Consider the following 44,834-nt stretch of genomic DNA (forward strand, 5'->3'; position numbering starts at 1 on the left):
CATTATCAGGCACTCCGTGAAGAAATGACTGATTTGAAAAAAGCCTTACAAGGCGTGGCAAATCTCGGTGATGATTTTACTGGAAAAGGTGCCGATAACATTAAAAGAAAACCATTTTTCAAGACATCGATGACCTCATTTCTTTGGAGGTATTTGATAGCCAAACCTTTGATGAAAAAATTGCAGATGCGGAAGACGAACGGAAGAAAACGGTTAAAGATCTAATAGAACTTGATCAAAATTTAAAAGATGAATATGCTTTGTCAGAGACGGAGCAGCAAGCTACAATGGCATTGTACGCAGAAATGATGAATGCCACAAATGACGGAAAATCCATTTCGCCGATGAATTTTGACAAGAAAGCGTATCAAAATAGTGAAATCTACAAGGCAAAAAGCGATATTGAGAAGCAAACTGCTGAATATCTTAACATTAAAAAAGAACAAGAAGAAGCACGCAAGATCGCAAAAGAACAAGAAGCACTCGCCAACCGTCCTTGGTATGAAAAAGCTCTTGATTATGGCGGAAATATTGTCAATGAACTGACCGGCGTGAACGATGCAAAACGCGCCGCAACGGGCATTGATCCGATCACAGGCGAAGAGCTCACCGCAGGCCAGCGAGTCGCCGCAGGCGGTATGGCCGCAGCAGGCTATATCCCAATTGTCGGCTGGGCAGGGCGCATTTTCAAAGGCGGGAAAGCCGTCTATAAAACGACTCAAGCGACATCAACCGCAGTCAGAGCAGTCGACATTTACAAAGAGACTGGGAACAGTCGCATTGATTATTTGAGAAATAAATATGGAAAGATCGGTTCGAAAGAATTAAATGAAAGAATTAATTTACGCGGAGAAACGATGAAAGAACTAAATAAATTAAAAGATGCTGGTATTAGTAAGAAGAAAATGGGACCTGCCTTTGCTGGAGTTTATGATAAACAGACTGGGAAATATTCTTATGCAATAAATGATTATGATGGAAAGTTACCAGATTTCCACCCCTTAATAAATGCCAAATATGATAAAATGCCAAAAGAGGTTATAGATTCATATACATTTACAAAAGGTGCGGGGTCACATGCAGAAGTGATCGCCTTGAATAAGGCCTTAAAGGCTAACCCAGGTGCTAGTTTGGATAATTTTATTTTGAATGTAGTTAGGACAGGTCAAAGTAGAGTGAAACCGGCTGGAATGATGTTTCCTAGGTGTCCTCATTGTGCTTATCTTACGGATGGATCTAAAATTATCACGGAGGTTCCCAAAAATGTTAAATGATATATTGCAAAAAGATTTTATTTTAGAGAATGGCACTGAGTTTGAAGAATGCTTAGAATACGGAGGCCCTTACGAACTAGCAATAGTGGAATATACCAAGGATGGTAAAGAAAAACTGTTTACGGGATTAGCTTATGATAAATATGAAAACGGAAATATTGAGAGTTACTTCTATGTAGAGCAAGGAGTTAAACAAGGAAACTATGTTGAATTCTACTCAAACGGAAATGTTAAGAAAATAGGTAATATTAGTAAAAATGCTGCAGAAGGATATCAAGTTGAGTTTTTTGAGAATGGAAATAAAAAATATGAATCTGAATGTGTTGCTGGTCGAGAGATGACTTATATAAAGTACGACGAAAATGGAAATATTGTAGAGGAAAAGGCAGAACCTAATGAATCCGATTTAAAATATGCCGAAAAATTCAACAGCTAATAAGAAAAAATTTGAAAATGTGGTTTGTATGAATAATGATAAAATAATTGATTTATTAGAAAAATTTAAAAGTGAACAAAAAGCTCTCTTGCCTAAAGTCCAATTGAAAAATAATTTTCAAAAAGAAAACATACGGTTTATCGCAGGTGTAGATGTAGCTTATTTTGATATGCAAGGGAAAACGAAGGGTGTTTGTTGTATAGTCGTCTTTGATTTGATAGAAAAACAAGTTATAGAAAAAGTGCATAGCCATGGAGAAATAAGAGTTCCGTATATACCAGGTTTTCTTGCTTTTCGTGAAATGCCATTAATTAAAGATGCAGTAAAAAAGCTGACGAAACAAGTAGATATCTATATGTTTGATGGAAATGGCTATTTACATTATAGACACATGGGAATTGCTACACAGGCATCTTTCTTATTGGGAAAACCTACCATTGGAGTTGCGAAAAGTTATTTAAAAATCAATGGTGTAGATTTTACCATGCCCCAAAATAAAGAAAATGCACACACAGATATTATTATAAATAACGAAATATATGGTAGAGTTCTTAGAACCAGAGTGAATGTTAAGCCTATTTTTATTTCATGTGGTAACTGGATTGATTTAGATACAACTACAGAAATTGTTATGAAACTTATTGATAAAAGTAGTCGATTACCAATCCCCGTAAGATTTGCAGATATCGAGACGCATGCTATTCGAAAAAAATTATTAATAAAAGAATAGGGAAAGTGTGAAATAGCACATTTTTTAGCTTTATTGAAAAGGCACTAACGAAATCCAATCACCACAAAAAAGGAGAATCAGCCATGCTATGGATTTTCACACAAAACCAGCAAAGTCTGGTCCACGTCAATGAAGTCACAGTACAGGGTAAAAAAATTGAAGGGATCATGGGAAATGATTCTTGGACAAAAACTCTCGGCAAGTACGACTCAAGCGATCGAGCAGGAGAGATTCTGCAAGACATTGTGAAGACGGTTGAAGAAAATCAAGGTGCATCTATTACATACCGAATGCCTCATCAATAAAAAAGAAACCACCTTTTCCTAATGGAAAGGTGGTTTTTGTTTATGCTGGTGTTTTTGTAAAGGCCAAGAATAAAGGAATGCCTGTGCCGACAAGTGTTGTGGCAAAAAGGAACATACCACAAATGAATAGAAAATGACTGGCTGAAAAGACGAGTGCCAGAATCAGAAAAACGATGCTGAGTCCGACCATGCTATATGATGGGACAAAACGGCGTTTGTATGTGGCTTTCTTTGTTAAAAATGAGAAGAAAATGCCAAATAATAATGGGACAATCCATAAGTAAAATAAAATAATAAGAGACATACATCATACCTCGATTTTTCCTTCTATTTTATCAGATGCCGATCACAACGGATACCATAAAACTTCACTTTGTAAAATAATTCATGTAATTGACACAATTAAGTGGACTGATTGATCGAATGCGTTTTTTGTGTCATATACTCAGGCTGTAAAAGTGCGTACACACAATGATCGGTAAAGCGGTCGCCCAGCCATTCACATTGTCTTAAAATGCCTTCAAGAGAAAAGGATAATCGCTCTGCGATGCGTCTGCTTTTCTGGTTATCGACAGCGGCCCTGATTTCAATGCGGTGCAGTCCGCATTCTTCAAATAAATATTGAATGACGGCTTTACACGCTTTTGTCATGATGCCTTTTCCTTGGTAGCCTTCTCCGAGCCAATAGCCAATGGAAACGGTTCGGTTGATCCAATGAATCTGGTGGGTGCCAATGATGCCGACGAGTTCTCCATGTGACCATATGCCCGCTTGAAAGCCGTTGTTCTGCAAGGCTTGCTGCATTGCGCCTTGAATGAACGCCATGCTGTCTTCTTCTGTTTGCGTTGTATCCACCCAAAGCATCCATTCACGTAAGTGCTCTCTTGACCGCTGGATGAGCAGGTACAGACTTCGTGCGTCTCTTGGCTCAAGCAGTCGCATGGATAGATCTTGATCCTGATAAAAAAACATGTGACCACATCCTCTCAGGGAAAATTCTACCATAACCAAATGAAAAGAAAAAGACAGCATCATGACTGTCTTTTACATAAACGTATTCACAATTAAAAAGAGATTCAGTGCTACAACAAGAGCTGCTATCACCCAAGATATTCCTGTCACCCAGCGAGCATTCGTCAATTCGCCCATAATTCGTTTTTTACTTGTAAACAAAATGAGCGGAATTAAAGCAAAGGCTATACCAAAAGATAATACCACCTGACTCATCACAAGCGCAGATGTTGGATTCACCCCAGATGCGATAATCACAATAGGGGGAATGATGGTAATCAGCCGGCGTACATACAGCGGGATCCGGTATTGAATAAATCCCTGCATAATAATATCGCCTGACAGTGTACCGACAGAAGAGCTGGAAAGCCCGGCTACAAGCAGACCTACACCAAATAAGATGGCTGACACAGGACCTGCGAGTGTACCAAAATGCTGAAACGCAACATCCAGATCCTCAACAAAGAGACCATTTTTATAAAATAAAGCGGCTGCTACAATCAACATGCTGGCATTGATGGCCCCAGCGACTAGCATGGCAATAAGGATGTCTAAAAATTCAAAGCGAAAAATCAGTTTTTTCTCTTTTTCTGTTCTGCCGACGACTCTTCTTTGCGTTAAAGCTGAATGTAAATAAATCGCGTGCGGCATCACAGTGGCACCTAAAATTCCAGCTGCAAGCAGCACACTATCTGTTCCATCAAACCTCGGAATGAAAAGTCCGCCTGCAACACTTGCGATATCTGGCTTTGCGACAAAGGTTTGCACTGCAAAAGCGATCACTACAACGAACAGCATACCAGTGATGCCTGCTTCTAATGCTCGATATCCCCGTCTTTGCAGCTCTAAAATCGCAAATGATCCGATGGCTGCAATAATTGATGCTTCAAGCAGCGGGATACGAAAGAGCAAGTATAAACCAAGTGCAGCCCCGATAAACTCGGCTAAATCTGTGGCAATTATCACGAGCTCGCCCTGAATCCATAAGCCGATGGAGACGGGCTTTGGAAACTCTTCACGTGCGATTTCGGGTAAATTTTTACCCGTCGCTATTCCAAGCTTTGCAGACAGAGACTGGATGAGTAAAGCCATCAGATTCGATATGAGAATGACCCATAAGAGAAGATACCCGTATTTTGAGCCAGCGGCAATGTTGGTGGCAAAATTCCCTGGATCAATATAAGCAATGGCTGCGATAAAAGCAGGGCCGAGAAAAGGAAGGAGCCTTCTAAACCCTTTGACCTTTCCTTCAAGTGCACGCTCAGCAGCTGCTGACATGTGTGCCTGTGCCTCGATGTATTTGTTTGTCATATGTCATCACCTAGATTCTACAAAGTTTTGCTTGGGCACAAAAAGTTTCCTCGATGCAATTTTTAATCATCATATGCCCATCTTCATGAAAAGTCAACTATCTGAACTAATAGGTTTGTTTATCATATGTAAGTGAAAAAATTAGATGCGATGTCAATCAACACATAAAAAAACACCGCCTCTTAGGCGGTGCCCCTCTGCTTCCTCTGTTTTCAATTTTTAAGAAACCCTTGATCCAACACTACGGAAGATCAGGCTTAAAATAATAACAAAAATAGCTGCCCCTAAGATCGCTGGAATGATCGCAAAGCCTGCAAGACTAGGACCCCACGTTCCAAGTAATCCATGACCAATCCAAGCGCCTGCAAGCCCTGCAATCATTGAACCGATCCATCCTCCTGGTACACTACCTCCAGCGAGTGCACTGCCGATAAGGCCAATGACAATCGCAACAACTAATGAAATCAGAAATCCTAACATGTTCATCACTCCTCTTTTGATTGTTTATTAAGCAATAACCGTTTTGAAAGAGTTTTAAACCTCTCGGAACCTCTTCGATGTTTGATACGTAGGATGGACAAGGATTGTGTATAATAACAGACAAATACTTCAACGGCATCTAAGGAGGAAATGGCATGGAGGAAAGAGAGTGGCTAAAAGCACAATTAAAGGAGATTGAAAAATGGGAGAAAGAACAGCAAAAGGTTTGGTTTTGGGAGAAACTCAGCCGTCTGCCATTTCAAATGCTGGACAAGCTGACTCCTGCTTTTATTCAGAAAAAAATCGGTGTGCTACTAGATGAAATGGGGAATTATATTCAATCAGGCGGTGTCTATTTGACATCAGAAAAAGGCATTATTCATCAATTTCAAAAGAAATGTGCCGACGAATCCATTCAGCGCATAGAGGATATTGAAAACGCCCCTATTGAAGTCATGGATGCCATTAGTGAACACATGGGGAAAAACAGAACGAATCTTGCCACGGTGCAAGGTGCGACAACAGGTGTCGGCGGCATGTTTACACTAGCGGCAGATATTCCTGCGGTGCTGGGTCTTTCTTTAAAAACATTACAGGATATTGCTGTCACCTATGGCTATGATCCTAAAAACAAGGAAGAACGGGTGTTTATCATTAAATGTTTGCAGCTAAACTCTGCTGATGTCGTTGGGAAAAAGTCGATACTAAAAGAGCTGAAGAGCTACCATGCATCCGAAGGAAAGCACGAAAACATGATCTCCCAAATCCAAGGATGGCGTGAAGTGGTCTATAATTACCGAGACTCGTTTGGCTGGAAGAAGTTATTTCAGCTTGTCCCAATTGCAGGGATTTTGTTTGGAGCAGTCTCCAATCGCTCGCAGTTAAAAGGAATTGCCGAGACTGGCATGATGCAATATCGTAAGCGCAGAATTTTAACAAGATTAGAAGAGCTCACGCAGCAAGAACAGAGTGAGTCTGGTGCATAAAGAAAGGGCTAAAATGATCATTATTCCCTTTGTCTGCTTTTTTCAGCGTGATAGAAAACCTTTGCAGTCTAGGAAGGACGAGCACCGGCACGCAGGACTGACACCGAATGCGAGGGTTTGTCTACACGCTGAAATCCCTTTTCACAAAGGGATTTTTTATTTGGTCTCATCATCTTCTTGAAAAGCATGAATAGGAGAATGTTCATAACGTGCCCGCAGCTCGCGGATCTGTTTGATCAGAGTGTAACCGATTGTTTTTTCGGCTTCATCGTACAAAGGATCAAGGGCTTTCACCCATTTTATCCTCTCTTCTGGCGTCAATTCATGAATCGCAATCGGAGATTCCCGTTTAATGTCCTCCAGCTGATCTTTATTCATCTGTTCTGCATGTTTTTCATTCCAAGCCGTTGTTTCTTCCATTGCTTCAAGCAAAATTCGCTTCGTTTCAGGTGTCTGGCGATCAAAGAAGGCTTGATCTGTTAAGACAACATACCCTAAATACCCGTGATTACTGATCGTCATATAGTCTTGTATATGATAGAATTTTTTTGAATAAATATTTGAAATTGTATTTTCTTCACCGTCTACTTTTTTTGTTTCTAACAGCTGAAACGTCGAATTAAACGATTCCTGATAGGGCTTTGCACCAAGAAGTTTGAATTGTTTTTCAATCATGTCGCTTTGCATAATGCGGAGAGATTGATTGTTTAAATCACCAGGCTGTTTGATTGGCCCTTTATTAGAGGTAATTTGCTTAAAGCCATTTGTCCAGTAGGCCATTCCTTTTAGACCATCTTTTTGCAGCGTGCCGAACAATCTCTGTCCAATCGCACCGTGTAAGCCTTCTTGAACAGCATCATAATTCGAAAAGGCAAAGGGAAGATCAAGTGCCAGCCATTCAGGGGACAGCATGCCGAGCTTAGAGGTAGATGGGGCAATAAATTGAACTTGATTCTCTTTGAGTGCATTAATTTCTTCAATATCAGAATAAAGGCTCCCGTTGGAGAAAATTTGAATACTGATCTTCCCATCGGATTTCTCATGCACGAGCTCAGCAAATTTCTTTGCAGCAAGTCCTTTTGGTGTATTGTCTGCCACGACATGGCTAAATTTGAACACAAGCTGGTCCTTCAGCCCTGTCTGTTCATCATCGAATATAGACGCTGATTTTGGCATCATATGATAAAAACCAAAGTATAAAGCGGTTACAAAACCGATTGTGAGCAATAACGTATAAGCGAGTAAATTCTTCATGCGTTAGATCCCCCTTATGTCAAGCATACTTGACAGAGGAAGAATTCGTAAAGATACAGGTGAAAAAATGATGAGAAATCGATTGAAATTACAACAATTATCTATTAGGTGGAAGCTCACCATCCTCACATATTTCGTTGTCATTTTCGCCCTTTTAATCGGAGGAATTGTCCTTGTCGGGGGAATCCAGCAAACGGAGGAACGCGAGCTTCGAAAAAGACTCATGAATACAGCGAGAACAGTGGCAGAAATGAATGAGGTGAAGCAGGCGTTAGCTGGTCAGACAAAAGAACGTTCTCGATTACAGCATGCGATTGAAGAGATTCGGATTATTCAAGACGCTGACTACATTGTCGTCATGGATATGGATCATGTGAGATTAACGCATCCAGTGAAAACAAGAATTGGCCAGCGCTCAGAGGGGACAGATGAAGAGCCGGCTTTTGCAGAGCATATTTATTTTTCAGAAGCAGAAGGAGAGCTGGGGACAGCCATTAGAGCTTTTTATCCAGTGAAGGATGAAAAGTTTAACCAGACAGGAGTTGTCCTTGTAGGAAGAACGCTGCCAAGTATGGCGGATATATTAGGAGAAATGAAGCAGGATATCCTCATGATCCTGCTGCTGACGCTCAGCTTTGGGCTTGTGGGTTCTTTTTTGCTCGCCCGTCATATAAAACAGCAAATGTTTAAGCTGGAGCCGCATGAGATTGTCAGAATGCTAGAGGAACGCACCGCCACCTTCCACTCCATCAATGAAGGGGTCATTGCCATCGACAATCAGCATATGATCACCATTTTTAATGAGAAGGCGAAGCAAATTTTTGGAGTGACTGGTGATGTAGTAGGCCGGAATATTTGGGGTGTGCTGGCCGACACAAGACTTCCTGAGATCATTGATCGCGCAGAACCAGTCTACAATGAAGAGATTCATATGAGCGGAAAGCGGATTATGAGCAGCCGTATTCCGATTGTGATGAAAAAGAAGATCATCGGAGCAGTCGCCATTTTTCAGGACCGGACAGAGGCGGCTAAATTGGCAGAGGAACTAACTGGGGTCAAGAACTTCGTTGACGGCCTTCGGGTGCAGAATCACGAGCATATGAATAAGCTTCATACGATTGCGGGATTGATTCAGCTTGGCAAAGCTGAACAGGCGCTCGACCTTGCGTTTCAAACGACAGAAGAACAGGAACATGTGACGGACTTTCTTCACCGCGTCATTCAGCACGATGCCGTCGCAGGTTTATTGATGAGCAAGATCAGAAGGGGCAAGGAGCTTGGCATAAAAGTCGAAGTGGATGAAAATAGCTGTCTACGCGATTTTCCAGAGCGGCTAGATCAGCATGATATCACGAAGCTGCTTGGCAATCTCATCGAGAATGCCTTTGCCTCGTATGATTCTATAGAAAGAGAAACAAAACTAATTTCGATTAGTATTGATCAAACGGAGGATGTTCTCGCGATTTTGATTGAAGACAATGGCTCCGGGATAGAAGAGAAAATGATTCCTTATATTTTCGATAAAGGCTTCACATACGGCAAAGAAGGCGGAACAGGCTATGGCCTGTATATTGTAAAAACGATTATCGACAAAGGGATGGGGAACGTAGAAGTCACATCAAGCATCGGCATTGGTACCACCTTCTCAATCGAATTCCCAATGACAATAGAGGAGAGAGACAGATGACTCAGATTAAGGTGCTATTAATTGAAGATGACCCGATGGTGCAAGAAGTGAATAAAGAGTTCATTATGAGTGTTCCAGGCTTTCAAGTGGCGGCTGTAGCAGGAAATGGGGAGCAGGGCATTCAGCTGATCAAAGAGATTCGTCCAGATCTTGTGGTACTTGATGTCTATATGCCGAAGAAAGATGGCGTCAAAACGCTGCAAGACATCAGAAAGCAAAAGATACAGGTGGATGTGATTGTGATTTCTGCAGCGAAGGACAAAGAGACAATTGGCGTCATGCTTCAAAATGGTGCGCGGGATTATATTATTAAACCGTTCAAATTTGAACGAATGAAAGAATCGCTTGAAAGCTATAAAGCATTTAAATCGAAAATTCGCACCGCAGCAGAATTTTCTCAGGAGATGCTGGATGATATCATACGAAAGCCTGCCGTTAAGCAGGAAAATACATGGCTCCCTAAGGGGCTGAATGTGCATACGATGAACGAAATTAAAGCCTATATGCGTTTGCAAGAAGGCGCGCTATCCGCTGAGGAAGTCGCTAATGCGCTTGGCATTGCCCGTGTCACGGCACGCCGGTATTTAGACTTCCTTGTCAAAGAAGGTGAGCTGAAATTAGATATGCAATATGGCGGGATAGGTCGGCCTGTGAACAAATATATCGTACATTCCGACTAAGAGACCAAAAAGACCAAAATGTACGATATGTCCATAAGCTTCACAGCCTTTGGTGAAATCGCTATCATTTACCTACAGATAAGAGTTAAGCGTTTACATCAAAGGGTGAGGGAGTTGATTTTTTATGAAAAGGCTTTTTAAGAACCTGACATTTCAGGTCATTGCAGCTGTCATTATCGGGATCATTGTCGGAATGGTTTGGCCAAACGTCGGGAAAGAAATGAAGCCGCTTGGTGACACCTTTATCAATGCAGTCAAAATGGTGATCGCACCAATTATTTTCTTAACCATCGTTCTTGGTATTGCCAAGATGGGGGATATGAAAAAGGTTGGAAAAGTTGGGGGAAAAGCATTTATTTATTTTGAAGTCGTGACAACGCTTGCTCTGGTCATCGGTCTTTTTGTTGTTAATATCATGAAGCCGGGAGCAGGTCTTGACTATAGTAAGCTTGAAAAAGGGGATGTTTCGCAGTATACCCAAAATGGGGGACAGGGTATCGACTGGATGGAATTTGTGACACACATTGTGCCATCTAACATGGTAGATGCCTTTGCGAAGGGAGATATTTTACAGGTCTTATTCTTCTCTATTTTATTCGGTGTTGCTCTTGCGGCACTCGGCGAGAAGGGGAAAGGAATCATCGAATGGCTTGATAAGCTGTCACTAGTCTTCTTCAAAATCATTGGATATATCATGCGTGCAGCGCCACTCGGTGCATTCGGGGCAATGGCCTATACGATCGGACACTTTGGTTTGGCTTCGATTAAACCGCTGGCGAGTCTGATGCTCTCCGTTTATATGACCATGTTCCTGTTCATCTTCGTTGTGCTGAACATCATTTGTAAAATGTATGGTTTCAGCCTGTTCGGTTATCTGCGATTTATCAAGGATGAAATTTTAATTGTCCTTGGCACAAGTTCTTCAGAATCAGTGCTGCCAAGAATGATGGATAAAATGGAACGCTATGGCTGTTCTAAGTCGGTTGTTGGACTTGTCATTCCAACAGGTTATTCCTTTAACTTAGACGGAACTTCAATATACTTATCGATGGCCGTGGTCTTCTTAGCACAAGTTTTTGGTGTGGATCTGTCTATCGGTCAGCAGATCACCATTATCCTTGTTCTCATGCTCACATCAAAGGGAGCGGCAGGGGTCACAGGAAGTGGATTTATCGTGCTGGCATCTACACTTGCTGCACTTCAGGTCATTCCGCTTGAGGGCCTTGCACTGCTGCTTGGGGTTGACCGATTCATGAGTGAAGGAAGAGCCATTACAAACCTGATTGGAAATGGAATCGCAACCATTGTTGTAGCTAAAAGTGAAGGTGAATTTGACGAAGCGAAGAGTAAAACAGCGCTTCAAGAAATGCGGAATATCAAGCAAGCCGTTTAGTATAAAAACAACCAAAAACCGAAACCTTATGTTCTACATGGGGCTCGGTTTTTTTTGTGATGAAAAGAAAAAACATAAAAGCTTGATAAAAATAGGGCGAATCGTAAGACCTCTTTGACCTTTTGTTATATAATTTACAGAAAGGTCCGATATAATATATATCAGATCCGATGAAAAATAGACTTTAGTCCTGGCAGGTGTGGAACGTAATGGCGGCATTTTTAAAATTGTTCGAAAAACCCGGTGTTAAACGGTTTTCAGTATTTGTAGTATTAGCCACAGTATTATATCTATTAAGAGGAATGATGAATTTAATTCTCCTGACCTTCATATTCACCTTTTTGATGAATCGGTTAGAAGAGGTCATTAGAGGCTTTTTAAATCACTTCCTAAAAATAGGACAGAAATCGGTCATTACCCTTTTGTATATTCTCCTGGCTGGTGGATTGACGTTTGGCGGCTTCGTTTTTGTGCCAATCATCGCCAAACAGGTAGAGCAGTTATTTCATTTAGGAAAGAAAATTGCAGATCATCCACAAGATTTACCCTTCTTTGACGTCATCACCAACGTATTCGGAGATATCAAAATATCATCTTATTTTGAGAAAGGGTTTAATTTCCTCTATACATACTTAACAGATTTCAGCACGTTCAGTATCCAGGTCATTATGTCCTTAATATTAAGCATGTTCTTCCTGTTCGAAAAGGAACGTCTCATCCAATTCATGAACAAGTTCAAAACGAGTAAAATCTCCGTGTTCTATCATGAAATTGCTTTCTTTGGACGTAAATTCTCTAGAACGTTTGGGAAGGTACTTGAAGCACAGTTTATCATTGCCACCGTTAACTGTGTCTTAACGACAATTGCGCTTGGCATTATGGGCTTTCCGCAGTTGTTTGGATTAGCGGTCATGGTCTTTTTGCTAGGCTTAATTCCTGTAGCGGGTGTGGTCATCTCTCTCATCCCATTGAGCATCATTGCATATACACTTGGAGGCGGAATGTATGTCCTTTATATTGTGCTGGTCATCGTTATCATCCATGCAATTGAAGCCTATTTCTTAAATCCAAAGCTCATGTCAGCTAAAACAGAACTCCCTATTTTCTTCACATTTATTGTGCTGATTTTCTCTGAACACTATATTGGCATTTGGGGACTCATTATCGGTATCCCAATCTTTGTGTTTATTTTAGACATTTTGGAGGTCACAAATAAGGAAGAAAGTAATTAAAAAGTTCATATGAACCTGTTTACAATTTTCTGAAAATAAGGTATAAATGGTATGAAAATATCATATTACCACACGCTTAATCCTTCTAAAGGAATGGGGGACCCATTATTTTGGGGTGAATTTTTCTTTGATGAGAAAAAAGGACATCTCTTCGTCCTAACCCGTCAGCTAACCTCATCAGCGTGAAGAGAGTGAACGGTGGTACATGTATGGACACGCAGGCCCACGAGAAAACTCTCTCGTGGGCCTTTTTGACGAGGAAGGGGAGATTTTATTGAAGCTAGCGACGAAAATTATCATTGCCCTAATTATTGGTGCAATCACAGGACTTCTGCTCAACATTTTTGCTCCAAATGTATTCAAAGTGTTAGATCCCTATCTATTCACACCTCTAGGTCAAATCTTCTTAAACCTGATTAAAATGTTAGTTGTGCCGATTGTATTCTTTTCCATCACACTTGGAGTGGCAGGCCTGGGTGATCCGAAAAAGCTTGGCAGAATCGGAGCAAAAACCATTACTTACTTTCTACTCACTACCACATTTGCCCTCGTCATTGGCATTTCACTGGCCTTACTCATCAAGCCGGGATCATTCGGCAATTTTGATACGAAATCGGCTGATTATACCGCAGAGGAAGCGCCATCAATGGCAGAGACACTTCTCAACATTATTCCAACCAATCCAGTCCAATCTTTAGTCGAAGGTGACATGCTTCAAATTATTGTTTTCTGTATATTTTTGGGTCTTGGTATTGCCATGCTCGGTAAAAAAATGGAAGGCTTGCTGAAGCTGTTTGAACAAGGAAATGAATTAATGATGTATCTTGTCGGTGTTGTGATGAAGTTCGCACCTTACGGGACATTCGGTTTGATCGCAACGGCCATTGGCAGTCAGGGGCTAGATGCTATGAAAGCCATGGGGCTCTATTTCTCGGTCGTTTTCATTGCGCTCGTGCTGCATTTCTTCCTGACCTATGGATCAACTGTCGCCATTTTAGCTAAACGAAATCCGATGGCGTTTTTCAAAGGATTTTCTCCAGCGATGGTTGTTGCATTTAGTACATCAAGCAGTAACGCAGTCCTGCCGGTGTCAATGGAAACAGCGCAGAAACGTTTGAAGGTGCCAGAGCCGATTTCAAGTTTTGTTCAGCCTCTTGGTGCAACCATTAATATGGATGGTACGGCGATTATGCAAGGGGTCGCGACCATTTTTATCGCTCAAGTATATGGGGTGGAGCTGACGCTTGTTCAATTGATTACCGTTGTCTTAACAGCCGTTTTGGCCAGTATCGGCACAGCGGGTGTTCCAGGAGTAGGTCTTATCATGCTGGCCATGGTATTGAATTCTGTGGGGCTACCTGTTGAAGGCATTGCGCTCATCCTTGGTATTGACCGCTTATTAGATATGGCAAGAACCGTAGTTAATATTACAGGTGACGCAGCATGTGCGGTGATTGTGACAGAAACTGAGAAAAAACATGAGCAAGACTCATCACCTAACTTATCTATGTAATATGAATGAAGGGCTGACTGGTTAAGCCCTCAGCGTGAAGACAAACCCTCGCATTCGGTGTCAGTTCTGCGTGCTGGTGCTCACGAATATCAAATTCGCTCCAGTACTCGGCCTTCCTAGACTTCAAGGGTTTTCATATCACGCTGAAAAAAAAGACAAAGAGCTAAAATAAAGATCATTTTAGCCCTTTGTCATCAATCTGAGGGCTGACTGGATCAGCCCTTTTTTTCATGGAGCTTCTTGTTTTGCGTGATATACTTTTAACAGAATGAGCGGTCTAACATGCCGCCATAGGCTTTACATCAGAAGGAGGAACCACTTTGCAGTCTGCTGTTCTAAAAGTAGAGAAAGTCGATAAACAAATTGGCCGACATATGATTTTGCAAGATATTTCTATGGAGATTGGGCAGGGAGAGATTGTCGGTTTACTTGGACCAAATGGGTCTGGAAAAACGACCTTGATTAGGCTGATCGTGGGCTTGATGAAAAAAAACAATGGCCGAATCATGATCAATGGATATTCTCAGGATCATGAATTTCTAAAGGCGATGACATCGGTTGGTGCCATCATAGAAAATCCTGAGTTTTATTCGTATTTAACAGGCTTTGAAAACCTTGAACTGTTTGCGGCGATGCACGATGGAGTTTCCGAGGACCGCATTCATGAAGTGGTGAAAAGGGTTCGTCTGGAGCACGCCATTCATCAGAAGGTCAAGACGTATTCATTGGGGATGAAACAAAGGCTTGGAATTGCACAAGCCATATTGCATCAGCCCAATCTACTGATTTTAGACGAACCGACAAATGGGCTTGATCCCGCAGGAATGAAGGAATTCCGCGAGCACTTGCAAACGCTCGTACAAGAAGAAGGAACCTCCGTGTTATTTGCCACGCATTTATTGCATGAGGTAGAAGAGTTATGTGACCGTATGATCATCATTCAAAAAGGACAGATCAGAGCGAGTGCAAATCTCCGGGACATGGAAGGCAAAGAGCAGGTGCTGATGAATATTCAGCCAGTAGAAAAGGCCGCTTCATGGCTCGACACAAATGGATATACATATGAACGAAATGGAGAGCAGGTACTGCTTCAACTGAACAAAGAGCGTGTGTCAGAGCTTAACAGACAACTCGTGTTGGCAGGGTTTGATGTACTAGAAATGACGCCTCAAAAACAATCCATTGAAGAGGCCTTTATGAAATGGACGGAAGGCGGGACAGCAGATGCTTCAACTGATCAAAAATGAGCATAAAAAAATCATGAGGCAAAAGATCACATTCATTGCACTCGGATTGATCGTTGTCTTTCAGATGGCGATGGCTTTAACGTTGAAACGAGTCATATCCAGCATTGGTGGACAAGACACGGCCGCGAACTATTTTGCCTATTCCACAAACGTCGTGTTTATTTTACAAGTGCTCGCTGTCGTCATTGGCGCGACACTGATCTCAACAGAGTTTCAAAAAAGGACGATCAAGTTCTTATTCATCCGTCCAAAGACAAGGCTACATATTTTTCTGTCAAAATATATGACACTTGTGCTAGCGGTCATCTACCTGTTTGTTTTTTATTACGTGCTAGCTTTTCTATTTGGCCTTATTTTCTTTGGTACTGGATTTGATGAAAGTACGGGACGGTTATTTCAGCATACGTTTGCAGTCATCGGATCACAGTGGGTGGAAGTGGTCATGATGGCAAGCTTTGCTTTTATGTGTTCCAGTTTATTTAGGAACAGCCTGATTGCGCTTGTCACCTCATTCTTTGTTTTATATGCGGCAAAATCACTTGTGCCCATCATGTCTCTCTTTGAAAATCAGTGGGGGAAAATCCTGCTTTTTGCCAATACGGACTTTACCCAATACAGCTTTCAAGGACCGCCGCCTTTTGATGGAATGAGTCCTTTGTTTTCTTTATTCATTGTAGGGGCGCATTTTGTTTTCTTTGTTGGAACGGCTTGGTTCCTTTTTTGGAAGCGTGATGTAAATGTGTAAAAATTGTGTCAAATAACAAGAAAAATTCGTGACATCTTTGTGAAAACGAGTCTGTATTTCACGATAACCGACTGATTTTGTCTTATAATAAAGAGGAGTCATGGAGGTGGCACTATCGTGAAAAATTTCATTACGGCTTTACCCATTTTGTTGCTGCTGTCGTTTTCGTTTGTGTCTTTTGCCTTCCAGTTTGATCATCTTGTTTATTTCAGACTAGCGCTAGGGATCTTTTCATTAGCCGGTCTTTTCTTTCTGTATACACTTAAAAGAAACATGAAATGGTTCATGGTTTATTTATATGCGAGCTGGATCATTCTTGCTGCCGTCACGACATTTGAGGAACCTGTATTTTCTCAATTCTTTTTCGGTGGTTTAACGATGACAATGGGCTATCTCACTTATATGCTCATTTACTTAGGAATGAAGCAGGACCGTGTAGTGAAATCACATTAAAACAAAAGCCGATAAAATCTGTTATTCGATTTTATCGGCTTTTTTATTTCTATTGAGGCAAACAAAAGAGCAGCCAGCTTTTGACTGCTCATTTTGTATTTATGATTCACGTCCAGCAGCTGCAAGCTGCTTCTGATGCTTTTTGTCGATGGTTTCGTATATACTTTCCATCATCTTAGGATCGCGCATGATCGCTTTCTTGTTCTCTTCAATCAATTGCTGGTATGTTTTGATCTTCTTCTTAGACATGTGACTCATCGCTCCTTTATAAGAATGGGTATTTATAAGATTTCACATAGATGAAATTGATAATCATTTTCAATTAGCTAGCAACTTCATTATACAAAGTCAAATGTCAGAAGTAAAGATTCAATTCAGAAAATTCACGTAACCGACATATTCCCAGCCCTATCGACTTTGAATTCTTTCCCAGGAAATAATTCGCTGTCAATTCTTGTCGTGGCATCATAGAAAACATTCTTTTCTTCGTTGAAACGTTTTGGCCATACTTCTCGTCTTATGTAGGGATTCGATAAAAGAGGATAGAGAAGAAATGAAAAAGACACCAGCAAGAGTTTGCTGATGTCTTTCATTATCATCAATTATGAAACGTGCTCTTGAAGAAACTCTGTCACTTCTTCGGGTGATTTTGCGTTTGCACTGTGTAAATGACCTGTTTTTTCACCATTTTTGAAAATTAACAGGCTGGGAATACCCATGACCTGATAGGTTTCCGCTAATTCAGGGAAGTCATCTTTGTTTATTTCAAACCATTCATGGTGAGCATAAGCCTCTAAAATGTTTGGAATGAACATGTCCATTCTTGTGCAATCAGGACACCATGTCGCAAAGAATTTAACGATGACTTCTTTGTCTGATTGAATGATTTCATTGAATTGTTCAGTACTTGTGATTTTTTTCAATTTGTCACAACTCCTTTTCAATGTCATTTTAATATAAAATAAAGGCGAATGACATACAAATGCTCGGGGGGGCGCTTACAACCTTTACAAATCATTTCAATTCCGTAACAAGAAAAATAAATTAGAGCATTTTCGCTTGAAAGTGATAAGATAGTAAAGATGAATTTTAGTGGGGGGAGTATCCATTGAAAATAAGTTTAGGATTGGTTTACGGCGGAAAGTCAGCCGAACATAATGTATCACTGCAAACAGCCCTTGCAGTAACAAAAGCACTTAACACTGAGAAGTTCGATATACATCCAATTTATATTACAGAAGAGGGCGAATGGCTAAGAGGAGAAAAACTCACTGAACCAGTATCAAACGTCAAAATGCTTCAATTTGAACAAAACGCAAAGACGTTTTTACCAACTTCTTTAAATGAGAGCATGTTTCCACAGCCTACATCAGCTGATGAGAAGATTGATGTCGTCTTCCCATTGCTGCACGGACCAAATGGTGAAGATGGAACGATGCAAGGTTTACTTGAACTGTTAAATATCCCGTATGTCGGCAACGGCGTTCTCGCTTCTGCTGCGGGTATGGATAAAGTCATGATGAAAGATGTTTTTGCGCAAGCAGGACTTGCACAAGCAAAGCACCTTTCCTTCAATAAAAAAGACTATGAGAAAACAACATCAGACAGCTTAGAACAGGTGGAGCAAGTACTAGGCTATCCATGCTTTGTGAAACCTGCCAACATGGGATCAAGTGTTGGAATTAGTAAATGTCGCAACAAAGAAGAGCTTCAAGCAGCATTTGATTTGGCTTTCCAATATGATCGTCGTGTTGTCGTGGAAGAAGGCGTCATTGGAAGAGAAATCGAAATTGGTGTATTAGGAAATGACGAGCCGAAATGTTCTGTTGTTGGTGAAATTGCACCTAAAACAGATTTTTATGACTACAAAGCAAAATATGAAGATGGCGATACAGACTTGATCATTCCTGCTAGTGTTTCAGAGGATGAATACAAGACGATTCACGATATGGCGATTAAAGCATTTAAAGCCATTGATGGAGCTGGCCTCGTGCGTGCAGACTTCTTCCTAACAGAGGAAGGCAAAGTGCTGATCAATGAAGTGAATACAATGCCTGGATTCACACCATTCAGTATGTTCCCACTGCTTTGGAAACATACTGGTGTAGAGTATCCTGAGTTGATTGAAAAGCTGGTGTCACTTGCAATTGAACGCCATCAAGAAAAACAAACCATTAAAACAACTTTTTAATGTGGGCAACAAGCAGACACTATCCTATAGGTAGTGTCTCTTTTCCTTCAAACGTGAAATGAGAAAGAGAGGCGAAAAATCATGATCAAACGTACAGTGAAACAAGTCGCCCAAATGGCTGGTGGAACACTATCTAATCAATCTTTTGGCGAAGAGCAGATTCACGGAGTGACAACAGATACACGAAAAGTATCAAAAGGAGCACTGTTTATCCCACTTATTGGAGAACACTTTAACGGTCACACATTTGCTTCAAAAGCAGTGGAGCTTGGAGCTGCAGCTGTTCTTTGGGATCAAAAAGAAGCCAATCCGCCAGAAGGCGTTCCAGTCATTCTTGTAGAGGATACACTGGCTGCACTGCAACAGCTGGCGAAATCATACTTGAAAGAAGAAAACCCTCGTGTTGTCGGTATTACAGGAAGTAATGGAAAAACAACAACGAAAGACATGATTCATTCAGTATTACAAACGGCGTATCAAGTCCATAAAACAGATGGCAACTTTAATAATCATATCGGCCTTCCGCTCACCATTCTTGCGATGCCAAAAGGAACAGAGATCGCTGTTTTGGAGATGGGCATGAGTGCAAAAGGTGAAATTGAGTTTTTGTCAAGCCTTGCTGAGCCTGATGCAGCAGTCATCACCAATGTCGGAGAATCTCATATGCAAGATTTAGGATCAAGAGAAGCAATTGCCGATGCAAAATGTGAGATCACAAAAGGGTTAAAAGAGGATGGCGTTTTTTATTACTTAGGAGATGAGCCCTTGCTTCGCGAAAGAGCGAATGTACTGACTCACAACGTGAAAACCTTTGGAGAAGCAGAGGACTGTGATATCAGAGTGAATCACATCAATCAGCTTGCAGAAGGAACTGAATTTCAAGTCGAAGGGTACGCTCAGGCGTTTCTCATTCCTGTATTAGGGAAACATAATGTGAAGAATGCGCTTGCTGCTATTGCCATTGGCCAGCATTTTGGGCTGAATGAAAGACAAATAACCCAAGGGTTGATGCAAACGAAATTGACAGGGATGCGTCTTGAGCTGTTTACAACAGAGAAAGGAATCACGATCATAAACGATGCGTATAATGCGAGTCCTACTTCCATGAAAGCGGCGATTGATCTTGTAGGAGATATGGACGGTTTCGCCAATCGCATTCTAGTACTTGGTGATATGCTTGAGATGGGAAGCGAAGAAGAAACGTATCATTATGAACTAGGTCGATACATCAAGCCTGAGTTTATTGATCATGTCATGACGTATGGACGTCTTGGTGCATTCATTGCTGAAGGAGCGAAGAAAGCATTTGGAGACGCGCGCGTGTTCTCATGTATGGACAAAGAGGAACTGAAGAAAAAACTAGCTGAAGTGGCAGGACCTGACGATGTTGTTCTTGTCAAAGCCTCACGCGGCATGAGATTGGAAGAAGTCATTACTGCACTATAAAAGTTAGCGGCAAAGAAGGTGACAGAATGATTGGCTGTCTATGTATACACGGTTTTACTGGAGCCCCTTATGAGGTAGAACCGCTGGCACAGTATTTAAAGCAGACGACAGATTGGAACGTGCAGTCTGTCACGCTTCCGGGTCATGGGAAGGAACTTCAGTTAAAAGGCATTCTTTATCAAGAGTGGATTGCGACAGCTGAACTAGAACTTTTATCCCTCTACCGAACTTGTGACACCATTTATTTGGTCGGCTTTTCAATGGGCGGGATGATTGCTTCTTACTTAGCTGCGAAGTATCCGGTTGCCCGCCTTGTCCTTTTAAGTGCTGCGGCAAAATATGTGAACCCAAAACAGATGATCCAAGACACAAGGCAGATGATGAAGGAATCTTTGTCTGGGTTGATTGATACGAACCCCTTGTATGATCGATATCGTCATAAGCTAACGAGTACGCCGCTATCAGCTGCTGTAGAATTTATGAAGCTGGTCAAACAAACGAAGAGCTCCCTGGAGAAACTTCATCTGCCCGTCTTGATTGTTCAAGGGGAAAGCGACGGGATTGTTCCCGCTTCTAGCGCAGAATTTATTTATCATAAAATCCCATCTCGCCAGAAAGAAATGTTTTATTTACCTGACTGTAAACATCATGTTTGTCACGAGCCATGTGCACAGCAATTGTTTGAGAAAGTAGAACAATTTCTAAAAAAAGCAATTTAATATATAGAAAAGCGAAAATGTGGCTAAACTAATATAAATTGAATCCCACTTGTTAAAATCTGCAACATTTTTGTCGAATCAGTGACAGGCCTATGTTACAATAGGAAAGAAAAGGTGGTCGATTCGGTTGCTTCAATATGACGGAAAAACCTTTATCCCGCAGTCTAATTCGAGTAATGGGGAAGTATCAGAAGGAACCATATTTCAATATCGTCAGGACGGGAATATATTAACGGGGACATATCAGGGCGGCAGTATTGTATCTGGCGTACTTGTAGGAACAGTGAAAGAGGATGGAACACTTCATTTTAGATACCACCATGTGGGCAAGGACGGTAGCATGAGGAGCGGGTCCTGTCATTCCACACCTAAGCAGCTGGATAACGGAAAAATTCAACTGTTAGAAAGGTGGAAATGGATGGACGGAGATCAAAGTGAAGGTGAATCTGTCATTGTGGAGCAGTAGATATATCCATTTCTGTCTTGTTGAAAAACAAATAGTGTAATGGTAAGATATAATGTAGGGTAATTCGGGCTTTGTATATAATGGACCTGTCCTTTCAGAAAAGGGCAGTTTTTAATGATCATTCACGAGATTACTGAAACAGCAATTAGAAGGAGTTTGAATAATTTGACTATAACGTTTCAAGATTTTCAATTAAGCGAAAGTCTCATGAAAGCTATTAACCGCATGGGATTTGAAGAAGCAACACCAATTCAAGCAGAAACGATTCCTCTCGGTCTTCAGAATAAAGATGTCATCGGACAAGCACAAACAGGAACAGGAAAAACAGCAGCATTTGGTATTCCTCTGGTTGAAAAAATCGACCCAGCGTCTCCTAATATCCAAGCGATTATTATTGCGCCAACAAGAGAATTAGCGATTCAAGTATCTGAAGAGCTATACAAAATCGGCCAAGACAAGCGTGCACGCGTTCTTCCGATTTACGGTGGACAAGATATCAGCCGCCAAATCCGTTCGCTCAAGAAGAATCCTCATATCATCGTAGGGACTCCAGGACGTTTACTCGATCACATTAACCGTCGTACAATGCGTCTTCAAAATGTTGAAACAGTTGTGCTTGATGAAGCAGATGAAATGCTAAACATGGGTTTCATTGAAGACATTGAATCGATCCTTTCAAATGTACCAAGTGAACACCAAACACTTTTATTCTCTGCGACAATGCCTGCACCAATTAAGCGCATTGCAGAACGTTTCATGACAAACCCAGAGCATGTAAAAGTAAAAGCAAAAGAAATGACAGTATCTAACATCCAACAGTTCTACTTGGATATTCACGAACGTAAGAAGTTTGATACATTGACACGTCTTCTTGACATTCAATCGCCTGAGCTTTCAATTGTCTTCGGTCGTACGAAACGCCGTGTTGACGAATTGACAGAAGCGCTTAACCTTAGAGGTTATACAGCTGAAGGAATTCATGGTGACCTAACTCAAGCGAAACGTATGGTTGCGCTTCGTAAATTCAAAGAAGGTTCAATCGATGTGCTTGTGGCAACAGACGTTGCAGCACGTGGACTTGATATCTCTGGCGTGACACACGTGTATAACTTCGACGTGCCACAAGATCCAGAAAGCTATGTACACCGTATTGGACGTACAGGCCGTGCTGGACGTACAGGTATGGCTGTGACATTTATCACACCACGTGAAAAAGATATGCTTCGTGCGATTGAGCAAACGACAAATCGTAAAATGGATCGTATGAAAGAGCCAACTCTAGATGAAGCAATTGAAGGACAACAGCAAGTAACAGTTGACCGTCTACGCACGATCATCAGTGAAAACAACTTAAACTTCTACATGACAGCTGCTGCTGAATTGCTAGAAGATCATGATTCTGTCACAGTGGTTGCGGCTGCCATCAAAATGATGACAAAAGAGCCAGATGCAACGCCAGTTCGTTTGACAGATGAAGCACCAATGATTTCAAAACGCAATCGTAACAACCGCAGCTCTTCTAAACGTAGAGACGGTGGCGGCGGTGGCGGCTATCGCGGGAAAAGCCGTTCATCTTACGGTGATAAAAAACGTTCATCAAATGATCGCAATCGTTCTTCTAGCGATCGTCGTCAAAAGAAATCTTATAACAATTAACATACAAGAGCGAATCCTTTGCAGGGTTCGCTTTTTTTAACAGGCTTATTGAAACTTTTTAGGTTCTGTTTCGTAATATATTGATAGAAAAGTAAGAGAATGGGGGAAGAATGTGAGAAAACAGCCGCAACGTCAAATTAGTTTAAATGGATTAAAAGTATGGCGTCTTCAAAATGGAATTATCTCATTGATTTTCTTACTCATCATCATTGGGGTATTTATTGCTAGTTATTATTTTCAATGGCCATATTGGATTGGGGCCATCCTCATCGGATTGTGGATCTTACAGGTCATTTTCGGAATTTGGCTCATACCGAAAATCCGTCATCACATTTGGCGCTACGAAGTATTTGAAAATGAAATTGAAATACAGCATGGGTTGATTCGCGTTACACGCGTGATTGTGCCGATGGTGCGTGTCCAGCATGTCGATACATCCCAGGGACCGCTTTTAAGGCGCTATCGCTTGGCATCTGTTCAAATTTCGACTGCTGCCACGGTTCATGATATTCCAGCGTTAGAATTAGAAGAGGCAGATGAGCTTCGTGATTACATATCTCGTTTAGCAAGGGTGACGGAAGATGATGTCTGAACCAAAACGTGTACATCCAATCTCGATGTTCATTGATTTTATATCAGATGCCGTATCCATGATCAAAAACTTCATTATCCCTTTTTTCGTGCTTATTTTTGTGAACTCGAATTCAAGTATTCGCTTTTATGCGTTTATCATTCTTGGTGTGCTTCTTTTATGGAAAGCTGTTTCAACCGTTTTAGAATGGAGACGATTCACTTACCGGATGGAAGACGATGAATTTCGTGTGGAATCAGGTGTAATTACGAAAAAGAAAAAATATATATCGTTAGAACGAATTCAAACGGTCAATACAAGTGAAGGCATCTTCCAGCGGATTTTCGGTTTGGTGCGAGTTCAAATCGAAACGGCAGGCGGGACGGATGGCCCAGAAGTGAGCCTAACGGCGATTACGAAAGCAGAAGCAGAACAATTGAAACAGTCGATTTTCAACCGGAAGAAAAGCTTGCAACAAGATGAAATGGCGGGTGAAACAGGGGATGGACCGCATGATCATCTAGCTGCGCAAAAACCTGTGGAGGAAGAAATCAACGTCTCCTATCGTATGGGTGTACCAGAGCTACTTTTGGCGGCTACGACTTCAAGCGGGATCGGTGTGATTATATCTGGTTGCCTAGCCATTTACACACAAATAGATGAAATTCTTCCTTTAGACGGGTTCGTCAAGCAGTTCTCCTTCTTAAGTCATGCGAGTGTTGAAATCTACGCGATTCTAATTTTTCTAGCCGTATTGATTGCTTGGATACTCAGTGTTGGGGTGACAGCACTCCAATATGCTAATTTTGCTGCCAAACGAAAAGGGAACGACATCATCATTACAAGAGGACTCATTGAGAGACATCAAATGACCATTCCGCTTGCGAGAATTCAAGCAGTGAAAATCAAAGAAAACATTCTCCGTGAGCCTTTTGGATTTGCTACGGTGATGCTCGTTAGTGCAGGAGGTTCTATTACAGAAAAAGAAACCTCTTCTGTCTTATTTCCACTAATCCGGAAGAAAAAAATCAATGAATTGTTGTCTCGATTTACAGATCAATATCACCTGACACCAGAAGCTGAGCTGAAAAAGGTACCAAAGCGTTCACTCAAACGCTATCTGATCTCTTTCGGATTTGTTCCATTGCTCGTTGGTGTGATCCTTTCAGTCCGTTTTCCGCCGTGGGGGTATTTGGCACTGATTCCATTACCAATTGCTTTATTCTTTGGCTATTTAGCCTATAAGCAATCGGGTTATACGATCAAAGATCCATTGATTCAGTTGACAACAAGAGGTATCGGCAAAACCACCGGAATTGTTTTGAGAAAACGAATGCAAAACTATACGGTGACTCAATCTTATTTCCAAAAGAAAGGCCGAGTGGCGAGTATTCACACCTTTGTGAAATCCTCTGCACTGCTTGATTCCTTTGGTGTGCATCACCTTGAAGAGAAAGATGCTGCACGTGTATTTGATTGGTATTCCTATGAAAAAAAACAATCATCTTAAACTAAAAAATGTCGATCAGCTCCTTGTCAAAAGGGATGATCGACATTTTTTATGAGATTAATAGCGTCTTTTTTTGGAGTGGAAGAATAGGGTGATAGGTGCTATAATCATGCCGCCTATCAATCCAAATAAGTGAGCCATAATATTGATATTCGAGTTGACGAACGTCATGACGACAGAGACACCAAGAATCGTTAAGATTACCTGAGAATTCCCGCGGTCCATCATGTGCGGTTTAAATAGGACAAGATAGAGATAAACGCCAAACAAACCAAAGATGGCACCAGAAGCGCCGACATGTACATACTCTAAAGGCTCCACCCAATAGGTTCCGATATTGCCAATGAACCCTGCACCAAGATAAATGATGAGAAACCGAGCCTTACCAAGCAAAGACTCAAGCGCTGGAGCGAATAGGAACAAAGACATAGAATTGAACAAAATGTGTGTCAGACTTCCGTGGAGAAAAATAGGGGTAACGAGCCGCCACCATTCTCCTGCTGCTACACCATAATTGAAACCGACGAGATGGTCCTGCCCAAGCTGTATAATAGGGATAGGAATAGCAAATAAAAGCCACAGACCTATTTGCAATGCAAGGATCGCTGTTACGATTGGATACGATCTAATAAATTGTTGAAAGCTCTCCGTTCGAATAAACATAACAAACCCCTTTTGACTAGATAATGGTAAGTTTATAGTAACACGTTTATGAAGCGAACATCCAAATTAGTACGAGTATCATAGGAGGTACCCCATGATCAAAGGAATTGGCATTGATATTGTAGAAATCGACCGGCTGTCACGGGTGCTCAGCAGACAGCCCCGTTTACCAGAACGAATTTTGACTTTAAATGAACAGGACATCTTTTACGCGCTACGTGAAAAGAGACAGCTGGAGTTTTTGGCAGGACGCTTCGCGGCAAAGGAAGCTTTTGCTAAAGCATATGGTACGGGAATCGGTCAGCATTTAAGCTTTCATGACATCGAGATACAAAAAGATGATAATGGAAAACCTTTCATCAAAAGCGAGAAAACGAAGGGAGACCAGGTTCATGTGTCTATTACACACACAAAAGAATATGCTGCTGCGCAAGTTTTAATCGAAAGGTTGTCAAGCTAGTCTGCATATTGTTTGTCCCCCCTTCATATATTGGGTAGTGCGATAAGGAAGGGCGAGTTGCTAACAGGCTTTGATGGTTCGCGGTACGCAGTTAACTCTTTAGGCGTACTGTTAAAGTCAAACAAGCGGTTTCTTCCTTTTAACACAATTAACGAAGGGGTTGAAAAGGGTGAGAAAAAGCTTTGTTTTGCTTGTAACGGGGATCCTTTTTGTACTGATTCTCTCCGCATGCGGTCAAAAATCTCAGCAGGATATCGTTGGAGATTTAAACAAAAAGGCAGAGGAAATGACATCATACAAAGCCAAAGCAAAAATGACCATCGAGACAGGAAATGATCCGCAGGAGTATCAGGTGGAAATTTGGTACAAGAAGCCGGAGCTTTACCGTGTCTATTTAGAAAATCCGAAAAAGGATCAGAGTCAAGTCATTTTAAGAAATGGCAATGGTGTGTTTGTGCTGACACCTTCATTGAACAAAAGCTTCCGTTTTCATAGTGATTGGCCGAATAATAGCAGTCAGGTCTATTTATTTGAATCACTCGTGAAAGACATTAAAAATGACAGTGCAGCTCAGTTCAAAGCGAAAGAGTCAAAGTATATTTTCGAAACAAAAACCAATTATCAGCACAACCAAATGCTGCCTACCCAAGAGATTACCTTTCATAAAAAAACAATGGCGCCTGCCAGTGTGAAAGTGCTGGATAGCGACAAAAAGCCAATGGTGAAAGTAGAATTCTCTCACTTTGAATTCAATAAATCCTTTGACAAAGATGCATTTGATGAGAAGAAAAATATGACACTCTCCCAAATGGATGTCGCCACAAGTGCAGACCCATCTGACAGCTTCGCAGTGAAAACACCAGTTGAAATGCCAGAGGGCGTGAAGAAGATGGAAGAGAAAGAAATGACAACAGATGCTGGGAAACGTTATGTGATTACGTATGGCGGGAAGAAATCCTTCACACTCATTCAGGAAAAAGCGAGAGTGGCAGAAGCGTCTACGCCTGTCACGATGAACGGCGAGCCAGTCGATCTTGGCATGACAGTGGGCGTTCTAACGGATCAATCTCTTTCTTGGACATCAGACGGAGTCGACTACTTAATTTCCTCAAGTGATTTATCGAAGGAAGAGCTCTTAATGGTCGCAAAAAGTGTAGAAGGCCAGTCAGCCAAATAAATGAATATCTCAGGTGAGAGCCTTGAAAATGATACATCAGCCCTGTGCAAGGGCTGATTTTCTTTGATTTGTTTCACATTATTCTTGATTTTTAGTATCATAATGAAGTATTGAATCATTCAATAGGGAAGTGTGACTGATGGACACAAATGCCTTTTATAGAGACACATGGGCAGAAATTGATTTAACAGCAATCAAACATAATGTTTCACATATGAAAGATCATATTGGTCAAAACGTTCAATTAATGGCTGTTGTCAAAGCCAATGCATATGGACATGGAGATATAGAAGTGGCAAGAGCTGCACTCAAAGCAGGAGCAGACTTGTTAGCGGTAGCCTTTTTAGATGAGGCCATTTCTTTAAGAAATAAAGGCATCAAAGCACCAATTCTTGTACTCGGCGCAGTACCGCCAGAGTATGTCAAAGTCGCCGTTAGATACAATGTTATCATGACCGCTTACTCAATCGAGTGGCTGAGAGATGTAGTCAAAGTAGTGAAAGGACAGATTGGACAACCCTTTCGTTTTCATTTGAAAATTGACAGCGGCATGAATCGTTTAGGTGTTAAAACATTAGCGCAAGTGAACGAAGTAAAAGAGCTTTCCCGCGATCATTCCTATTTACATCTTGAAGGAGTATTTACTCACTTTGCGACAGCTGATGAAAAGGATGAGGACTACTTTGATATGCAGGTGGACACCTTTCAAACATTGCTTCAACCACTTCATACGGACAAACTGCTCGTTCATTGCGCCAACAGTGCAGCAGGTTTAAGGTTTAAAGAAGTTTTGTTTAATATGGTTCGCTTTGGTATCAGTATGTATGGGCTGTCACCGTCAGAGGAAATCAAAGATGAATTGCCTTTCAAGCTGGAAGAAGCAATGTCTCTTCATACAAAGCTTGCACATGTGAAGCTCATTCGAAAGGGCGAGAGTGTCAGCTACGGAGCGACCTATACAGCCAATCAAGATACATGGATTGGCACAGTTCCAGTTGGCTATGCAGATGGCTGGATCAGGAAGCTGGCAGGAACGGAAGTGCTCGTTGGCGGAAAACGCAGAAAAATTGCTGGAAGGGTATGTATGGATCAATTCATGGTTGAATTGAAAGAGGACATTCCAGCAGGCGAACCAGTCGTTTTGATTGGTTCACAAGGCGAAGAAAAGGTATCAGTCGATGAAATTGCAAAAAGGCTTGAAACCATTAACTATGAAGTCACTTGCTCGATTGGCCACCGGGTCCCAAGAGTATATAAAGAGGACGGCAAAAGGGTTCATGTGCGTAATCCGCTGCTTCAAGGTGGGCCAAGCTTTTTATAAGCAGCTTTTACGGGAACGATGTCCAAACCGACATCGTTCTCTTTTATTCTACAGAGAAGGAATAAATATTCTCCTTTTTTAGAGATTTTGGAAATACCGTATGATTTTCGGAAAAAGGCGTATAATGGGAAAGAGGAACTCCATTATCATCATGATTTACGGGTGGCCGACTGCTTCATGATCTAATAAGAAACATGAAAAACAGCTTTGCTTGTGCATTGAATAATGGTATGATTAGTCTTGGAATGGATCGATACGGTATCCGTAAGTTTTGTGGAGGTGTATGTTTTTTGTCTGAATCCAGCGCAACAAACGAAATGAAGATTCGACTGCCCGAGGCTTTGATGTCTGAAATCGAACGAGTAGCAGAGCAGGATAAGGTAACAAGAAATGAATTGATCTACCGAGCGACAAAAACGTATATTCGTGAACGTAATATTCGACAAAATCGTGAATCGATGAGACGCGGCTACATGGAGATGGCGAAAATTAATCTGAATATCTCTTCAGAGGCACAATACGCAGAGTTTGAGGCTGAGAATACAGTTGAGCGATTAGTCAGCGGGGGTTAAACATTTGATTGTTAAACGCGGTGATGTTTACTTTGCTGATTTATCTCCTGTTGTTGGCTCCGAGCAGGGCGGGGTTCGCCCGGTATTGGTCATCCAAAATGACATTGGAAATCGCTTCAGCCCGACTGCTATCGTTGCAGCCATAACAGCCCAAATACAAAAAGCGAAATTACCGACTCACGTCGAAATCAATGCAAAGCGCTACGGCTTTGAACGAGATTCTGTCATTCTTTTAGAGCAGATTCGTACGATCGATAAACAAAGATTGACAGATAAAATCACACATCTTGATGATGAGATGATGGAGAAGGTTGATGAAGCCTTACAAGTTAGTTTGGCTCTTATTGATTTTTAATATGGTGATATTTGGTTGCTCTCCTGTGAGCAACTTTTTTTTGTGTTCATTTTTTATTAAGGCTATAATGGAGAGAGAATGAAAGTTATTGTTTTTTATGTACGTAGGGGGTAAATTATGTCGAATCATATCGTGTTAGCTTTTGCGAGAGCGCACCAAAAGGAATTAGAAAAAGAATGGACTGACATCTTCAAACGACTCGGAGAAGAAGAAACGGACATGATGCTAAACGACAAAATGTATGAAACGATTTGTTCCGAATATGTTCAGCTTATTCTGGCATCCCTTTCAGAGGCGAATGCTGAGGATTTTGAAGAAAAAGTGCAATCTTTTGCTTTAAAAATTGTACAAATGGGTATATCACTTAAGTTACTGGCAAAAGGGCTAACGGAAATCCGTTCACACTTATATCAAAAAATGAACAGTGACAAAAACACTGAACAAGGAAGTAATGAGCTCATATGGGAAATTGATCGGTTCATCTCACCAGTTCATAACGAAATATTGAATCACTATTCTATCTCATGGGAGAAAACCGTCAACCTTCAAAAGATTGCGTTACAGGAACTATCTGCTCCACTGATTCCAGTGTTTGAGCACATCACTGTCATGCCTCTTGTAGGAACAATTGATACAGATCGTGCGAAGAAGATCATGGAGAATCTGTTAAATGGCGTCGTGAAGCATCGATCACAGGTGGTCTTAATCGACATTACCGGTGTACCTGTCGTCGATACAATGGTGGCACACCATATCATTCAAGCGTCAGAGGCTGTGAGATTAGTAGGTGCAAAGTGCTTATTGGTCGGTATTCGTCCAGAAATCGCCCAAACCATCGTCACCCTTGGAATTGATTTATCTCAAGTTACAACAAAGAATACCCTTCAAAAAGGAATTCAAACTGCTTTAGAAATGACAAATCGAAAAATTGTTTCATTGGAGGGATAACCCAGTGAGAAATCACCCGAAGATTCCAATCTTAAAATTATATAATTGTCTTCTTATTTCTATACAATGGGAGCTTGATGACCAAACGGCTCTTCATTTTCAAGAAGATTTACTCAATAAGATTCATGAAACAGGAGCGAACGGTGTTGTCATTGACCTAACATCTGTTGATATGATTGATTCATTTATTGCAAAAGTATTAGGCGATGTCATCACGATGTCAAAGCTCATGGGGGCAAAAGTTGTATTAACAGGAATACAGCCGGCAGTCGCTGTGACACTCATTGAACTTGGTATATCACTGGAAGAAATTCAGACAGCATTAGATCTTGAACAAGGGCTTGAGACACTGAAGCGGGAATTGGGGGAATAGATATGAAAGACCAATCCTGTGTGAAAATTTTGACGGAATGGGACATAGTCGCGGCAAGACAACTGGGACGAAATGTTGCAAAAGAACTGGGCTTTGGAACAGTTGACCAAGCAAGAATTACGACGGCCATTTCAGAATTAGCTCGAAACATCTATTTATACGCTGGTAAAGGTCAGATTTGTATAGAAGAAGTGATGGAGCGCGGAAAGCGTGGACTCAAAGTCATCGCAGCCGATGAGGGGCCTGGTATCTTGGATATACGCAAAGTGATGGAAGACGGATTTTCTACATCAGGCGGACTCGGAGCAGGTCTTCCGGGCGTGAGAAGACTGATGGATGATTTTAAATTAGATTCTACACCAGAAGAAGGAACGGAGATACAAGCTGTCAAGTGGCTTCGCTAGGAGGGAAACCATGGATTTTAAGGAGGTAATGGAGCAGCGGTATCATCAGCTGCTCAGTCGTTATATCAGTGATTTAACTGAAACATCGCTTTATCAAGCTCAAAAATTTAGCCGAAAAACCATTGAGCATCAAATACCTCCTGAAGAAATAGTGAGTGTTCACCGAAAAGTAATTCAGGAGCTATACCCTGATTTGCCGGAAGATGTCTTTCATTCACTAGACTTCTTAATTGAAGTCATGATTGGGTACGGACTTGCCTACCAGGAACATTTAACACTCAGAGGCATCCAGCAAGAAATTAAATCAGAAATCGAAATTGCGGCAAATGTCCAACAAACCCTGCTGGAAACGAAAATTCCAGAGGGTGACACCTTTGATATTGGTGCCATTAGTGTGCCGGCAAAACAGATGAGTGGAGATTATTACCATTTCGTCACTGATCACGATACAATCAATATCGCGATCGCGGATGTCATTGGGAAAGGCATCCCAGCTGCGCTCTGTATGTCTATGATTAAATATGCGATGGATTCCCTGCCAGAGTCAGGAAGCGGTCCAACAAAGGTGTTAAAAACCCTTAATCGTGTTGTCGAACAGAACGTAGACCCAAGCATGTTTATCACCATGTTCTATGGCAGCTATAATAAAGAAACGCATGAATTTAAATATGCATCGGCTGGTCATGAGCCGGGCTTTTTCTATTGCAATAAAGAGAATCAATTTTACGATTTAGATGCGAGAGGACTTGTCCTTGGCATCGCACCAGACTTTGACTACAGACAGTATGAGAAGCACTTGGACGTAGGAGATATGGTGATCTTATTCTCTGATGGTGTAACAGAATCCAAGTCAGAGGACGGTTTCTTAGAGCGGGAGGATATCAAAGTGCTTATAGCAGAGCACCTATCCTACTCAGCTCAGGAAATGGTCGATGCCATCTATGCCAGCTTACTCAAGCTGCAAGATTTTCAGCTTCACGATGACTTCACTTTACTTGTGCTCAAAAGAAAGGTTTAGAAAGTGAATATGCGGGTATATAAAATTCTATGAAACAAGAATTTCGAGGTGAATGCATAATGAATATGACAGTGAAAGAGCATCAAATAGATCATAAAACGAAAATTAGTGTCGGTGGAGAAATCGATGTGTACTCCGCACCTGAGCTAAGAGAAACGCTTATGCCTAAAGCGGAGAAAGGGGAGCATCTTGAAATCTGCTTGAAGGATGTTTCTTATATGGATAGTACTGGTTTAGGTGTATTTGTTGGGCTGTTCAAAGCGGCTCAAAAAGCAGGTGGAACATTAAAGCTTGAGAACTTGTCGGATCGGCTTGTAAGGTTGTTTGAAATTACTGGACTAAAGGACATCATTGACATTTCTGCAAAGACAGAGGGTGGGGTACAATGAACGAATCAGTAGATCTAATCGAGATGAAAATCCCGGCGAAACCAGAATACGTAGGCATCATTCGTCTAACTCTTTCAGGCGTAGCAAGTCGAATGGGTTATGCCTATGAAGAGATTGAGGACTTAAAAATTGCCGTTAGTGAGGCGTGTACAAATGCAGTTCAGCATGCCTACAAAGGTGAACATGGCGAAGATGGAGAGGTAGCAGTTCGCTTTCTTGTCTATGAGGATCGTCTAGAAATCATTGTCGCTGACAAAGGCGGTAGCTTTGACTTTAAGCAAAAGCAGGAAGGATTAGGGCCTTACACATCTGCTCATACGGTAGATCAATTGGCAGAAGGAGGTCTTGGTTTATATTTGATGCAAACATTGATGGATGAAGTCGAGGTGCAAGCAAACTCCGGAGTTACCGTGGCGATGACAAAGTTTTTAAACAGGGAGCGAGTTGACCATGACACAACCATCCAAAACTATGAAACTAACTAAAGAGGAAGTGGATCGCCTTATCCAAAGCTATCAAACCAATCAAGACGAGCAGGCGCAGTTCACGCTTGTTGAATGCTATACAAACTTGGTCGATATGCTGGCGAAAAAATATTCCAAAGGCAAAAGCTTTCATGAGGATCTAAGACAGGTTGGAATGATTGGTTTACTTGGTGCAATAAAGCGTTATGACCCACTTGTCGGTAAATCATTTGAAGCCTTTGCGATTCCAACCATTATCGGGGAAATCAAACGCTTTTTACGTGATAAGACATGGAGTGTCCATGTACCAAGGCGGATTAAAGAGCTTGGCCCAAGAATCAAGATGGCGGTTGATCATCTGACAACGGAGACGCAAAAGTCACCTAAAGTGCAAGAAATTGCAGAATATCTAGATGTGACAGAAGAAGAAGTACTTGAAACAATGGAGATGGGCAAAAGCTATCAAGCGCTGTCTGTAGACCAAGGCGTAGAGGCTGATTCTGAAGGAAGCACCGTCACCATTTTAGACGTCGTCGGCTCTCAGGAAGAAGGCTACGAACGCGTGAACCAAAAAATGATGCTTGAGAGTGTGCTTCATGTTCTGACTGAAAGAGAAAAAGAGATTATCAATCTCACTTACTTGCAAAATAAGAGTCAGAAAGAAACAGGCGATTTACTCGGCATATCCCAAATGCATGTATCTAGACTGCAGCGGAAGGCAGTTAAAAAGCTACGAGATGCATTATCAGAAGATGCGTCTATGGAGCTAGGGTAATGAAGCAGATCGAACAGCATGACCATGTGAACGCCATTATCTATCAATCGAATAAAGAAGGAAAATCATGCTGCGGGGACAGTTTTTTTATTAAAGCAGATGATGAAGAACTAATCTGTTCTGTAGCAGACGGATTAGGCAGCGGCCAGTTCGCCAATGAATCATCTTCTTTAGTTAGTGAAATTGTCGAAGAATATGGACATGAGGATGTGACGACCCTCATAGACAGATGCAATCAGGCCATGAAAAATAAACGCGGGGCCACGGTTGGCATATTAAAGGTGAATTTTTCCCAGCAGCAATTTACCTATTGTTCGGTTGGTAATATCCGATTTATTTTGAATGCACCTTCTGGCGACTATATTTATCCACTTCCGACATCAGGATACTTATCAGGGAAACCTAGAAAATATAAAACATACACCTATTCCTACGAAAAAGGATCGACATTCATTATGTATTCAGATGGGCTGAATGTGCCAAACATGCGAATGTGTTTAAAGCATAGCCATTCAGTTGCAGATATTGCAAAACAACTTGAAACATACACACAAGACAAAAAGGACGATCTCACCTATGTACTTGGTCAGCTCATGTGAAAATAGCTGACCTTTTTTCTGTTTTGCCGGTTTTTTTGATACACTAAAAGAGAAGACACAGTGAGAGGATGCAAAGTATGAAGACATCTGACGTTTTATTGAAACAAATTGCAACAGAATTAAAGCTTTCAACGAAACAAATTGAAAGTGTGATCCAGCTATTAGAGGATGGCAACACCGTCCCGTTTATTGCTCGTTACCGGAAAGAGCAGACAGGCTCACTGGACGAGGTGCAAATTCAAACCATTTCCGAGCGCTATACATATATTCAAAATGTCACGAACCGAAAAGAAGAAGTCATTCGTTTAATTGCTGAACAAGACAAACTGACCGATGAATTAAAACAGAAGATCGAACAGGCTCATAAGCTGCAAGAGGTCGAAGATTTATATAGACCATTCAAACAAAAGCGTAAAACAAAGGCAAGTGTGGCAAAGGCAAAAGGGCTGGAACCGCTAGCAGAATATTTGCTCAAGCTACCGCATGATGATATCCAAAAGCAGGCTTCTGCCTTTATGAGCGAAGAAAAAGAAGTGACAAGTGTAGAAGAAGCACTTGAGGGCGCTCAGCATATTATTGCTGAACAGCTGGCAGATGACCCTGATATGCGCAAATGGATTCGCAGTGAAACCTACCAAAAGGGAAGTCTTGTCACATCAGGAAAAGACGTTGAAAGCGATGAGAAAAACGTCTATGAAATGTATTACGATTATCAAGAGCCGATCAAAAAGATTGTGCCCCATCGTGTACTTGCGGTCAACCGAGGAGAAAAAGAAGGCATCTTGAAAGCAGCCATCGAACCACCTGCTGAAAATATTCGTTTCTATCTCGACAAACAAGTCATAAAAGGCAAGCAAACGCCAGCGAGACCGTATATTGAAGCGGCTATTGACGATGCTTACAAACGCCTCATTCAGCCTTCGATTGAACGCGAACTACGAAAAGAGCTGACAGAAAAAGCAGAAGAGCAAGCCATCCATATTTTCGCTGAAAACTTAAGAAATCTGCTGCTTCAGCCGCCGATGAAAGGGAAACGTGTACTAGGAGTGGACCCCGCATTTCGTACAGGCTGTAAATTAGCGGTCGTTGATGATACGGGCAAAGTTCATCATATTGGGGTCATTTACCCGCATCCACCCGTCCAGAAAAAAGCGGAAGCCAAACAAAAAGTAAAAGAGATCATTCAATCATCAAACATTGAAGTCATTGCGATTGGAAACGGAACAGCATCAAGAGAAACAGAACAATTCATCGCAGACTTGATTCAAGAGCTGGATCAGCCAGTGTCATATTTGATCGTGAATGAAGCAGGGGCAAGTGTTTACTCCGCGTCCGCTCTAGCGAGAGAAGAGTTTCCAGACCTGCAAGTGGAAGAAAGAAGTGCTATTTCAATCGCGAGAAGATTACAGGACCCTTTAGCAGAGCTCGTGAAAATTGATCCGAAATCTGTCGGGGTGGGCCAATACCAGCACGATGTTAGTCAAAAGCAATTAAACAGCTCGCTAACCTTCGTTGTAGAGACGGTCGTAAACCAAGTTGGTGTAAACGTCAATACAGCCTCACAGGCGCTGCTGCAATATGTGTCAGGCCTTTCAAAAGCCGTCGCAGGGAATATCGTTAAGCGCCGCGAAGAGATTGGGAGATTCAGTAGCAGAAAAGAACTGAAGGATATCCCAAGACTTGGTGCCAAGACATATGAGCAGTGTATCGGCTTCCTGCGCATTGCAGAGGGACAAGATCCACTTGATCGTACAGGCATTCACCCTGAAAGCTATAAAGAAACAAAACAATTCTTACGCATGATCAAGATGACGCCAGATGATCTTGGAACAGAGCAATTAAAAGAGAAAATCGCTGAGGTGAAGCTGGACGAAGCGGCGGAGCAGCTTGAAATTGGTACAATTACACTTCAGGATATCATCGATCAGCTGACAAGACCTGAGCGTGATCCGCGGGATGAAGTACCAAAACCGCTATTAAAAACAGATGTATTGAAATTGGAGGACTTGAAGCAAGGAATGGAGCTTCAAGGAACGGTGAGAAATGTCGTGGACTTCGGTGCATTCGTCGATATTGGTGTGAAGCAGGATGGACTTGTCCATATTTCAAAGCTAAGCAACCGTTTTGTGAAGCATCCGCTTGACGTTGTGTCCGTCGGTGACATTGTGACCGTGTGGGTAGACTCCGTTGACCAGGCAAAAGGCCGTGTTGCCCTTTCCATGCTGAAACCAGAATAAACAAAAAACGAGGCGCACCTTAGGATGGGGTGTGCCTTGATGTGACTGAATGTTTTTTTCTATAGAAGTACCAGCATTGATTCAGCAATTTGATTTGGTAATGATTTTTTTCATAAAATGCCTTCTGCATCTGATTTTTCAGCCAGTTGGGCATCGCCCATTCCTCCTTTGATCGAAACAGTGGATGTACCTTCAATGTATGCAAAGGGGAAATTGTCCTGTTCGAGATTTTTATAGAAAGGAACGATCTTGTTTGAACCAGCCGCAATTACAACAGTTAACAGAGCAAATTTCTCAGCAGTTCTTTGGTAAGGAATTTCGCCACAAGGCTGTTTTTAATGACCGCTTAAAAACAACAGGCGGGAGATATTTACTTGGTACACATGATATCGAATTGAATCGTCGTTATTTAGAGGAGCATGGAAGAGATGAATTGATCGGTATCATCAAGCATGAGTTATGTCACTATCACCTCCATCTCGAAGGGAAGGGCTATCAGCATCGTGATCGTGAGTTTAAAGAGTTATTGAAACAGGTAGGAGCCCCGCGCTTTTGTACACCGTTAAGGGCTGTGCAAAACAGGCGAGGTCCACAGAAACGCCATGACTACGTTTGTACAGGATGCGGCAAGCATTTTATAAGAAAGAGACGGTTTGATACCTCTCGCTATGTCTGCGGCGTCTGCAAAGGAAAATTGACTTGGCACCGTACGATAGATTCAGTATGAAAAGCATTCCTAGAGGGATGCTTTTTTATATCCAATTCTTATATGCAAGAGAAAAAGTAGACATATTGAGACAAATAGAGATACAAGTCTCATTTTGTCTCTTTTTTTAGGCGGCTTGAATTGTCTAAAGCCCATGTTTCAACATGTCATGATGTTGGCACGCTTTTTGCTTGTATATAAGTGCAAGCAAAAAAGATAGGAGGTTTTACAACATGGAAGTCGCATTGACAAAAGAAAAAGCGGTATGGATGTATCAAAAAATGCTGGAGATCCGCCAGTTTGAAGATCGAGTACACACACTTTTTACAAAAGGAATCCTGCCAGGCTTTGTCCACCTTTATGCTGGGGAAGAAGCTGTCGCTGTAGGAGCCTGTGCCCACCTGAATGAAAAAGACAGCATCACAAGTACACATCGTGGACATGGACATTGTATAGCTAAAGGCTGCGATCTAAAAGGAATGATGGCAGAAATTTATGGGAAAGCCACAGGTCTGTGTAAAGGAAAGGGAGGGTCAATGCACATTGCAGATTTTGATAAAGGAATGCTTGGTGCCAATGGAATTGTTGGAGGCGGATTTCCGCTGGCGTGTGGAGCAGCCCTAACAGCTAAATATAAGAAGACAAAAAATGTAAGCGTTTGCTTTTTTGGGGATGGTGCAAACAATCAAGGAACATTTCACGAAGGAATTAATCTCGCAGCTATCTGGAAATTGCCTGTCATTTTCATTGCAGAAAACAATGGCTATGGGGAAGCGACACCGTTTTCCTATGCTTCAAGCTGCAAATCAATCGTGGATCGAGCCGCTGGTTATGACATTCCTGGGATTCAAGTAGACGGAAAAGATGTGATGGCGGTTTATCAAGCCGTAGAACAAGCAATTGAACGAGCAAAAAATGGAGAAGGTCCGACATTGATTGAATGCATGACATATCGGAATTATGGTCATTTTGAAGGAGATGCCCAGCGTTACAAAACAAATCAAGAAAGAACAGAACATCAAGAAGAGAGAGATGCCATTGCTCTTTTTAAAAATGAATTGATCAAAAAGCAACTGCTTACGGACAAAGAGATATCAAATATCGAAGCGGCTGTAACGGAAGCGATAGATGAAGCCGTTAGATTCAGTGAAGAAAGTAAATATCCAGATCATACTGAATTATTGACCGATGTGTATGTTTCGTATCAATAAATCAGAAAGGGGAAAGGAAAATGACAAGAGAAATTAGCATGTCTAGTGCATTGAACGAAGCGATTAAACTTGCGATGAGAAGAGACGAAGATGTCATTTTAATGGGGGAAGATGTTGCAGGAGGCGCTCATGTGGATCACTTGCAGGATGATGAAGCATGGGGCGGTGTTCTTGGTGTCACAAAAGGAATCGTTCAGGAGTTTGGGCGTGAGCGAGTCCTTGACACGCCGATCAGTGAAGCTGGCTATGTCGGTGCTGCCATGGCAGCTGCGTCAACAGGGCTAAGACCCATTGCGGAACTCATGTTTAATGATTTTATCGGCACCTGTCTGGACCAAGTGCTGAATCAAGGGGCAAAATTTCGATATATGTTTGGCGGAAAAGCGGAGGTGCCCGTCACAATTAGAACAACACATGGGGCGGGTTTTAGAGCAGCCGCTCAGCATTCTCAAAGTTTATATGCGCTATTTACGAGCATTCCTGGATTGAAAGTGGTTGTGCCTTCCACGCCATACGATGCCAAAGGTTTACTGCTGGCATCAATTGAGGACCAGGACCCTGTCATCTTTTTTGAAGACAAGACGCTGTACAATATCACAGGAGACGTTCCAGAGAGATATTACACTCTGCCGCTTGGCAAAGCAGATGTGAAGAGAGAAGGCTCAGATGTGACCATCTTCGCAGTAGGTAAACAAGTTCATACAGCACTCGAAGCGGCAGAACAGTTAGCTGCTCAAGGAATTGAGGCTGAGGTCATTGATCCAAGAAGCCTGTCGCCACTTGATGAAGAGGCGATTCTGGCTTCGGTTGAAAAAACAAATCGGCTTGTCATTGTGGATGAAGCAAATCCAAGATGCGGAATTGCCGCAGATATCGCTTCTTTGGTTGCTGATAAAGGATTCGATTTACTTGACGCCCCAATCAAAAAAGTGACAGCTCCTCATACACCGGTTCCGTTTTCACCACCTCTTGAAGATATCTATTTGCCGACACCTGATCAGGTTGTGAGCACCGTATTAGAAATGATTGGTGAGAATCAAGACAAGATATTGAACTAAAGAAAGGAGAGAGAAAGATGGCTGTCGAGGTTGTGATGCCAAAATTGGGCATGTCGATGAAAGAAGGCACTGTATCTGTCTGGAACAAGCAAGTCGGAGAGACCGTAAATAAAGGGGAAAGCATTGCAAGCATCAATTCTGAAAAAATTGAGATGGAGATCGAATCACCTGCTGAAGGCACCGTATTGGAAATCAAAGTGCCTGAGGGGGAAGGTGTCCCTCCTGGCACGGTCATTTGCTATATCGGTGCAGGAAATGAACAGGGTCAAGAAAAGAAAGAAGGAAGAGGTTTGCCAAAGAAAGAGAGAAAGAAAATCTCCCCTGTTGCACGTAAAATGGCTAACAATGCAAATCTGGACATTGACACGCTGGTGGGAACCGGACCAGACGGGAGAATTACAAAAGCGGATGTGCTTCAGGCACTTCCTGATCAGAAAGAGAAACAAACACAAACACAAATACAAAACAATAAGACAGACCATCAACCTGTCAACATGATGCGGAAAACAATTGCCTCACGGATGATGAAAAGTCTGCAAACAAGTGCACAACTCACAATTACGATGAAAGCGGACGTGACAAAACTGACAAAATTACAGCCTCAATTGAACGAAACAGCCATAGCACGTCACGATACAAAATTGACCATGACCGATTTTGTAGCCAAAGCAGCGATCCTTTCATTACTAGAACATCCTGCGATGAACAGTCAATATCAAAATGAAAGAGTGGAAACTTTTGAATATGTTCATCTTGGGATAGCTGCTGCTTTAGAAAACGGCTTAGCTGTGCCGGTTATTCGACATGCGGAGCGACTATCGCTCATTGAGCTAGCGAAGACCATCAAATTGTATGGCAAAAAAGCACGTGAAGGCAAACTTCTTCACGATGAAATCGAAGGCTCTACCTTTACGATCACCAACCTTGGTGCCTATGGTGTAGAGCATTTCACTCCAATTTTGAATCCGCCGGAAGCCGGTATCCTAGGCGTCGGAAAAATGTATGAAACCCCTGTTTATCAAGGTGGTGAATTGTGCAAAGGTCATATCCTTCCACTCAGTCTGACGTTTGACCACCGCGTGCTGGACGGGGCGCCAGCTTCCGCATTTTTATCAACTGTTAAAGCATATTTAGAAAAGCCAGTATCCATTCTTTTATAGGAAGAAGGAAAATACGATGACACTAGTTATTATAGGAGGCGGACCTGCAGGGTATGTGGCGGCGATTACAGCCGCTCGTTTTGGAAGGGAGGTTGTGTTAATTGATCAAGGCCAGTTGGGAGGAACCTGTCTCAATGAAGGCTGTATTCCAACCAAATCGCTTTTGCAAAGTGCTGATATGTACGAGCGTGTGAAGTCAGCTGCACATTTTGGAATTGAACTTCCAGGGGAAAAGCCCATCATCCAATGGGATGTCGTTCAAAAACGGAAAGAGTCAGTCGTCAAGCAACTAACTGATGGCGTTCGCTACTTGATGAATAAAAATAAAATCAAGGTGATAAATGGGAAGGCATCATTTCTTGCTGCACATGAGATGTTGATTGAAAGTGAAGGGGCGTGTGAAATCATTCAAGCAACACAAATCATCATTGCATCAGGGGCAGCACCCGCTGCTTTACCTTTTGCACCATTTGATGGGAAATGGGTGATTGACAGCAAGGATGCAATGTCGCTCCCTTCGATACCAGATTCGCTTTGTATCATTGGTGGTGGGGTGATCGGGTGTGAGTTCGCAAGTATCTTTAGCAGAATGGGGACAAAGGTTGTTATGATTGAACAGTCAGTACGCATTTTACCAGAAGAAGATGACGATATTGCACAATGCCTTCACGATCAACTTGAAGAAGCAGGTGTGGACATTTTGACATCGGCTGCAGTCAACCAGCTTGATTCAACCTCAAAGAAAGTGGTGATTGAGAGAAAACATGGTGAGCGGTGTGAAATCCAGTCTGATCTTTGTTTAGTGGCAATTGGCAGAAAGCCGCGGCTTGATGAGTTGAATCTTGACCAGATTGGCATTGAATATGACTGGAACGGGATCAATGTCAATGAGCATATGCAAACCAATCTCTCCCATATATATGCGTGCGGGGATGTCACAGGAGGAGTACAGCTTGCTCACGTTGCTTTTCATGAAGGTACGATTGCGGCCTCACATGCATCAGGCGAACATGTAAAGGTCAATGAACAAGTAATTCCAAGGTGTATCTATACGTCCCCAGAAATCGCCAGTGTTGGCTTAAATGAAGAGAAAGCTAGAAATCAATATAAAGATATTCGGATAGGTAAATTTTCATTTTCTGCAAATGGAAAAGCACTGATTCTAAATCAACCGGTCGGTCAGGTGAAAATCATTGTAGAACCGCAATACCAAGAGATTGTAGGCGTATCAATCATCGGGCCAAATGCAACAGAGCTGATTGGACAAGCAGCAGTCATGATGCATTCAGAGTTGACCGTTGATACATTAGAGCAATATATTGCGGCACATCCGACTCTTTCAGAGGCGATTCACGAAGCCTTGCTGCAAACAAGTGGACGAGCGGTGCACTGCTGAAAGAGAAACAAACTTCTCGACATCTATCTTGATGTGTTCTTGGGGTAGCCAATGTAATTGAAAGCGCTTTTATAATTATCTATAATGAATAAAAAGCCCCTAGAGGAGAGGATGGAATGAATCCGACACCTTGTTATTTAAATACGTGGAAACGTTTTGTTCGTGAAGGTTTGTTTGATAAGTCTCGTCTGGATAAAAGAGTGATGGAGTCATGGCACAGATGTAAACAAGCAAATGTTAATCCGTATTTAGATAAAGGACAGTCGTTGTTAGAAAAGGAATTATTCAGTGCTCAAAAAAAGAAATACTCATTATTCCTCAATACCGCTCTTCCTTACTTAAATAAAATCAGTCAGCAATTAAAAGAATCTGACATGTTGGCCTTACTCATCGATGCAGACGGGTATGTGCTAAGTCTGACAGGAAGCCAAAGGACGATGGTGGAAGCAAGAAAAATTAATTTTATGGAGGGGGCGCGCTGGACCGAAACAGATGTAGGGACAAACGCGATCGGAACGGCACTCGTCATCGGAGAAGCTGTGATGATTAACGGAACTGAGCATTTTTCTATCGCCTCTCATCATTGGAGCTGTTCAGCCGCCCCTATTCGTGATGTAGACGGTACGATCTTAGGGGTGATCGATATCTCCTGTATGGCGGATAACAAGCACCCTTTTATGCTTGGAATGGCTTCAACGGTTGCTTATGCCATAGAGAGAGAAATTCAAGTCCAGCAAAAAAGGAGAGAGATGGAGCTCATCACTCATTGTCTCCAGCAGGTGGAAGCGGACGAACCGTATGTTGTCTGTAATGAAAAAAAGCAAATTGTTTCTGCAAGCAGGTCGATTAGAGAACGATTTTCAGACTGGTACGGAATGGATGTCGAGCGGCTTATGGCTCATCCATTTGTTATCCGGGGAAAGCAAATCATTCAATCAGAGCAAGATGGAAAGATGCTAGGCATGTCCCTTTCTCTTGAAGAAGCAACGAAAAGCAACATAACCGTTTCTTTTCCTCAATTTCCCGGGGAATCCGGAACAAGTAAGGTGTTTCAACAGACGCTCAGCGAGATGAAGAGAGCGGCACAAACAAATGCTCATGCATATATTTGGGGAGAAACAGGTACAGGGAAGGAACTGGCCGCTAGGGCCATTCACTCAGCCAGTGAAAGGCATAGAGGACCGTTTATTGCTGTTAATTGCGGAGCCATTCCTGAAAGCCTGTTAGAAAGCGAATTATTTGGCTATGCTGAAGGGGCTTTTACAGGGGCAAAACGTCATGGAGCTAAAGGGAAATTTGAACAAGCTCATAAAGGAACACTCTTTTTAGACGAAATTGGCGAAATCCCATATGCGATGCAAGTAGCGCTCCTTAGGGTGATAGAAGAAAGAAAAGTCGTACCGCTCGGCGGGACACACGAAATCCCTTTGGATATTAGAATTATTACAGCGACGCACCGGAACATGAATGAACTGCTGAAGGAAGGAAAAATACGAGAAGATTTGTACTACCGTCTTCATGTCTATCCAATCAACATCCCGCCACTCAGGGACAGAAAGGAAGACATCCCTGATTTATACCGTTATTATCAAAAGAAACATCAGTGGAATGCGAAGTTTCCTGAATCTTTTTTTCAGAAGTTGCAGGAGTATCATTGGCCGGGAAACATACGCGAGCTTTTTAATCTGTTTGAACATATAAGGGTGTTGTTTCCTGAAGGAGGAAGGATTGGGTCGTCTCAATATGATGAGGTATTAGAGGCAATTGACCAGAAAAAAAAGAAGTTGTATCCAGCAGAGGGTCACGATATTTCAAAAGAACTAACATATAGGGAACATATTCGAAAGCAAATGGTGATAGAGTCACTGCACAAAACGAAAGGTCATGTGTCAGAAGCAGCTAGGTTAGCGGGGGTGCCAAGAAGCACTTTTTACAAGTGGATGCGAAAGTTTAAGCTGTCGTAAATCTTAGGTATGGCAGCATCAAGGAGGCTCTGGTCTCCCTTTGAGAGGTCGGGGTCTTTCTGCGATGGATCAACAGAAAACAAAAAGGAAGGGAAAAAGGCTTGACTGTTATATTAGTATATGTTAAATTGTAAAAGCCGTCGCAAATGAGACAGGGATGAAACGCTTGAAAATTCTTGACACATTTTTCTGGCATAGATATAATGAAACATGTCTTATTATTCCGCAGTAGCTCAGTGGTAGAGCTATCGGCTGTTAACAGCTCGGTAGCAGGTTACAGTTATACAT

At 41.9% G+C, this 44,834-nt stretch carries 48 protein-coding genes, 1 pseudogene and 1 riboswitch; of the genes and pseudogenes, 40 read left to right on the top strand and 9 right to left on the bottom strand.

All coding sequences use genetic code 11. The features are described from left to right. The 4 genes and pseudogenes from BA70_RS20990 to BA70_RS15125 all read left to right on the top strand — a co-directional run. A pseudogene (locus BA70_RS20990) lies at positions 1 to 1,274 on the top strand (YwqJ-related putative deaminase); the annotation flags it as partial. After that, positions 1,264 to 1,710, top strand: a complete 447-nt coding sequence (locus BA70_RS15115; protein ID WP_034323934.1) for a toxin-antitoxin system YwqK family antitoxin — start codon at positions 1,264 to 1,266, stop codon at positions 1,708 to 1,710. The pseudogene BA70_RS20990 and the gene BA70_RS15115, both read left to right, overlap by 11 nt. A gap of 28 nt (positions 1,711 to 1,738) precedes the next feature. Beyond that, positions 1,739 to 2,440, top strand: coding sequence for an endonuclease V (locus BA70_RS15120; protein WP_034324036.1), 702 nt, complete (start codon positions 1,739 to 1,741; stop codon positions 2,438 to 2,440). A gap of 83 nt (positions 2,441 to 2,523) precedes the next feature. After that, positions 2,524 to 2,745, top strand: coding sequence for a hypothetical protein (locus BA70_RS15125; protein WP_034323937.1), 222 nt, complete (start codon positions 2,524 to 2,526; stop codon positions 2,743 to 2,745). A 40-nt stretch (positions 2,746 to 2,785) separates the two neighbouring features. Here BA70_RS15125 and BA70_RS15130 read toward each other — a convergent pair whose 3' ends face one another. The 4 genes from BA70_RS15130 to BA70_RS15145 all read right to left on the bottom strand — a co-directional run bounded on the left by BA70_RS15130 (position 2,786) and on the right by BA70_RS15145 (position 5,547). Continuing rightward, entirely contained in the window at positions 2,786 to 3,049 is a 264-nt protein-coding gene (locus tag BA70_RS15130) for a hypothetical protein (RefSeq protein WP_034323939.1), read from the bottom strand. 98 nt (positions 3,050 to 3,147) lie between these two features. Further along, entirely contained in the window at positions 3,148 to 3,717 is a 570-nt protein-coding gene (locus BA70_RS15135) for a GNAT family N-acetyltransferase (RefSeq protein ID WP_034323942.1), read from the bottom strand. A 72-nt stretch (positions 3,718 to 3,789) separates the two neighbouring features. Continuing rightward, positions 3,790 to 5,067, bottom strand: coding sequence for an Nramp family divalent metal transporter (locus BA70_RS15140; protein ID WP_034323945.1), 1,278 nt, complete (start codon positions 5,065 to 5,067; stop codon positions 3,790 to 3,792). A 219-nt stretch (positions 5,068 to 5,286) separates the two neighbouring features. Beyond that, positions 5,287 to 5,547 (bottom strand): GlsB/YeaQ/YmgE family stress response membrane protein, encoded by a 261-nt coding sequence (locus BA70_RS15145; RefSeq protein WP_003214275.1) that lies wholly within the window; start codon positions 5,545 to 5,547, stop codon positions 5,287 to 5,289. Positions 5,548 to 5,702: 155 nt separating this feature from the next. Here BA70_RS15145 and BA70_RS15150 point away from each other — a divergent pair, with 155 nt between their 5' ends. Continuing rightward, positions 5,703 to 6,533 (top strand): EcsC family protein, encoded by an 831-nt coding sequence (locus BA70_RS15150; RefSeq protein WP_034323948.1) that lies wholly within the window; start codon positions 5,703 to 5,705, stop codon positions 6,531 to 6,533. Positions 6,534 to 6,689: 156 nt separating this feature from the next. Here BA70_RS15150 and BA70_RS15155 read toward each other — a convergent pair whose 3' ends face one another. After that, complete coding sequence (locus BA70_RS15155; protein ID WP_034323950.1) at positions 6,690 to 7,787, bottom strand: DctP family TRAP transporter solute-binding subunit; 1,098 nt, start codon at positions 7,785 to 7,787, stop codon at positions 6,690 to 6,692. Between the two features lie 67 nt (positions 7,788 to 7,854). Here BA70_RS15155 and BA70_RS15160 point away from each other — a divergent pair, with 67 nt between their 5' ends. The 8 genes from BA70_RS15160 (at position 7,855) to BA70_RS15195 (ending at position 16,737) form a co-directional block, all read left to right on the top strand. Next, entirely contained in the window at positions 7,855 to 9,474 is a 1,620-nt protein-coding gene (locus BA70_RS15160; RefSeq protein ID WP_034323953.1) for an ATP-binding protein, read from the top strand. Then, positions 9,471 to 10,154, top strand: coding sequence for a response regulator (locus BA70_RS15165; protein ID WP_034323956.1), 684 nt, complete (start codon positions 9,471 to 9,473; stop codon positions 10,152 to 10,154). The genes BA70_RS15160 and BA70_RS15165 overlap by 4 nt, the downstream gene beginning before the upstream one ends. A gap of 124 nt (positions 10,155 to 10,278) precedes the next feature. Continuing rightward, positions 10,279 to 11,547: a C4-dicarboxylate transporter DctP gene (gene dctP, locus BA70_RS15170; RefSeq protein WP_034323959.1), complete on the top strand. Its 1,269-nt coding sequence runs from the start codon at positions 10,279 to 10,281 to the stop codon at positions 11,545 to 11,547. Positions 11,548 to 11,756: 209 nt separating this feature from the next. After that, positions 11,757 to 12,779 (top strand): AI-2E family transporter, encoded by a 1,023-nt coding sequence (locus BA70_RS15175; RefSeq protein ID WP_034323962.1) that lies wholly within the window; start codon positions 11,757 to 11,759, stop codon positions 12,777 to 12,779. 63 nt (positions 12,780 to 12,842) lie between these two features. After that, a riboswitch (cyclic di-AMP (ydaO/yuaA leader) is annotated at positions 12,843 to 12,978 on the top strand. Positions 12,979 to 13,053: 75 nt separating this feature from the next. Next, on the top strand, positions 13,054 to 14,292 hold the full coding sequence (locus tag BA70_RS15180; RefSeq protein WP_034324038.1) for a dicarboxylate/amino acid:cation symporter: 1,239 nt from the start codon (positions 13,054 to 13,056) through the stop codon (positions 14,290 to 14,292). 320 nt (positions 14,293 to 14,612) lie between these two features. Beyond that, positions 14,613 to 15,539 (top strand): ABC transporter ATP-binding protein, encoded by a 927-nt coding sequence (locus BA70_RS15185; RefSeq protein WP_034323963.1) that lies wholly within the window; start codon positions 14,613 to 14,615, stop codon positions 15,537 to 15,539. Continuing rightward, a complete protein-coding gene (locus BA70_RS15190; protein ID WP_034323964.1) occupies positions 15,517 to 16,284 on the top strand; it encodes an ABC transporter permease in 768 nt (255 codons plus the stop codon). Before BA70_RS15185 ends, BA70_RS15190 begins: the two co-directional genes overlap by 23 nt. Before the next feature lie 117 nt (positions 16,285 to 16,401). Further along, positions 16,402 to 16,737: a hypothetical protein gene (locus BA70_RS15195; protein ID WP_034323969.1), complete on the top strand. Its 336-nt coding sequence runs from the start codon at positions 16,402 to 16,404 to the stop codon at positions 16,735 to 16,737. A 99-nt stretch (positions 16,738 to 16,836) separates the two neighbouring features. On the opposite strand, the gene fbpB is transcribed toward BA70_RS15195, so the two are convergent. After that, positions 16,837 to 16,986 (bottom strand): Fur-regulated basic protein FbpB, encoded by a 150-nt coding sequence (fbpB, locus tag BA70_RS19645; protein ID WP_003214266.1) that lies wholly within the window; start codon positions 16,984 to 16,986, stop codon positions 16,837 to 16,839. 353 nt (positions 16,987 to 17,339) lie between these two features. Continuing rightward, positions 17,340 to 17,660 (bottom strand): thioredoxin family protein, encoded by a 321-nt coding sequence (locus BA70_RS15205; RefSeq protein WP_034323974.1) that lies wholly within the window; start codon positions 17,658 to 17,660, stop codon positions 17,340 to 17,342. 185 nt (positions 17,661 to 17,845) lie between these two features. Here BA70_RS15205 and BA70_RS15210 point away from each other — a divergent pair, with 185 nt between their 5' ends. The 7 genes from BA70_RS15210 (at position 17,846) to BA70_RS15240 (ending at position 25,296) form a co-directional block, all read left to right on the top strand. Next, positions 17,846 to 18,928 carry a D-alanine--D-alanine ligase gene (locus BA70_RS15210; protein ID WP_034323976.1) on the top strand — a complete coding sequence of 361 codons (1,083 nt, stop codon included), beginning with the start codon at positions 17,846 to 17,848 and terminating at the stop codon, positions 18,926 to 18,928. An 81-nt stretch (positions 18,929 to 19,009) separates the two neighbouring features. After that, on the top strand, positions 19,010 to 20,374 hold the full coding sequence (locus tag BA70_RS15215) for a UDP-N-acetylmuramoyl-tripeptide--D-alanyl-D-alanine ligase (protein ID WP_034323980.1): 1,365 nt from the start codon (positions 19,010 to 19,012) through the stop codon (positions 20,372 to 20,374). Positions 20,375 to 20,400: 26 nt separating this feature from the next. Beyond that, a complete protein-coding gene (locus BA70_RS15220; protein WP_034323983.1) occupies positions 20,401 to 21,093 on the top strand; it encodes an alpha/beta hydrolase in 693 nt (230 codons plus the stop codon). A gap of 127 nt (positions 21,094 to 21,220) precedes the next feature. Continuing rightward, positions 21,221 to 21,559, top strand: coding sequence for an avidin-fold protein (locus BA70_RS15225; RefSeq protein ID WP_034323985.1), 339 nt, complete (start codon positions 21,221 to 21,223; stop codon positions 21,557 to 21,559). A 165-nt stretch (positions 21,560 to 21,724) separates the two neighbouring features. After that, positions 21,725 to 23,215 carry a degradosome RNA helicase CshA gene (gene cshA / locus BA70_RS15230; RefSeq protein WP_034323988.1) on the top strand — a complete coding sequence of 497 codons (1,491 nt, stop codon included), beginning with the start codon at positions 21,725 to 21,727 and terminating at the stop codon, positions 23,213 to 23,215. 112 nt (positions 23,216 to 23,327) lie between these two features. Beyond that, a complete protein-coding gene (locus tag BA70_RS15235) occupies positions 23,328 to 23,807 on the top strand; it encodes a PH domain-containing protein (RefSeq protein ID WP_034323990.1) in 480 nt (159 codons plus the stop codon). Further along, positions 23,797 to 25,296 (top strand): PH domain-containing protein, encoded by a 1,500-nt coding sequence (locus BA70_RS15240; protein ID WP_034323993.1) that lies wholly within the window; start codon positions 23,797 to 23,799, stop codon positions 25,294 to 25,296. The genes BA70_RS15235 and BA70_RS15240 overlap by 11 nt, the downstream gene beginning before the upstream one ends. Before the next feature lie 57 nt (positions 25,297 to 25,353). Here BA70_RS15240 and BA70_RS15245 read toward each other — a convergent pair whose 3' ends face one another. Continuing rightward, a complete protein-coding gene (locus BA70_RS15245) occupies positions 25,354 to 25,959 on the bottom strand; it encodes a rhomboid family intramembrane serine protease (protein WP_034323995.1) in 606 nt (201 codons plus the stop codon). A 94-nt stretch (positions 25,960 to 26,053) separates the two neighbouring features. On the opposite strand from BA70_RS15245, the gene acpS reads away from it, so the two are divergent. The 14 genes from acpS to BA70_RS15315 all read left to right on the top strand — a co-directional run bounded on the left by acpS (position 26,054) and on the right by BA70_RS15315 (position 37,051). After that, positions 26,054 to 26,419: a holo-ACP synthase gene (acpS, locus tag BA70_RS15250; protein WP_034323998.1), complete on the top strand. Its 366-nt coding sequence runs from the start codon at positions 26,054 to 26,056 to the stop codon at positions 26,417 to 26,419. A gap of 160 nt (positions 26,420 to 26,579) precedes the next feature. Continuing rightward, positions 26,580 to 27,596: an outer membrane lipoprotein-sorting protein gene (locus BA70_RS15255; RefSeq protein ID WP_149865373.1), complete on the top strand. Its 1,017-nt coding sequence runs from the start codon at positions 26,580 to 26,582 to the stop codon at positions 27,594 to 27,596. Positions 27,597 to 27,735: 139 nt separating this feature from the next. Then, entirely contained in the window at positions 27,736 to 28,917 is a 1,182-nt protein-coding gene (gene alr, locus BA70_RS15260) for an alanine racemase (RefSeq protein WP_034324003.1), read from the top strand. 290 nt (positions 28,918 to 29,207) lie between these two features. Further along, complete coding sequence (locus BA70_RS15265; RefSeq protein ID WP_003214273.1) at positions 29,208 to 29,489, top strand: hypothetical protein; 282 nt, start codon at positions 29,208 to 29,210, stop codon at positions 29,487 to 29,489. Positions 29,490 to 29,493: 4 nt separating this feature from the next. Further along, the gene (gene ndoA, locus BA70_RS15270; RefSeq protein WP_003214169.1) at positions 29,494 to 29,844 is read left to right on the top strand and encodes a type II toxin-antitoxin system endoribonuclease NdoA; all 351 of its coding nucleotides are present in this window, start codon (positions 29,494 to 29,496) and stop codon (positions 29,842 to 29,844) included. Positions 29,845 to 29,961: 117 nt separating this feature from the next. Continuing rightward, positions 29,962 to 30,792, top strand: a complete 831-nt coding sequence (locus BA70_RS15275; protein WP_034324005.1) for an RsbT co-antagonist protein RsbRA — start codon at positions 29,962 to 29,964, stop codon at positions 30,790 to 30,792. A gap of 4 nt (positions 30,793 to 30,796) precedes the next feature. Next, entirely contained in the window at positions 30,797 to 31,165 is a 369-nt protein-coding gene (gene rsbS, locus BA70_RS15280; RefSeq protein ID WP_003214235.1) for an RsbT antagonist protein RsbS, read from the top strand. Positions 31,166 to 31,167: 2 nt separating this feature from the next. Next, positions 31,168 to 31,569, top strand: a complete 402-nt coding sequence (locus BA70_RS15285) for an anti-sigma regulatory factor (protein WP_034324008.1) — start codon at positions 31,168 to 31,170, stop codon at positions 31,567 to 31,569. A gap of 10 nt (positions 31,570 to 31,579) precedes the next feature. After that, entirely contained in the window at positions 31,580 to 32,587 is a 1,008-nt protein-coding gene (locus tag BA70_RS15290) for a PP2C family protein-serine/threonine phosphatase (protein ID WP_034324011.1), read from the top strand. A gap of 59 nt (positions 32,588 to 32,646) precedes the next feature. Continuing rightward, positions 32,647 to 32,976, top strand: a complete 330-nt coding sequence (locus tag BA70_RS15295) for an anti-sigma factor antagonist (RefSeq protein ID WP_034324013.1) — start codon at positions 32,647 to 32,649, stop codon at positions 32,974 to 32,976. Further along, positions 32,973 to 33,461 (top strand): anti-sigma B factor RsbW, encoded by a 489-nt coding sequence (rsbW, locus tag BA70_RS15300; protein WP_034324014.1) that lies wholly within the window; start codon positions 32,973 to 32,975, stop codon positions 33,459 to 33,461. The genes BA70_RS15295 and rsbW overlap by 4 nt, the downstream gene beginning before the upstream one ends. Next, positions 33,427 to 34,215 (top strand): RNA polymerase sigma factor SigB, encoded by a 789-nt coding sequence (sigB, locus tag BA70_RS15305; protein WP_034324016.1) that lies wholly within the window; start codon positions 33,427 to 33,429, stop codon positions 34,213 to 34,215. Before rsbW ends, sigB begins: the two co-directional genes overlap by 35 nt. Further along, positions 34,215 to 34,814 (top strand): PP2C family serine/threonine-protein phosphatase, encoded by a 600-nt coding sequence (locus BA70_RS15310; protein ID WP_034324017.1) that lies wholly within the window; start codon positions 34,215 to 34,217, stop codon positions 34,812 to 34,814. The genes sigB and BA70_RS15310 overlap by 1 nt, the downstream gene beginning before the upstream one ends. A 77-nt stretch (positions 34,815 to 34,891) precedes the next feature. Further along, positions 34,892 to 37,051, top strand: a complete 2,160-nt coding sequence (locus BA70_RS15315) for a Tex family protein (RefSeq protein ID WP_034324020.1) — start codon at positions 34,892 to 34,894, stop codon at positions 37,049 to 37,051. 19 nt (positions 37,052 to 37,070) lie between these two features. Here the strand turns inward: BA70_RS15315 and cmpA are convergent, their stop codons facing one another. After that, positions 37,071 to 37,205 (bottom strand): cortex morphogenetic protein CmpA, encoded by a 135-nt coding sequence (gene cmpA, locus BA70_RS20040; protein ID WP_008346893.1) that lies wholly within the window; start codon positions 37,203 to 37,205, stop codon positions 37,071 to 37,073. A gap of 99 nt (positions 37,206 to 37,304) precedes the next feature. Between cmpA and BA70_RS15320 the strand changes: the two genes are divergently transcribed. The 6 genes from BA70_RS15320 to BA70_RS15345 all read left to right on the top strand — a co-directional run bounded on the left by BA70_RS15320 (position 37,305) and on the right by BA70_RS15345 (position 44,546). Then, complete coding sequence (locus BA70_RS15320; RefSeq protein ID WP_034324022.1) at positions 37,305 to 37,778, top strand: SprT family protein; 474 nt, start codon at positions 37,305 to 37,307, stop codon at positions 37,776 to 37,778. A gap of 212 nt (positions 37,779 to 37,990) precedes the next feature. After that, positions 37,991 to 38,968 (top strand): thiamine pyrophosphate-dependent dehydrogenase E1 component subunit alpha, encoded by a 978-nt coding sequence (locus BA70_RS15325; RefSeq protein ID WP_034324025.1) that lies wholly within the window; start codon positions 37,991 to 37,993, stop codon positions 38,966 to 38,968. A 20-nt stretch (positions 38,969 to 38,988) separates the two neighbouring features. Then, on the top strand, positions 38,989 to 40,026 hold the full coding sequence (locus tag BA70_RS15330; protein WP_034324027.1) for an alpha-ketoacid dehydrogenase subunit beta: 1,038 nt from the start codon (positions 38,989 to 38,991) through the stop codon (positions 40,024 to 40,026). A 17-nt stretch (positions 40,027 to 40,043) separates the two neighbouring features. Continuing rightward, positions 40,044 to 41,186, top strand: a complete 1,143-nt coding sequence (locus BA70_RS15335) for a dihydrolipoamide acetyltransferase family protein (RefSeq protein WP_034324030.1) — start codon at positions 40,044 to 40,046, stop codon at positions 41,184 to 41,186. A 16-nt stretch (positions 41,187 to 41,202) separates the two neighbouring features. Further along, positions 41,203 to 42,582: a dihydrolipoyl dehydrogenase gene (gene lpdA / locus BA70_RS15340; RefSeq protein ID WP_034324033.1), complete on the top strand. Its 1,380-nt coding sequence runs from the start codon at positions 41,203 to 41,205 to the stop codon at positions 42,580 to 42,582. Between the two features lie 116 nt (positions 42,583 to 42,698). Beyond that, positions 42,699 to 44,546 (top strand): sigma-54-dependent Fis family transcriptional regulator, encoded by a 1,848-nt coding sequence (locus tag BA70_RS15345; RefSeq protein WP_034324034.1) that lies wholly within the window; start codon positions 42,699 to 42,701, stop codon positions 44,544 to 44,546. The last annotated feature ends 288 nt before the right edge of the window (positions 44,547 to 44,834 follow it).

The sequence above is a fragment of the Bacillus zhangzhouensis genome (assembly GCF_000715205.1).
GTDB classification, from domain to species: domain Bacteria; phylum Bacillota; class Bacilli; order Bacillales; family Bacillaceae; genus Bacillus; species Bacillus zhangzhouensis.

What these genes read in the sequence shown, in the direction of transcription:
- dctP (WP_034323959.1), top strand. Translation starts at nt 10,279, where the DNA reads ATGAAAAGGCTTTTTAAGAACCTGACATTTCAGGTCATTGCAGCTGTC.
- sigB (WP_034324016.1), top strand. Translation starts at nt 33,427, where the DNA reads ATGACACAACCATCCAAAACTATGAAACTAACTAAAGAGGAAGTGGAT.
- BA70_RS15295 (WP_034324013.1), top strand. Translation starts at nt 32,647, where the DNA reads ATGAATATGACAGTGAAAGAGCATCAAATAGATCATAAAACGAAAATT.
- BA70_RS15215 (WP_034323980.1), top strand. Translation starts at nt 19,010, where the DNA reads ATGATCAAACGTACAGTGAAACAAGTCGCCCAAATGGCTGGTGGAACA.
- BA70_RS15190 (WP_034323964.1), top strand. Translation starts at nt 15,517, where the DNA reads ATGCTTCAACTGATCAAAAATGAGCATAAAAAAATCATGAGGCAAAAG.
- BA70_RS15290 (WP_034324011.1), top strand. Translation starts at nt 31,580, where the DNA reads ATGGATTTTAAGGAGGTAATGGAGCAGCGGTATCATCAGCTGCTCAGT.
- BA70_RS15135 (WP_034323942.1), bottom strand. Translation starts at nt 3,717, where the DNA reads ATGTTTTTTTATCAGGATCAAGATCTATCCATGCGACTGCTTGAGCCA.
- rsbW (WP_034324014.1), top strand. Translation starts at nt 32,973, where the DNA reads ATGAACGAATCAGTAGATCTAATCGAGATGAAAATCCCGGCGAAACCA.
- BA70_RS15160 (WP_034323953.1), top strand. Translation starts at nt 7,855, where the DNA reads ATGATGAGAAATCGATTGAAATTACAACAATTATCTATTAGGTGGAAG.
- alr (WP_034324003.1), top strand. Translation starts at nt 27,736, where the DNA reads ATGGACACAAATGCCTTTTATAGAGACACATGGGCAGAAATTGATTTA.
- BA70_RS15335 (WP_034324030.1), top strand. Translation starts at nt 40,044, where the DNA reads ATGGCTGTCGAGGTTGTGATGCCAAAATTGGGCATGTCGATGAAAGAA.
- BA70_RS15345 (WP_034324034.1), top strand. Translation starts at nt 42,699, where the DNA reads ATGAATCCGACACCTTGTTATTTAAATACGTGGAAACGTTTTGTTCGT.
- BA70_RS15145 (WP_003214275.1), bottom strand. Translation starts at nt 5,547, where the DNA reads ATGTTAGGATTTCTGATTTCATTAGTTGTTGCGATTGTCATTGGCCTT.
- BA70_RS15315 (WP_034324020.1), top strand. Translation starts at nt 34,892, where the DNA reads ATGAAGACATCTGACGTTTTATTGAAACAAATTGCAACAGAATTAAAG.
- BA70_RS15285 (WP_034324008.1), top strand. Translation starts at nt 31,168, where the DNA reads ATGAAAGACCAATCCTGTGTGAAAATTTTGACGGAATGGGACATAGTC.
- BA70_RS15245 (WP_034323995.1), bottom strand. Translation starts at nt 25,959, where the DNA reads ATGTTTATTCGAACGGAGAGCTTTCAACAATTTATTAGATCGTATCCA.
- BA70_RS15130 (WP_034323939.1), bottom strand. Translation starts at nt 3,049, where the DNA reads ATGTCTCTTATTATTTTATTTTACTTATGGATTGTCCCATTATTATTT.
- lpdA (WP_034324033.1), top strand. Translation starts at nt 41,203, where the DNA reads ATGACACTAGTTATTATAGGAGGCGGACCTGCAGGGTATGTGGCGGCG.
- BA70_RS15240 (WP_034323993.1), top strand. Translation starts at nt 23,797, where the DNA reads ATGATGTCTGAACCAAAACGTGTACATCCAATCTCGATGTTCATTGAT.
- BA70_RS15175 (WP_034323962.1), top strand. Translation starts at nt 11,757, where the DNA reads ATGGCGGCATTTTTAAAATTGTTCGAAAAACCCGGTGTTAAACGGTTT.
- BA70_RS15150 (WP_034323948.1), top strand. Translation starts at nt 5,703, where the DNA reads ATGGAGGAAAGAGAGTGGCTAAAAGCACAATTAAAGGAGATTGAAAAA.
- BA70_RS15275 (WP_034324005.1), top strand. Translation starts at nt 29,962, where the DNA reads ATGTCGAATCATATCGTGTTAGCTTTTGCGAGAGCGCACCAAAAGGAA.
- BA70_RS15330 (WP_034324027.1), top strand. Translation starts at nt 38,989, where the DNA reads ATGACAAGAGAAATTAGCATGTCTAGTGCATTGAACGAAGCGATTAAA.
- BA70_RS15140 (WP_034323945.1), bottom strand. Translation starts at nt 5,067, where the DNA reads ATGACAAACAAATACATCGAGGCACAGGCACACATGTCAGCAGCTGCT.
- BA70_RS15155 (WP_034323950.1), bottom strand. Translation starts at nt 7,787, where the DNA reads ATGAAGAATTTACTCGCTTATACGTTATTGCTCACAATCGGTTTTGTA.
- fbpB (WP_003214266.1), bottom strand. Translation starts at nt 16,986, where the DNA reads ATGTCTAAGAAGAAGATCAAAACATACCAGCAATTGATTGAAGAGAAC.
- cmpA (WP_008346893.1), bottom strand. Translation starts at nt 37,205, where the DNA reads ATGCCCAACTGGCTGAAAAATCAGATGCAGAAGGCATTTTATGAAAAA.
- BA70_RS15125 (WP_034323937.1), top strand. Translation starts at nt 2,524, where the DNA reads ATGCTATGGATTTTCACACAAAACCAGCAAAGTCTGGTCCACGTCAAT.
- BA70_RS15220 (WP_034323983.1), top strand. Translation starts at nt 20,401, where the DNA reads ATGATTGGCTGTCTATGTATACACGGTTTTACTGGAGCCCCTTATGAG.
- BA70_RS15120 (WP_034324036.1), top strand. Translation starts at nt 1,739, where the DNA reads ATGAATAATGATAAAATAATTGATTTATTAGAAAAATTTAAAAGTGAA.
- BA70_RS15115 (WP_034323934.1), top strand. Translation starts at nt 1,264, where the DNA reads ATGTTAAATGATATATTGCAAAAAGATTTTATTTTAGAGAATGGCACT.
- BA70_RS15310 (WP_034324017.1), top strand. Translation starts at nt 34,215, where the DNA reads ATGAAGCAGATCGAACAGCATGACCATGTGAACGCCATTATCTATCAA.
- BA70_RS15165 (WP_034323956.1), top strand. Translation starts at nt 9,471, where the DNA reads ATGACTCAGATTAAGGTGCTATTAATTGAAGATGACCCGATGGTGCAA.
- acpS (WP_034323998.1), top strand. Translation starts at nt 26,054, where the DNA reads ATGATCAAAGGAATTGGCATTGATATTGTAGAAATCGACCGGCTGTCA.
- BA70_RS15325 (WP_034324025.1), top strand. Translation starts at nt 37,991, where the DNA reads ATGGAAGTCGCATTGACAAAAGAAAAAGCGGTATGGATGTATCAAAAA.